53 protein-coding genes and 1 tRNA gene (1 of these 54 only partly in view) are annotated in these 57,671 nt (G+C 53.7%); 18 read left to right on the top strand and 36 right to left on the bottom strand.

The genetic code is table 11. From position 1 onward, the window contains the following. A protein-coding gene (locus H0S68_RS00515; protein ID WP_020824719.1) for a MarR family winged helix-turn-helix transcriptional regulator crosses the window boundary here: on the bottom strand, positions 1-55 show its start. Its footprint begins 410 nt before the window's first position; the window shows 55 of its 465 coding nt (coding positions 1-55); it begins with the start codon at positions 53-55; its stop codon lies beyond the left edge, outside the window. A 112-nt stretch (positions 56-167) separates the two neighbouring features. Between H0S68_RS00515 and H0S68_RS00510 the strand changes: the two genes are divergently transcribed. After that, positions 168-767, top strand: coding sequence for an HD domain-containing protein (locus H0S68_RS00510; protein ID WP_041415142.1), 600 nt, complete (start codon positions 168-170; stop codon positions 765-767). 3 nt (positions 768-770) lie between these two features. On the opposite strand, the gene H0S68_RS00505 is transcribed toward H0S68_RS00510, so the two are convergent. From H0S68_RS00505 to H0S68_RS00490, 4 genes are all read right to left on the bottom strand, one after another. Further along, positions 771-2,165 (bottom strand): carbohydrate porin, encoded by a 1,395-nt coding sequence (locus H0S68_RS00505; protein WP_410529089.1) that lies wholly within the window; start codon positions 2,163-2,165, stop codon positions 771-773. Between the two features lie 128 nt (positions 2,166-2,293). Beyond that, on the bottom strand, positions 2,294-3,697 hold the full coding sequence (locus H0S68_RS00500) for a glycoside hydrolase family 1 protein (RefSeq protein WP_115057938.1): 1,404 nt from the start codon (positions 3,695-3,697) through the stop codon (positions 2,294-2,296). Between the two features lie 14 nt (positions 3,698-3,711). Next, a complete protein-coding gene (bglF, locus tag H0S68_RS00495) occupies positions 3,712-5,574 on the bottom strand; it encodes a PTS beta-glucoside transporter subunit IIABC (protein WP_410529088.1) in 1,863 nt (620 codons plus the stop codon). Positions 5,575-5,836: 262 nt separating this feature from the next. Beyond that, positions 5,837-6,595 carry an SDR family NAD(P)-dependent oxidoreductase gene (locus H0S68_RS00490; protein ID WP_128864813.1) on the bottom strand — a complete coding sequence of 253 codons (759 nt, stop codon included), beginning with the start codon at positions 6,593-6,595 and terminating at the stop codon, positions 5,837-5,839. A 114-nt stretch (positions 6,596-6,709) separates the two neighbouring features. Between H0S68_RS00490 and H0S68_RS00485 the strand changes: the two genes are divergently transcribed. Both H0S68_RS00485 and H0S68_RS00480 read left to right on the top strand, forming a co-directional pair. Beyond that, positions 6,710-7,573 carry a LysR family transcriptional regulator gene (locus H0S68_RS00485; RefSeq protein WP_187962110.1) on the top strand — a complete coding sequence of 288 codons (864 nt, stop codon included), beginning with the start codon at positions 6,710-6,712 and terminating at the stop codon, positions 7,571-7,573. Positions 7,574-7,664: 91 nt separating this feature from the next. Next, the gene (locus H0S68_RS00480; protein WP_187962109.1) at positions 7,665-8,414 is read left to right on the top strand and encodes an NAD-dependent epimerase/dehydratase family protein; all 750 of its coding nucleotides are present in this window, start codon (positions 7,665-7,667) and stop codon (positions 8,412-8,414) included. Here the strand turns inward: H0S68_RS00480 and H0S68_RS00475 are convergent. Then, a complete protein-coding gene (locus H0S68_RS00475) occupies positions 8,411-9,859 on the bottom strand; it encodes an alpha/beta hydrolase (RefSeq protein ID WP_201895862.1) in 1,449 nt (482 codons plus the stop codon). The two genes, H0S68_RS00480 and H0S68_RS00475, sit on opposite strands and share 4 nt — an antisense overlap. Before the next feature lie 321 nt (positions 9,860-10,180). Here H0S68_RS00475 and H0S68_RS00470 point away from each other — a divergent pair, with 321 nt between their 5' ends. The 5 genes from H0S68_RS00470 to H0S68_RS00450 all read left to right on the top strand — a co-directional run bounded on the left by H0S68_RS00470 (position 10,181) and on the right by H0S68_RS00450 (position 15,508). After that, the gene (locus H0S68_RS00470) at positions 10,181-11,194 is read left to right on the top strand and encodes a TRAP transporter substrate-binding protein (RefSeq protein ID WP_128864811.1); all 1,014 of its coding nucleotides are present in this window, start codon (positions 10,181-10,183) and stop codon (positions 11,192-11,194) included. Positions 11,195-11,217: 23 nt separating this feature from the next. Next, positions 11,218-13,089: a TRAP transporter large permease subunit gene (locus H0S68_RS00465; protein WP_201895863.1), complete on the top strand. Its 1,872-nt coding sequence runs from the start codon at positions 11,218-11,220 to the stop codon at positions 13,087-13,089. A 24-nt stretch (positions 13,090-13,113) separates the two neighbouring features. Continuing rightward, positions 13,114-13,875 carry an SDR family NAD(P)-dependent oxidoreductase gene (locus H0S68_RS00460; protein ID WP_020824707.1) on the top strand — a complete coding sequence of 254 codons (762 nt, stop codon included), beginning with the start codon at positions 13,114-13,116 and terminating at the stop codon, positions 13,873-13,875. Between the two features lie 68 nt (positions 13,876-13,943). Beyond that, entirely contained in the window at positions 13,944-14,981 is a 1,038-nt protein-coding gene (locus H0S68_RS00455; protein WP_187962106.1) for a LacI family DNA-binding transcriptional regulator, read from the top strand. 104 nt (positions 14,982-15,085) lie between these two features. Next, a complete protein-coding gene (locus H0S68_RS00450) occupies positions 15,086-15,508 on the top strand; it encodes an HIT family protein (protein ID WP_410529087.1) in 423 nt (140 codons plus the stop codon). A 36-nt stretch (positions 15,509-15,544) separates the two neighbouring features. Here H0S68_RS00450 and H0S68_RS00445 read toward each other — a convergent pair whose 3' ends face one another. After that, positions 15,545-15,781: a DUF4282 domain-containing protein gene (locus tag H0S68_RS00445; RefSeq protein WP_020824704.1), complete on the bottom strand. Its 237-nt coding sequence runs from the start codon at positions 15,779-15,781 to the stop codon at positions 15,545-15,547. 144 nt (positions 15,782-15,925) lie between these two features. On the opposite strand from H0S68_RS00445, the gene H0S68_RS00440 reads away from it, so the two are divergent. Next, positions 15,926-16,513: a histidine phosphatase family protein gene (locus H0S68_RS00440; protein WP_020824703.1), complete on the top strand. Its 588-nt coding sequence runs from the start codon at positions 15,926-15,928 to the stop codon at positions 16,511-16,513. 62 nt (positions 16,514-16,575) lie between these two features. Here the strand turns inward: H0S68_RS00440 and H0S68_RS00435 are convergent, their stop codons facing one another. The 10 genes from H0S68_RS00435 to H0S68_RS00390 all read right to left on the bottom strand — a co-directional run bounded on the left by H0S68_RS00435 (position 16,576) and on the right by H0S68_RS00390 (position 24,986). Further along, a complete protein-coding gene (locus H0S68_RS00435; protein ID WP_410529086.1) occupies positions 16,576-17,313 on the bottom strand; it encodes a helix-turn-helix transcriptional regulator in 738 nt (245 codons plus the stop codon). Between the two features lie 881 nt (positions 17,314-18,194). Further along, positions 18,195-18,950 (bottom strand): nucleotidyltransferase domain-containing protein, encoded by a 756-nt coding sequence (locus tag H0S68_RS00430; protein ID WP_115057931.1) that lies wholly within the window; start codon positions 18,948-18,950, stop codon positions 18,195-18,197. Positions 18,951-19,174: 224 nt separating this feature from the next. Beyond that, positions 19,175-20,029, bottom strand: a complete 855-nt coding sequence (locus H0S68_RS00425; protein ID WP_043140857.1) for a DUF4942 domain-containing protein — start codon at positions 20,027-20,029, stop codon at positions 19,175-19,177. A 223-nt stretch (positions 20,030-20,252) separates the two neighbouring features. Next, the gene (locus H0S68_RS00420; protein ID WP_142109101.1) at positions 20,253-20,621 is read right to left on the bottom strand and encodes a TA system toxin CbtA family protein; all 369 of its coding nucleotides are present in this window, start codon (positions 20,619-20,621) and stop codon (positions 20,253-20,255) included. A gap of 62 nt (positions 20,622-20,683) precedes the next feature. Beyond that, the gene (locus H0S68_RS00415; protein WP_142109099.1) at positions 20,684-21,019 is read right to left on the bottom strand and encodes a type IV toxin-antitoxin system YeeU family antitoxin; all 336 of its coding nucleotides are present in this window, start codon (positions 21,017-21,019) and stop codon (positions 20,684-20,686) included. 11 nt (positions 21,020-21,030) lie between these two features. Further along, complete coding sequence (gene radC, locus H0S68_RS00410) at positions 21,031-21,510, bottom strand: RadC family protein (protein ID WP_047729511.1); 480 nt, start codon at positions 21,508-21,510, stop codon at positions 21,031-21,033. Between the two features lie 181 nt (positions 21,511-21,691). Next, positions 21,692-22,312, bottom strand: a complete 621-nt coding sequence (locus H0S68_RS00405) for a hypothetical protein (protein WP_410529085.1) — start codon at positions 22,310-22,312, stop codon at positions 21,692-21,694. A gap of 27 nt (positions 22,313-22,339) precedes the next feature. After that, complete coding sequence (locus H0S68_RS00400; protein ID WP_410529084.1) at positions 22,340-22,894, bottom strand: hypothetical protein; 555 nt, start codon at positions 22,892-22,894, stop codon at positions 22,340-22,342. Positions 22,895-23,141: 247 nt separating this feature from the next. Next, a complete protein-coding gene (locus tag H0S68_RS00395) occupies positions 23,142-24,032 on the bottom strand; it encodes a GTPase family protein (RefSeq protein ID WP_410529083.1) in 891 nt (296 codons plus the stop codon). 96 nt (positions 24,033-24,128) lie between these two features. Further along, positions 24,129-24,986 carry a hypothetical protein gene (locus tag H0S68_RS00390; protein WP_410529082.1) on the bottom strand — a complete coding sequence of 286 codons (858 nt, stop codon included), beginning with the start codon at positions 24,984-24,986 and terminating at the stop codon, positions 24,129-24,131. 461 nt (positions 24,987-25,447) lie between these two features. Here H0S68_RS00390 and H0S68_RS00385 point away from each other — a divergent pair, with 461 nt between their 5' ends. Both H0S68_RS00385 and H0S68_RS00380 read left to right on the top strand, forming a co-directional pair. Next, positions 25,448-25,669: a helix-turn-helix transcriptional regulator gene (locus H0S68_RS00385; protein WP_142109089.1), complete on the top strand. Its 222-nt coding sequence runs from the start codon at positions 25,448-25,450 to the stop codon at positions 25,667-25,669. A gap of 667 nt (positions 25,670-26,336) precedes the next feature. Further along, positions 26,337-26,957: an inovirus Gp2 family protein gene (locus H0S68_RS00380; RefSeq protein WP_410529081.1), complete on the top strand. Its 621-nt coding sequence runs from the start codon at positions 26,337-26,339 to the stop codon at positions 26,955-26,957. 181 nt (positions 26,958-27,138) lie between these two features. Here the strand turns inward: H0S68_RS00380 and H0S68_RS00375 are convergent, their stop codons facing one another. The 12 genes from H0S68_RS00375 to H0S68_RS00320 all read right to left on the bottom strand — a co-directional run bounded on the left by H0S68_RS00375 (position 27,139) and on the right by H0S68_RS00320 (position 41,456). Next, a complete protein-coding gene (locus H0S68_RS00375) occupies positions 27,139-28,053 on the bottom strand; it encodes a restriction endonuclease (protein WP_142109085.1) in 915 nt (304 codons plus the stop codon). Positions 28,054-28,220: 167 nt separating this feature from the next. Then, entirely contained in the window at positions 28,221-28,943 is a 723-nt protein-coding gene (locus H0S68_RS00370; protein WP_410529479.1) for a M48 family metallopeptidase, read from the bottom strand. Positions 28,944-28,961: 18 nt separating this feature from the next. Further along, positions 28,962-32,240, bottom strand: a complete 3,279-nt coding sequence (locus H0S68_RS00365) for a type I restriction endonuclease subunit R (RefSeq protein ID WP_410529080.1) — start codon at positions 32,238-32,240, stop codon at positions 28,962-28,964. Then, positions 32,237-33,283, bottom strand: a complete 1,047-nt coding sequence (locus H0S68_RS00360; protein ID WP_142109081.1) for a virulence RhuM family protein — start codon at positions 33,281-33,283, stop codon at positions 32,237-32,239. Before H0S68_RS00360 ends, H0S68_RS00365 begins: the two co-directional genes overlap by 4 nt. Beyond that, positions 33,280-34,455, bottom strand: coding sequence for a restriction endonuclease subunit S (locus H0S68_RS00355; protein WP_410529079.1), 1,176 nt, complete (start codon positions 34,453-34,455; stop codon positions 33,280-33,282). The genes H0S68_RS00360 and H0S68_RS00355 overlap by 4 nt, the downstream gene beginning before the upstream one ends. Beyond that, complete coding sequence (locus tag H0S68_RS00350) at positions 34,445-35,968, bottom strand: type I restriction-modification system subunit M (RefSeq protein ID WP_410529078.1); 1,524 nt, start codon at positions 35,966-35,968, stop codon at positions 34,445-34,447. Before H0S68_RS00350 ends, H0S68_RS00355 begins: the two co-directional genes overlap by 11 nt. A gap of 6 nt (positions 35,969-35,974) precedes the next feature. Continuing rightward, positions 35,975-36,553, bottom strand: coding sequence for a restriction endonuclease subunit S (locus H0S68_RS00345; protein WP_410529077.1), 579 nt, complete (start codon positions 36,551-36,553; stop codon positions 35,975-35,977). Positions 36,554-36,592: 39 nt separating this feature from the next. Beyond that, a complete protein-coding gene (locus H0S68_RS00340; protein WP_410529076.1) occupies positions 36,593-36,874 on the bottom strand; it encodes a hypothetical protein in 282 nt (93 codons plus the stop codon). A 306-nt stretch (positions 36,875-37,180) separates the two neighbouring features. After that, positions 37,181-38,392, bottom strand: a complete 1,212-nt coding sequence (locus H0S68_RS00335) for a tyrosine-type recombinase/integrase (RefSeq protein ID WP_410529075.1) — start codon at positions 38,390-38,392, stop codon at positions 37,181-37,183. Positions 38,393-38,636: 244 nt separating this feature from the next. After that, positions 38,637-38,731: transfer RNA gene (locus tag H0S68_RS00330), tRNA-Sec, on the bottom strand. A 102-nt stretch (positions 38,732-38,833) separates the two neighbouring features. After that, positions 38,834-40,180: an esterase-like activity of phytase family protein gene (locus H0S68_RS00325; RefSeq protein WP_234529110.1), complete on the bottom strand. Its 1,347-nt coding sequence runs from the start codon at positions 40,178-40,180 to the stop codon at positions 38,834-38,836. 76 nt (positions 40,181-40,256) lie between these two features. Then, positions 40,257-41,456: a cyanate transporter gene (locus H0S68_RS00320; protein ID WP_020824699.1), complete on the bottom strand. Its 1,200-nt coding sequence runs from the start codon at positions 41,454-41,456 to the stop codon at positions 40,257-40,259. A gap of 126 nt (positions 41,457-41,582) precedes the next feature. Here H0S68_RS00320 and H0S68_RS00315 point away from each other — a divergent pair, with 126 nt between their 5' ends. Continuing rightward, on the top strand, positions 41,583-42,437 hold the full coding sequence (locus H0S68_RS00315; protein ID WP_020824698.1) for a LysR family transcriptional regulator: 855 nt from the start codon (positions 41,583-41,585) through the stop codon (positions 42,435-42,437). A gap of 5 nt (positions 42,438-42,442) precedes the next feature. On the opposite strand, the gene H0S68_RS00310 is transcribed toward H0S68_RS00315, so the two are convergent. From H0S68_RS00310 to xylF, 6 genes are all read right to left on the bottom strand, one after another. Continuing rightward, the gene (locus H0S68_RS00310) at positions 42,443-42,883 is read right to left on the bottom strand and encodes a hypothetical protein (RefSeq protein ID WP_020824697.1); all 441 of its coding nucleotides are present in this window, start codon (positions 42,881-42,883) and stop codon (positions 42,443-42,445) included. Beyond that, the gene (locus H0S68_RS00305; RefSeq protein WP_410529074.1) at positions 42,834-43,454 is read right to left on the bottom strand and encodes a nucleotidyltransferase domain-containing protein; all 621 of its coding nucleotides are present in this window, start codon (positions 43,452-43,454) and stop codon (positions 42,834-42,836) included. Before H0S68_RS00305 ends, H0S68_RS00310 begins: the two co-directional genes overlap by 50 nt. A gap of 67 nt (positions 43,455-43,521) precedes the next feature. Then, positions 43,522-44,700, bottom strand: a complete 1,179-nt coding sequence (gene xylR, locus H0S68_RS00300) for a D-xylose utilization transcriptional activator XylR (RefSeq protein WP_142816159.1) — start codon at positions 44,698-44,700, stop codon at positions 43,522-43,524. A 319-nt stretch (positions 44,701-45,019) separates the two neighbouring features. Further along, positions 45,020-46,204 carry a xylose ABC transporter permease XylH gene (gene xylH / locus H0S68_RS00295; RefSeq protein WP_130016576.1) on the bottom strand — a complete coding sequence of 395 codons (1,185 nt, stop codon included), beginning with the start codon at positions 46,202-46,204 and terminating at the stop codon, positions 45,020-45,022. Further along, the gene (locus tag H0S68_RS00290; protein WP_410529073.1) at positions 46,182-47,723 is read right to left on the bottom strand and encodes a xylose ABC transporter ATP-binding protein; all 1,542 of its coding nucleotides are present in this window, start codon (positions 47,721-47,723) and stop codon (positions 46,182-46,184) included. Before H0S68_RS00290 ends, xylH begins: the two co-directional genes overlap by 23 nt. 29 nt (positions 47,724-47,752) lie before the next feature. Beyond that, the gene (gene xylF, locus H0S68_RS00285; protein ID WP_020824692.1) at positions 47,753-48,748 is read right to left on the bottom strand and encodes a D-xylose ABC transporter substrate-binding protein; all 996 of its coding nucleotides are present in this window, start codon (positions 48,746-48,748) and stop codon (positions 47,753-47,755) included. A gap of 366 nt (positions 48,749-49,114) precedes the next feature. On the opposite strand from xylF, the gene xylA reads away from it, so the two are divergent. The 5 genes from xylA (at position 49,115) to H0S68_RS00260 (ending at position 55,046) form a co-directional block, all read left to right on the top strand. Continuing rightward, on the top strand, positions 49,115-50,434 hold the full coding sequence (gene xylA, locus H0S68_RS00280; protein WP_020824691.1) for a xylose isomerase: 1,320 nt from the start codon (positions 49,115-49,117) through the stop codon (positions 50,432-50,434). Positions 50,435-50,476: 42 nt separating this feature from the next. Further along, the gene (gene xylB, locus H0S68_RS00275) at positions 50,477-51,928 is read left to right on the top strand and encodes a xylulokinase (RefSeq protein ID WP_410529072.1); all 1,452 of its coding nucleotides are present in this window, start codon (positions 50,477-50,479) and stop codon (positions 51,926-51,928) included. A gap of 146 nt (positions 51,929-52,074) precedes the next feature. Then, on the top strand, positions 52,075-53,469 hold the full coding sequence (locus H0S68_RS00270) for an amidohydrolase family protein (protein WP_201895871.1): 1,395 nt from the start codon (positions 52,075-52,077) through the stop codon (positions 53,467-53,469). 99 nt (positions 53,470-53,568) lie between these two features. Beyond that, positions 53,569-54,120: a cysteine hydrolase family protein gene (locus H0S68_RS00265; protein ID WP_128864803.1), complete on the top strand. Its 552-nt coding sequence runs from the start codon at positions 53,569-53,571 to the stop codon at positions 54,118-54,120. 2 nt (positions 54,121-54,122) lie between these two features. Further along, the gene (locus H0S68_RS00260) at positions 54,123-55,046 is read left to right on the top strand and encodes a GlxA family transcriptional regulator (protein ID WP_128864802.1); all 924 of its coding nucleotides are present in this window, start codon (positions 54,123-54,125) and stop codon (positions 55,044-55,046) included. Here the strand turns inward: H0S68_RS00260 and H0S68_RS00255 are convergent. Next, positions 55,041-56,033: an acyltransferase gene (locus H0S68_RS00255; RefSeq protein WP_174573583.1), complete on the bottom strand. Its 993-nt coding sequence runs from the start codon at positions 56,031-56,033 to the stop codon at positions 55,041-55,043. The two genes, H0S68_RS00260 and H0S68_RS00255, sit on opposite strands and share 6 nt — an antisense overlap. Before the next feature lie 219 nt (positions 56,034-56,252). Here H0S68_RS00255 and H0S68_RS00250 point away from each other — a divergent pair, with 219 nt between their 5' ends. Further along, positions 56,253-57,500 (top strand): MFS transporter, encoded by a 1,248-nt coding sequence (locus tag H0S68_RS00250; RefSeq protein WP_128864800.1) that lies wholly within the window; start codon positions 56,253-56,255, stop codon positions 57,498-57,500. The last annotated feature ends 171 nt before the right edge of the window (positions 57,501-57,671 follow it).

The raw sequence follows: 57,671 nt of genomic DNA, 5'->3' as shown, positions 1-57,671 counted from the left end.
GATCGAGCAGCAGCAGGTTTTTCGCTACGGGGTGTTCGGGGTTTTTACTTTTCATGTTTTGAATATAGATAGCGCACGATGTAATCGCAAGCTATTTTTTAATCGGTATGCTACCTTTTTTAATGCAGGGGATGCCACAGCAGGGTGCTGTGCCGGAGGAAAAGGATATGACAACCACACTGGTAGAACGCGCACGCCGCTACGCCACCAAGGCGCATGCGGCTATCGATCAGCGCCGCAAATACACCAATGACCCCTACATCGTTCATCCGCAGGCGGTAATGGAAATCGTCAGCAGCGTGCCGCACAGCGAGGAAATGCTGGCTGCCGCCTGGCTGCACGACACGGTGGAAGACACGCCCACCACCCTCGGCGATATCGAGAGCCATTTTGGGCCAAAGGTGGCAGAACTGGTGGCAATGCTGACCAACGTCAGCGGCACCGGCGGCGGTAACCGCTTCGAACGTAAAAACCGCGATCGACGGCACAGCGCCAACGCTTCACCCCAGGCCAAAACCATCAAACTGGCCGATCTGATCGACAACACCCGTTCACTGCTGGAATTCGACAGCCATTTTGCGCGCACTTATTTGATAGAAAAACAGCGTCTGCTGGAAGTGCTGACCGAAGGCGACCCGACGCTGTGGCGCCAGGCCAACCATATCGTCGAGCAGGGTCTGGAAAAGCTGCTGTTGCCGCCGCATAACGTCCCGGCAAGCTGGTTCGAACATGCACGCCAGCGTTACCGGGAAAGCGATGCGGCGTAACCCTCAGAAGGTCACTACGGTTTTCAACGCCGTCACCCAGGCATCCTGCGTTTCACTTACGCCCCCCGGATGATGCCAGTATTGTAGGCCCGGCTGCAGTTGCAGCCAGGGGGTGACGTTGAAGCGATAGTAGAGTTCTGCCGTCACGGAATGTCCTGGCACCGGGCGGAAATTGGGATCGTTATACGCGGTGGCGTTGTTGAGTTGATTCAGGTAACGCTGATTATCCCGGTAATGGTCGCTCAACTTGACCATTGAAACGCCCAGGCCCAGCCAATCGTCCGGCCGCGCGTCAAACAATCCGCGGTAGCGAATACCGGTAGAGGTGGAGTAATGCATATAGTTGGAACGCGGATCTGCCAATCCCAGGCTGTAGAACAGGCTCAGACCCCGATTGGCATCATCCGGATGACGCGTTAGCTGTTGGTTAAAACCACTGTACAGGAACCAGGTGCGGTCATGGCTGCGATAGCCGTTTGGATCGCTCGCTCCCGGGCCGCCGGAGACCCCCTCATACAAATCTTGTTGCCGGGCATTGGTGAACAACACTCCCAGGTTATAAACCCCCGGCAACTGATTGACCGCATGGGTTTTCAGTTCCAGCTCCATCGGCAGCAACAGGCCTTTACTGCCTTTGGTCGACCAGCTCCAGGCATGGCTGCGGCTTGGGGCGCTTGGGTTCTGCTCCATCAGGCCGGTTTTGAAGGTCAACCCGTCGGTCAGTTTGTATTGCAGCGTGGTACCCCAGTAGTGGACGTTCCAGTTATACCAGGTCAATGAGTTGGCGGACTTGCCGCCGCACAGCGTCAGCGTCTGGAAGTCACAGGGAATGATCTGATCGAAATCCTGCACCTTGTTCATCATGCCGATACGCCATTGCAGCCGACGCTCCAGAAAACTGCGGCTAAAGGTCAGCCAGCCCAGCCGGGTGATCGACTGGCCGCCGTAACTTTCCTGGGACAAATCGGTCGGATTAACGCGCGGATCCTGCAGGCGGTCGCGCGTCAAGTTGTTATCATGGTTGCGGTTAACGATATTGCCTTCAAGCGCCGCATCCGGAATTCCGGTCAGCGCCTGCAGGTCCTGGCTGAAGGTCAGCGAGAACTGATCGATATAGGACGCCTGCCTGTCGTGGTTATATCCACCGCCGGCGTTATAGGAAAGCTGGCTGAGATAACCCAGATTATAGTGAAAGCCATGATCTTCCAGGATCGGTCTGATCCCCAGCATGTCGCCCAACAACCCAGGTTGTGGCTGTTCGAACCCGAGCGCGACGCCTTGCCACTGGGCCGTTGGCGCCTCCACGTCTTTGGCGGTTTGCAAAGTTTCCGCCTGTGCGCCAACGCTGACCCACAGTAATCCTGCGCAGGTTATTGAGTGAGGTAATGGGTATTTCATTATTATATTTCTCCGCATATTACGCTGACTGCGGGCAACAGCATTCCCTGGGCGAGAATTCCCCAAACATTGGCAGCAGTAGATAAAGGTCATGACCCGGTGATTGCCACCGGGTTAATGGGTAAAACCTAGGCTTTTTCTTTCAGTGAGTTACCGTTGCTTTGAATCACGTCGCGATACCAGTAAAAACTCTTTTTGCGATGGCGCTCCAGGCTACCGTTACCGGCATCGTCGCGGTCGACATAAATAAAGCCGTAGCGTTTGGACATTTCGGCTTTAGAAGCGCTGACCAGATCGATTGGCCCCCAACTGGTGTAGCCCATCACTTCCACGCCGTCGTCGATCGCTTCCGCCACCTGCACCAGATGATCGTTGAGATAATCGATGCGGTAGTCGTCGTTGATACTGCCGTCGGCTTCGATACGGTCCTTGGCCCCCAACCCGTTCTCCACGATAAACAACGGCTTCTGATAGCGATCGTACAAGACGTTCAGCAAATAACGCAGGCCAACGGGGTCGATCTGCCAGCCCCACTCCGAACTGGCCAAATGCGGGTTAGGCACCATATTGAGAATGTTGGCGCGGGCGGCGTTGTTCTGCTGTTCGTCGGTGGTGACGCAGCCGCTCATGTAATAGCTGAAGGAGATAAAATCGATGGTCTCGCGCAGCGCCAGCCGGTCTTCGGCGGTGATCTCAATCTGAATGCCGTTTTCGCGGAAGTAGCGCTGCATATAGGCCGGATAGTCACCGCGGGCCTGCACGTCACCAAAGAACAGCCAGTCGCGATTCTGGCGCTGAGTCTCCAGCACATCCTCCGGTCGGCAGCTCAGCGGGTAAACAATACCGCCCAGCAGCATATTGCCGATTTTGCCGTCCGGCACGATTTCGTGGCAGGCTTTGACCGCCCTGGCGCTGGCCACCAGTTGATGATGAATGGCCTGGTAAATCTCGCTCTTGCTGCTGTCCTCTGCCAGGCCAACGCCGGTAAAGGGCGCATGCAGCGACATATTGATCTCGTTAAAGGTCAGCCAGTGCTTCACCTTGTGCTTATAGCGCTCGAACACCGTGCGTGCGTAGCGTTCAAAAAAGCCGATGGTCTTGCGGCTGCCCCAGCCGCCGTAGCGTTTCACCAGCCCATACGGCATCTCGTAGTGCGACAGCGTGATCAGCGGTTGAATGCCGTACTTCGCCATTTCGTCGAACAACCGGTCATAGAACGCCAACCCCGCCTCGTTCGGGGTGTCCTCATCGCCCTGCGGGAAAATCCGCGTCCAGGCGATGGAGGTTCGCAGGCACTTGAAGCCCATTTCAGCGAACAACGCGATGTCCTGCGGGTAACGATGATAAAAATCGATCGCCACGTCCTTGATGCCGCTGTCGCCGTCAACCCGTGGGACAATCGCGCCGAAAATGCCCTGCGGCTGCAAATCAGAGGTCGATAGGCCTTTGCCGTCGGTCTGATAAGCTCCTTCCACCTGATTGGCCGCTACCGCACCGCCCCACAGAAAATGGTCTGGAAATTTGCTGCTCATGGTTTTCTCCTCGGTTAACGTAATAAAGTCAGCAGCGGCGCCTGCTCCCGCACCCTGCTCTCGCCACTGGCCAACACCTCGACGTAGTCATCGCTGTTGCTGATGATGATCGGCGTAGTGGTGTCAAAACCGGCGGCGCGGATCGCTGCCTGGTCAAACTCAATCAGCAGATCGCCTGGCTTAACCCGATCCCCCTCTCGCACATGGGCGCTGAAATGCAGCCCGTCGAGCTTGACGGTATCTATACCGACGTGAATCAAGATCTCCGCACCGTCGTCCGATTCAATGCCGATGGCGTGCCGGGTTTTAAACAATGAGGCCACGTGCCCGGCGACCGGTGACACCACCCGGCCCTGCAATGGGACAATCGCTACCCCCTTGCCCAATAAACCGCTGGCGAAAGTCGCGTCGTTCACCTGCTCCAGCGGCAATACGTCACCGGCAATCGGGCTGACGACGGACTCTTTGCGGTTAAGCGGGGCTGCAGGCGCCTGCTCGGCGACCGCTTCAACGGGGACCACGCCGAACAGATAGCTGGCCACCGCCGCAAAGCAGAACGACAGCAAGGTACCGGCAATCGCGCCCCACACCGTGGCGTCAAAGCCACCGGCGGGAATAATCTGCGCAAAGGTGAAAACGTTCACCAGACCAAAGGAATAGGTGGCAGTGTGGAAATAACCGATCACCGCTCCGCCCAGCGCCCCCCCGATACAGCCGAAAATAAACGGCCGCTTGTTCGGCAGGGTCACGCCATAAACGGCGGGCTCGGTGATACCAAAAATCCCTGCGCCGATAGCAGAACCTGCCAGCGCCCGAAGTTTGGCGTCACGGGTACGCAACATCACGCCCAGCGTAGCCCCCACCTGCCCCATCACGGCCGGCAGCAGCAGCGGCACCATGGTGCCGCGGCCAAACACGCTCAGGTTGTTGATCATCAAGGGAACCAGTCCCCAGTGCAGGCCAAAGATCACGCACACTTGCCACATCGCGCCCATAAACGCCCCGGCAATAATCGGGTTAAAGGCGTAAATACTCTGATAGCCATTGGCCAGCAGATGGCTGAGCCAGGTGGCCGCCGGGCCGATCAGCAGGAAAGTCAGCGGGACGGTGATCACCAGGCACAACAGCGGCGTAATAAAGTTGCGGACCGCGCTGTGGATCACCCGGTTAAACAGCGGCTCCAGGCGGCACGAAATCCAGGCGGCAAATATGATCGGAATGACCGACGAGCTGTAGTTGATAAAGGTCAGTGGGATACCGAAGAAATACTCCCGCACCGCATCGGGCTGCTGGGCGGCTTCAAACGCCGCCATCATCAGGGGGTGGGTCAAAGCACCGCCGATCGCCATGCTGATGAAGGGGTTACCGCCAAATTTTTTCCCAGCGGTGTAACCGAGCATGATGGGCAAAAAGTAAAACAGCGCATCACTGGCAGCAAACAGCATTTTAAAGGTGCCGCTGCTCTCCAGCAGCCAGCCGCAGGCCAGGCTCAATGCCAGGAAGCCTTTCAGGATCCCCGAAGCGGCCATCACCCCCAACAGCGGAGTAAAAATGCCGGAGACCACGTCGATAAAGCGGCTGAAAAGATTGTCTTTTTTGTCACCATCTTCCGCCACCGCCTCACGCTCGCTCAGGCCGCCCACCTGATTGACCGCGTTGTAGACGTCGGCCACATGGTTGCCTACCACCACCTGAAACTGCCCGCCGCTTTCCACCACCATGATCACACCCGGATTTTTTTTCAGGGCGGCGGCGTCGGCACGGCGGCTGTCGCGCAGCTTGAAGCGCAGGCGAGTGGCGCAGTGCACCAGGCTTTTTACGTTGTCGCGGCCACCGACGCCGGCCAAAATCTCACTGGCTAATGCTTCATATTTCATCGCGATATCCTTCAATCCTGCGTTCTGCCAAATCCCACTCAGCGGTGGCCAATCGCCGCCACAGAATTCAGCGCAAAAAAAAACCTAAACCTCATGGCCTCTGCACCCACGAAGGGAACAGAAGCACGAGGTTTAGGTTTTGCCTGCCTGAGCAGTGACAACCCTAAATCGGCTGAGTTATGACGTTACCACCCGACTTTTTGTCGAGGCAAGAGCTTGCGGCGGCAAATTACCGAACTGTGATCCGCCGTACAAAACGGCGTCAGTGAGCGAAATAGTGCATGCCGCCGTCTACCGGGATCACCGCACCGGTGATATATCGCGCGAGCGGGGAACAAAGAAACGCGGCCAGATAAGCCATGTCTTCCGGCTCGCCAAAATAGCCGATCGGGATATTCTGTTCGATAAATGCCAGGCGCGCGGCGTCGGTCGGGTGCAGTTTTTCACGCACCTGTTCGCTATTAATCCGCCCGGGCTGCAGCGTATTGACGGTAATGCCCTGCGCCGCCACCTCTCCCGCCAGCCCCTTGGCCCACAGATGCAATGCGCCTTTAGCGGCAGTGGCGGCGTTTAAACTACGCGGCTCCATCGAGCCACTGATGTTGATGATCCGGCCCCATCCCTGCGCCTGCATGCCGGGCAGCAGTGCGTGGGTGACCCGACGCGCCGGCGTGAAATTCAGGGCAAAAGCCTCTTCCCAACCCGCGTCGCCTTCGTTCAGTGCGGTTGGACGAGCCCCGCCGACGGCATTAATCACAATGTCTATCGTGCCGAAGCGTTGCTGCACCTGAGCAAGCAGGCTGTCGAGTGCTCCTGCATCGGTGATATCCGCCGCAATCACGTAAGGCCGTACGCCACCGCTTTTCGCGATCTCATCTGCCAGGGCCAGCAGGCGATCTTCACGACGGGCGGTAGCCACCACGGTAACGCCCTGCGCTGCAAATACCCTGACCATACCCGCACCGATTCCTTCACTGGCGCCGGTCACCAACGCGACGCGATCCTGCAGTTGCAAATTCATAAGATTACCTTATTGAATAATTCAATTTGGTTTCAAACATAACGGCATTGAATCACACCCCGCTCTGTGTGAATATTCCATAAATTTGCAACGATACTGTGCAGGAATTCACTGATGTTCGATTGGCAGGATTTAAAACACTTTGTGGTGCTGGCGCGTACCGGTTCATTGTCGGCAGCGGCGCGAGAAATGGGCTGTGATCACGCCACCGTGGGCCGCCGAGTCGCGGCACTGGAGAAAGCGCTCGGTCTGCGGCTGATCCTCCGCCTGCCGCGCAGCACACCGCTGACACAGGATGGCAAAATGATTGCCGGGCTGGCTGCCGAGATTGAAAACCAAAGCCACGCCATTGTCCGTCATGCGCGCAGCGCCGGCGAAACACCGCAAACCCAGGTACGCATCAGTGCACCGCCGTCGATAGCCGCACGGGTTATCGCACCGGAGATTGCGAGATTTCATCAGGCTTTTCCGCATATTACGTTGATACTCTCCGGCGAATCGGCCATCGCCGAACTGGACCGTGGCGATGCCGAAGTGGCGGTGCGGATGGTACGTCCGCAACAACCGGATCTGCTGGTTCAGCGCATCGGCATGATGCGCTACGCGCTGTACGCCACGCCGCAGCACGCAGCCCTGCCGGAAGCCGCACGGGCCTTTATCGCCTATGACCACCACTACCAACACCAGCCCCACCAGCAGTGGCTGCAGCAGCTGTTGCAGGGCCGCCCGGTGGTTTTTGAGGCCAGCGATCTGTTCTCGCTGCAAGAAGCCGCGCGTTCGGGGCTAGGTGCCGTGGTATTGCCGACGTTTATCGCCGATAGCGACCCAGATCTGGTGGTTTTACCCACCCCCATCGCCGCGCCAACTCGCGAGCTGTGGCTGGTCACTTATCCCGATCTGGCGCGGTCCGTTGCCGTACGCGCAGTGATGACTTTTCTGGCGGATACCATCGAAAAAAAATGCCCACTGGTGACATAAAACATCAGAAAGGCTAATTGATGCTGGACAAAAGTCACGCAGGGGATTATTACTGATCACCGCGTAATTCACTTTAGGGACAGCTGAGATCATGACTTTGCGTACTGAGTTTGGACGAATTCTGATTACCGGCGCGGGCGGTCGGGTCGCTACGGCATTCCGTCAGTCCGTTGGCAATCGCTATCAGCTGCGGCTGGCGGAAAGAGACGTCAGCCTGTTGCACAATCTGCAGCCAAACGACGAGATCATCAGTTTTGATATCGCCGATATCGAAGCCTGCCGGTCGGCCTGCGCCAATATCGATACCGTACTGCACCTGGCGGCCGATCCTTCCCCCGATGCCGATTTTTGCAATTCACTGATGGACAACAATATCCTCGGCACCTTCAATATCTTCCGTGCGGCGAAGGACGCCGGTTGCAAACGCGTGGTGTTCGCCAGCAGCGCGCAGGCGGTGGAGGGCTATCCGTTGGATTACCAAATTCGACCGCAGGACGCGCCCAAGCCGAAAAATCTGTACGGGGTCAGCAAAGCGTTTGGCGAGGGTATCGCCGCCTACTTTGCCCATCAGGAGGGGCTGTCTTCACTGTCGGTACGCATCGCCAACTTCACCACGTTAGAACGCGGTGAACAACTCAGCGCCCGTGATATGAGCGCCTTCCTCAGCCATCGGGACGCCGCCGATCTGCTCGAACGCTGCCTGCGCATTGAAGGCGTGCACCATGCGGTGGTGCACGGCGTTTCCAACAACCGCTATAAGCGCCTGTCGCTGGAGGAAACCACCCGCCTGCTCGGCTACTACCCGCAGGACGATGCCTTCAGCATCCTCGGTTTCGACTAAAGCTTGCTATCGATGCGCTGCAGCAGGTAAGGGAAAAACGGGTTAGAGGCAATGCGCATCAGCGAATCCAGATCGACCACCAGCACCGAACGTTCGCCACGCGCTGCCAGCGTACCCAGGCTGATACCGAACTCGCCGCGCTGAGCCGGGAAGCGGCCATAAAGCGAATCGCTCACCGGGAATGGCAGCGCCACGTGCGACAGCGAATAGATGTCCGCCGGATAGGTCATGCCTAGCGGCTGTACGCTTTGCGTCGTTTCTCCGGCCGCTGTCACACTGGCAATGGCTTCGCTACTCTCGGGCGAGGCGTTGGCAATCACCGTGGTTTGATAACGGCGCGGCGGCGCAGGCAACAGTTGGCTGACCGCCGCCGCCGCATTGGGTCGCAGCAAGGGCCCAAAGTTTATCGTACGATTGACGTCAAACAGCACCAGTTCGCTGCCGTTAGCCGGCAATTCATTATATAACGCGCGGATCACCGCCCGCGTACTGACGGTCGAATCCATTACCGACTGGAAGGTCAGCACCGGCGCCAACTTGTCCAGCTTGCCGTCACGCGCTGCCCGAGCGATTTGCTGTTGCAGATCGTTGCTGAGCAGGTAAGACTGACGCGCGCCGTTCACCGGAAATGAATTGTATTTGAAGGGGTTAAACTCCGGCAGGACGCCGAGCCAGGCCGCTTTGGCAAACGCCGGAAACACCGCCGGCCAGCCGGCAATACCGGCGAAACGGGCAAAACTGGTCACGCCAATCATCGGTGAGATCAACACCAACCGCTGCGGCGCCGCTAACTGCGGATCGTCCAGCGCATCCAACGCATACTTCATCGCCAGCGCACCACCGTTGGAAAAGCCCACGATATGCAGCGGCTTGTCGCCTCCGGCCTTGCTGCGCGCCTCGCGCACGGCTAAACGCGTTGCCGCCAGCCAGTCGCGCCATTCAATATCGGTCAGTGCCCCCGGCACCGTACCGTGCGCCGGCAGGCGAATACCTACCGCCACATATCCCTGCTGCCGGTAGTTTTCGGCGATATGCCGCAGGCTATAAGGCGAATCTGTCAGGCCGTGCAGCAGCACCACCGCGCCACGGGGTTCGCCCTGCGGCAGCAATTCGTAAGAGCGGTTCCAGTCGTGGGCAAAATGTTCCGGGTAGACCGGGCTGCCGTCAAAATAGCGGTTGAGCGGAATGCGTTCGCTGGCGGAGAGTTTGTCCGTGACGTTAACTTTCACCTCGTCAAACACCCGGCTCTCTGCGGCCAGATAACCTTGCCAGTTGGTTTTATCCAGCTCGGCGGCCGACAACTCGTGCGGCACAAAAGTATGCCACGGCTCCAACGCAGGGCCGCGCTGAGTATCGTAAACCCGCACCGCAAACAGCGTGAGCAAGACGGTGACGCCCACTATCGTCAGTCGTTTGGTCCATTTAATTATCGCCCTGGAAGGCATGCTCACTCCTGAATTCACGGTTATCCAGCAGCGATTATAGAAGCTAAACGCCCGCAGGGGCAGCTCACCGACCGCCAACTTCTACCCGCCTATTTTTAGAGCCTGCTCACAGAACGCGCATTTCCCGTCCTTTTTCACGGATAAAAATTGATCTGCCAACCGAATGTTTGTAGGTTTTCTGTAACGATACACTAAAACGTTACAGTTAAAGATTAAGACACAAAGTATCGTCCCGTTCCCCCTGTCCCTACCGCATTGCCCAGCAGGGGAATCATCTTCACCACCAGCATCGCAGGCTGTCTGCGATCGGGAGCCAGGCTCATGAAATCAATGACATGCCGCTTAACGCCGCGCCTGTTTATCACGTTGTTATTTATGCTGTTTACCCTGCCGTTGCGCGCCAACGCCGCCGAAGTCAACCTGCGGGTTTATTCATCGTTACCCGACGATGGCTACTCCGCACACGCTATCTGGTTCAACCGTTTCAAACAGAATTTGGAGCAGCGTCTGCCGGGTAAAATTGCCCTCAACTATTTCCCGAACGGCATGCTCGGAAAAGAAGCCGATGCGGTGCAGCAGGTGCGCATCGGCGCGATCGACATGATGATCTCCGGGACTTCCATCTGGGCCACGCTGGTGCCGGAGATCGGCGTGTTGGATCTGGGTTATCTGTTTAATGACAACCAACAGCTGGGCCGGGCGCTCGACGGCCAGGCAGGCCAACTGCTGAGCGCCATGTTGGCCAAACAGAGCAATATCAAGGTGCTGGGTTACGGTTTCAGCCTGGGGGCGCGCAACATTTACAGTAAAAAACCGCTGCAGTCGCCGCAGGATCTTAATCGGATGAAGGTGCGGGTGCTGCCGGCCCCCAATTTCATCGCCACGCTGAAAAGCATGGGCGCTACGGCAATCCCAATGCCCGGCGGTGAGGTTTACTCCGCACTGCAAATGGGAGTGATCGACGGCGTAGAACACGATGCCGCCACGGTGTACACCAGCAAGTATTACGAGATCGCCAAAAACGCCACGCTGACCCGTCATATCTATAACCCGATAGTAGCCACCATCAGCCAGGCGGCTTTCCAGCGCATTCCGCAAGACCTGCGTGACGAGGTGCTGGCCGCGGCCAACGAAGCCACCCTTTATGAACGCAAAATTGCGGCGGAAAAAGAAATTCAGGCCATGGAAAAACTGAAAGCCGCCGGCGTGATTTTCAGCGAAACCGACCGCGGCTATTTCCGCCAGCAAACCCTGCCGCTGCAGGCGGCATTTACCGCTAAGTATCCACAGGCCAAAGCGGTGCTGGACGCCATTCATGCCGCAGCGCAGCCGTAACGCGCCCCGGCGGAGGATTTGCTATGACCCTTCCTGTAACCCTTGAAATGAGCGTGAAAAAAGTGGCTATTCTGACGCAGTTAAGCCGCGGCCTGACCCGCTTTACCGCCTGGGGCGGCGCACTGGCACTGCTGGTGAACGTAGTGGTGGTATTCGCTTCAGTCGTCTGGCGCTACGCGCTGCACAGCCCGATCGAATGGGCTGAAGAGGTGGCGCGAGCGCTGATGGTGACGCTGGTGTTCTTCGGCGTCGCCACCTCCACCGGGCGCGGCAGACACATTGGTGTCGATCTGTTTCTGCGCTGGCTACCGGAAGCCACCCGGCCGTATGTGGTGCATGCCAGCCGCTGGGTTTTGGTGTTGGTGGCATTGGGGCTGACGGTATCCAGCTTCAGCCTGGTCGGCATTTCGCTGCCGCAGACCACCGAGCACGGCCTGCCGCAGGCAATTTTCGTGGTGCCGGTATTTATCGGTGCCGCGGTGATGTTGGTCAGCGCGCTCGACCAGGCCTGCCAGGCGCCGCTGAAAGTGGTGTTAACCAGCGCCGCCGTTGTCGCGCTGTTGGGTGGCGCGGGCTACCTTAGCTTGCATACTGCCACCGGGCTCAGCTCGCTGCCCGCCGCATTGATGCTGGCCTGCTTTATTCTTGGCATTATCTCCGGCGTGCCGATCGCCTTTACCCTCGGAATGTCGGCGATGGTGTTTTTCCTCAGCGATCCGTCGCTGCCGTTCGTCTTCTTTGCCCAACAGGTCACCGCCGGCGTCGACCATTTCGTGCTGCTGGCGATCCCGTTCTTTCTGTTGGCCGGCGCGGTGATGGAAGTCAACGGCATGTCGTCACGGCTGGTTGAGCTGATCGTGCGCGGCATGGGGCGCTATCGCGGCGGCCTGAACATGACGACGATTTTGTCGATGGCGTTTTTCTCCGGCATTTCCGGTTCCAAGCTGGCGGACGTCGCCACGGTCGGCGGCGTACTGATGCCGGCGGTACGTCGGGCTCGCCAACCTGCCGAAGAGTCTGCCGGGGTATTCGCCGCTTCAGCCATTATGGCGGAGACCATTCCCCCCTGTGTAAACCTGATCGTAATGGGCTTTATCGCCAACATTTCGATTGGCGCGCTGTTTATCGCCGGGCTGATCCCCGCCCTGTGCCTGCTGGTATTGCTGCTGATTGCTGCCGTGATATTCGGCAAACGCATCAACGTCGATGACGCCTACCCGGTACGGATGCCGACGCGCCAACTGCTGATCGGCGCCGCCGTCGGTCTGGTCATGATTTTGATGATCGGCAAGGGGGTGGTGGCCGGCATCGCCACTTCCACGGAGATCTCCGCCTTCGCAGTAGTCTACGCCATCGTGGTCGGACGGTTGGCCTTTGGTGAGCTGACGCTGAAAGCTACCCTGAAGCTGTTTGTCGACACCGCCGCGCTGTCCGGCATGCTGCTGTTTATCGTCGCCTGCGCCACCAGTTTGTCCTTCGCTCTGACCATCGAAATGATCCCGCAACAGTGCGCACAGCTGCTGGTCGCCATCGGCGCAGACTACGGTCCGTGGCTGTTCCTGCTGCTGTCGATTGTCATCCTGATTATTTTCGGCGCAGTGCTGGAGGGCGCTCCGGCGCTGATTATCTTTGCGCCGATCCTGGTACCCATCGCCACCCAGCTCGGCTTCAACCCGTTGCACTACGCCATTGTGATGATTCTGGCGATGGGTTTCGGCCTGTTTTCCCCGCCGATCGGCCTGGGGTTGTACACCACCTGCGCCATCTGCGGCGTCCCGATGCAGGACGTGATTAAACCTATGGCCAAATACCTGCTGATCGTGCTGTTTGGCATCATCGTTATTGCGCTGTTCCCGGCGCTCTCCACCTGGTTGCCGACGCGGCTGGGCTACTGATTTTCTCAAGCAAGGAGTCACACCATGTTCTCTGATTTAACCGACAAACGCGTATTGATCACCGGTTCCACCGCCGGTATCGGGCTGGCGACCGCCGCCCTGTTCGCCCGGCACGGCGCCAAGGTCGGCATTAACGGCCTGCGCAGTGAGCCACCGGCAGAGATCGCCACCTTCCCCGGTGAATGCGCATTCTTCTCGGCCGATCTGTCTCGATCCGCCGGCTGCGAGGCATTGGTAGAAGCCTTTGTCGCCCGCTTTGGCGGCATCGATATTTTGATCAACAACGCCGGTGGATTGGGCGGTCGCAACGGGCTGGAGGCGATAGACGACGAGTTTTTTGATCGAGTGATGGATTTGAACTGCCGCTCGGCGCTGATGGTGACCAAATTCGCTATCCCTCACCTGCGCGCTTCGGCTCGCGAGAATGGGACGACCGCCAGCGTCATCAGCACCGGCTCCATTGCTGCACGCGAAGGCGGCGGGATCGGCGCCGGGCTGTATGCCAGCGCCAAAGCCTGGTTGCACAATATCCACCGCAACTGGGTGAAGGAGTTCACCCAGGACAATATCCGTTTCAATATCGTGTCGCCAGGCAGCATCGATACCGCTTTCCATCACGGCAAGAGCGACGAAGTGCTGGGTAAAATGCGCGCTTCCATTCCGATGGGCCGCTTTGGCCGCAGCGAAGAGGTGGCGCCCACCTACCTGTTCCTGGCCTCGCATAACTGTAGCGGATATATCACCGGGCAAATTATCGACGTCAACGGCGGTCAACTCGCGCCCTAAGGGTCTGTGACTCACTTTCGGCCGCGTGATAAAGTCGGGGTAATGGGTTAATGCAAAACGGGAATGTGATGGCGAATATACGTGATGTGGCACGTCATGCCGGGGTGTCGGTCAGTACGGTATCCAACGTGCTGAACGGCCGAGTCGATCAGATGCGCAAGGATACGCTGGCCCGTATTGAACAGGCGATGGCGGCGCTGCAATACCAGCCAAACCGCGCCGCGCAGCAGCTTAAAACCGGGCAGGTCAAAATGCTGGGCCTGCTGGTACCGTCCATCGTCAACCCCAGCTTCGCTGCGCTGGTGCGCGAAATTGAGCTGGCGGCCAAGCAAAACTATGGTTATCAGGTGTTGCTGGGCGATACCCATCGCCAACAGGAAGAAGAGATCCGTTTTCTCGACGATCTGCTGGCGTTAGGCATTCGCGGCGTGGTGGTGGCCTCCACGTTTTACGATCGCCCCCATTTTCGCGATGCCCTGAAACGCGGCCTGGTGATGATTAACTACGACGAGCGCACCCTGGCCGCCACTGGCGAGGCGGCGCTGCCGATCGACAGCGTGTCGATGGATAATTGCGCCGCCGGCAGCATGGCGGCACAGCATCTGATCGCCCAAGGCTGCCGCCGTATCGCCTTCGCTACCGCTTCCGGCATGACCAGCAGCCGCGCCAACAAAATTGCCGGTTACCGGCAGGCACTGGAAAACGCAGGGCTGCCGGCCTGGGTGATCGAAGGCAAGGCGCAGTTCGCCTACGGCGATGCTGAAATGGCCGAGTTAGGCAAGACGCTGGCCGAACAAATTTGCCAGAGTGCCCCCCGGCCGGACGGCATTGTAGCGCTGAACGACATGTTGGCCATCGGCATGATTTCTGCCTTCCAGCGGCTTGGTGTGCGGGTGCCCGAGGATATTTCAGTTGTCGGCATCGATAACATGTTCCTGTCCGAGCTGTTTAACCCGGCGCTTAGCTCAGTGGCGCCGCCGCTGCGCGAGATGGCGGTGAAAATTGTCGATCGGCTGATTGGTCGGCTGGAAAACCCTGAATTGCCGGTGGAGGAATTTTTATTCGCGCCTAGCCTGGTGCGCCGCCAGTCGGTCATTAACACGTAACCTCCTGCGGGGCTACGGCTCCGCTCTCTTCCATACTGAATCCATGCTGCGCTAATGCGCGGCGGGAGCTTCGCTGCGCCCAAAACCGCGGCGGGAGAATAAAAATGAACAATGAATCCTGCGTTTACTGCCATCCAACCAATGAAATCCTGCTGTGGAAAAACCCGCTGTGCCGGGCCATTTTCATTGCCGACAGCCCTTTCCCCGGCTGGTGTCGGGTGGTCTGGCATGAGCATATCGCCGAACTGAGCGATTTGCGTGACGATCAGCGCAACAGCATCATGACCGTGGTCGCTCAGGTTGAAGCGCAACTACGGCAATTGCTGACGCCGGCGAAGATCAATATCGCCAGCCTGGGCACCGCACTGCCCCATTTGCATTGGCATATCATCCCGCGCTACCTCGACGACTCACATTTCCCGGAGTCGGTCTGGAGCCAGGCGCTACGCTCGCCAACGGCGAGAACCGTGCCGGAGAATTTTATTGAATTAATGAGGGAACGGCTGGTGATAACGCTGGGGGAATAACAAAACGCCGGGCATGGCCCGGCGTTTACTACTTAATTAAGGCTTTTCGGCAATCTTGCGCAGGTACTCATTATTTTTAAACGCAATGATGATCATTTCGAAGCAAACGCGGGTGAACACGCCGCCGATAATGATCGCAAACAGGCCGCGGAAGAACTCACCGTAGAACATCGACCCAATCCCGCCAACAATGATGCCCAGCAGGCACAGCCAGTACACGCCGGTGATGATTTTCGGCGTCAGCATCGCATCAAAAAAGAAAATGTTTTTCATTGTAAATCCTTCCTTAGGTCAGTATTTAATTATCCCAGAGGCACCGCATCAGCGCGGCATGCCTTGTTGTCACGCCAGTTATGATAGCGAGTAACGTGACGAAAAGCGCTCAGAAATCAGCAGGCCATTACATAAGGGTTGAGGATGTTTAACAAAATCGGCAACAAAATCCTGGGCGGTTTAGCGGCGTTGCTGCTGCTCAGCCAAAGCGCACTGGCACAGGAAACGCTGATCTTCGTGCGGCACGGGGAGAAACCCGCCAACGACAGCGGGCAGTTAACCTGTAAAGGGCTCAATCGCGCGCTGGCACTGCCGGACGTGCTACTGGACCGCTATGGCAAACCTGATTTTATCTTTGCCGCCGGGCCCAAAGAGAATAAGACCGGCAGTTCGCTGCGAGCGCTGTCGACCATTATGCCCACCGCGGTACGTGTCGGACTGCCGATCGGCATTCAATTCCACGCCGATGACATCGCCGGGCTGCAGCAGGAGCTGCTCAGCGATAAGTACCAAAACTCGCGCATCTTCATTGCCTGGGAGCACAAGAATCTCGATAAGGCAGTGAAGAACATCGTTGCCGCGCGCGGCGGCGACGCCAGTTTGGTGCCCGAATGGCCAGGCAGCGACTTCGACAGCATTTTTGTGGTCACGCTGGATCAGGGCAAGGTTTCGTTCCGACAAGAACGTGAGGGGTTGACTCAGTTGGCGGAGAGCTGTCCTTTCGCGGGGTAATGCCATGCAGTCTTCTGCTGACCCAGAAAGAGGGCTGAAGGCTTCACCACCGGACTTTCGTTTTATCTGCCCGATGTCGCCACCGGCGTAATAAGTTCCAGCTCAACGCCCCGCCGGATGGCTTGGCGAGCGTTACTGACGCCCAATTTAACCACTGTATTACCCATATGAAATTTCACCGTGCTCACGGAAATACCTGAAATAGCAGCAATTTCCCCATAGGTTTTACCCATACTCGCCCAATACAGCACTTCCTTTTCTCGTGGGGTGAAAATAGGCTTCTGTGTGTTCATATTATTTTTCTGCATGCCGGGAATTGCCGATCCGGCTAGACGATACATCTGCTCATTAATATCGATCAGTAACATCTGCATAGTCCCGAGATCGGATGAGATACGTTTTTCCAATTCCCCTTGTACGCGACTGCCTATAACGACAGATAATAGCGCCAGATTGTTCAGATGGTCATGCAACACAAAGGTCAATCCATTAACAATATTGTACCGTTTAGAGAGAGAAAATATCTTATCTATCATCAGAGTAATATTCTCGTCCCATACAAAGGGTGAAGTGCGTTTAGACGCAATCAATACTACCGGGTCAGTGAGTTGGAAATTATTGGTTCGATAGAGATCCAGCCACTCACCCGGATAGCTTGAAATAATAAGTGAATCTGATGGATTGTTCTTTCTGAGAGCGAGGTAGGCATATTCCGGGCTACCGAATGGTAACAACTTCCTATCGATATGATCCCGAAGGGTTTCCGTTATTGTTCGATTTTCATTGAAGGCAGAAAACATACAGGCTCCGTGGCGGTCAGACTTTCCCTTTGGTGATCGAACCTGAACTTAAGTTTAGGTATAGATGGGACTTAAGTACAACTTACGGATTTGGAACCGCAACATATAATGAGTCTCGTTAGGCACTGGAAAAAAAACCTGACCTTTGCGGTCAGGTAGCCAACACAGCCAACACCAGGGAAAAATTTCCGGTCAGACAGGGTATACGAAAAATCACTGCTGACCGGGATCCTTACTTTAACACTGCTAATTTATCCTTTCAAATTCATCTGCGCTGACGCTGTTGACCAGCCCCTGTTTGACTAGACGATCTAGCGTCAGTGCAAAGAATGGTGTTCGCCAGAGATAACGTCTTTGAGCCGAGTCCACTGCGCTATTTTAATTTATTATATATTGGACTATTTTATAAACACCCCAACCATTTAATAATAATCAATTAAGATTACTCATCAACATATATATAAATAAAATAGTGCAATGGAAATGATATAAATTATTTATATATCGAAACAAACAATGGCTAAATATCTTTAAATTTAAAAAATCAACTCCAGCATTCACTAATATCAAACTAATGTCTTGTATTTCACTTATGGGATTGAATATCTACAGGAACCTGTAAATATCTTTATTAGCGGTGCTAGGGTAGCGCCGCACTGATTAAGGAAAGATCATGATGACCAGATCCCCCCTTGGTACTACTGCTTCAACAGGGCAAAAATGCCCGGAAAGCGGCGTTTGGAAGGTCGTGGGCACACCATCAACCACCGCCCCCATCGCGAAAGGTAATACCATGCCGCCCTACAATAATAAGGCGGCTACCTGGAAGTTAACCCAGTACGCCTAAGCCTTAAGTTATAAGCCGCCACTTCGGGGCGGCTTTATTGCTGACGTTCAAGCCAACAAAGAAAGTCCATCATTCGCTCGGTAGACTCAGCGTCATTAGCATTATTGATAGCATGTGCCAGCAGATAATCTATTTCTGTAGCCTTATCAGGATGCCGCGCTAATAATTGCTCGGCATAATCATCAAGCGCTATCGGCCAAAACAGGCTATCAGGATCACGCAGCATATTAGTTGCTCTGATCAGCTTTCTGGCCGCTTCGCGTTTGAGTCGTTGCAGCTCAGCAACCCGAGACCCGCCCGAGATTTTCACACCATAATCTTCCAGCACGGTGCGCAGATCGGCATTTACCGCCCGCGCAATGCGACGATCTGGCCGGAACAGTGGCAATGCGTTGCTTACGTCATTTCCCCAAAGACAGCGGCAATGGTGTTTCAACCAATAGCCCCAGCTATAGCGATTGGCGGGATTTAGCGCTTCATCGAGGGTGCCAATATCAAAATCCACCTTACTGACTATCGTCTGATGTTGCTGGAAATCCTCACGCCATTGCTCAATAAGCGCCAATTCAGCGTCAGTAGCCCGCCGACTCAGCAACAAGGTGATATCCAAATCGGACTCCCCCGGTGTCGCTTGCCCGCGTGCCACACTGCCATAGAGATAAATACAGTGGATCAAGTCGGGGAAATGGCTCGGCAAGCCTGCGACCAACGCTGTCAGCACAGGCGTGAACGCATCCTGCAATGAGAAGTCGGTTACCGTGGGGATAAAGCCATCGCGGCAGAAGGTCATTGGCTGCTCCGAAGGGGTTTACGCTGGAGATCACAGGAGTCGCATAAGAGACTTATTAATATGATATAAAAGGAGTTATTTGAAATGGATAATTAATTAACCCCCATAAGCACCCCCAAATGCTTTGGCTTGCTTATTTTTGTATGAAAAACAGGCAATAAATGACTCATGGATCTTGCAGATTTTACTCCATTTTTGATCCGGTAAACAGGCTCACTTATTGCTCAAAATGAATAGAGGGCACACTCTTCTCGAGCTAACATCCCTGGATAGTGCTTCGCCACGATATCGTTCATTTTCTCCACCAGATCCAAGCGTTTGAAAATCACATGTGCGGTACCTTTCTGAAAATAGCGGATACCAAACAGCTCATCCTCGTAACTCTGCTGACGTGGGTTATCCCGGATATACTCCATTAACCGCACAGAGATATCCCCACGATTGTCAGGAACGGGCTTACCATCCAACAGATACAACATTCGCTCCAAATCAACTAACTGGTCCCGCCGCCAGCCCCAACTTAAGCTGAAGCCCCAACGGTTATGCGTTACCAGATTGTTAACAATGATTTTTTTGCCGAACATACAGGGAATGTTTGTTTTATATTCCCATGATAGTCCCCTGAAAACATTGATAACACCGCGCTCAAATACATCCTGTTTATTCAGATGTAGCTGTTCAAAAGTGCTGAGGATATTGTCTTCATTGATGGCTGGTAGGTCGCCCTCTTCCAAATTTTTATACCACTGTTCGCGAGCTTCAGCATCCATGAGAGCCAGCATGCCAGATTTCATCATCAGATCACGCCAGATACTGCGATCGATATTTCGGGTGATCAACTTTATAGCTTTGTCTGGCACTTCCATTAACCAGCTGTCATAGCGACTCCCTTGCCTCATCGCCCACTCTCCAGCAGTCCCCCCACCAATTGAAGAAGTGAGTGAAGAAATGTCACTGAGCTGATGGATCAGCTGTTCTATCTGTTTCAGAGCGCTATCGCGGCCAGCAACGATTCGCGCTACGCTGGTCGAGCAAATCACCTCGCTATGTTCAACTATTACTTCGGTTTCAGTTTGCATCATCGTAGTCCTTACATAAAAGCAAACACGCCTACCAAATCGGTTAGACGTATTATGCAACAGATAAAAAGGGGATAAAGTTCAGGAAAGATAGTGTGGAAAGCGTTTCGCAAAACTTAGATGGCTAATTGCTTTATTACCTATCGAATGTGAGCTTGCCCCAAAAAAATCAGCCAATCTGGGTAGGCGAGTAATCAGCATACGCGCAGTAATCCGAACAGGCTCATGCCTGCTTTTTTCCCCGGATAACTGAGGTGATGGTCTGGTAACCCATACGGGTCATCAGGCCGGTAGCTCGACGGGCACGGAGAATATCGATAGCCGTGATAAAGGGGGATTGTTCCTGACAGGAGAACCCCCGGCGATCGGTGCGAACCAGACCAAACTTTTCCACTGTGAAATTCAGCGCATCAGCCAGAGAGATCCCGGCGTCAATGTGTTCATGGATAACGGTGTCATCACTGAACTCGGTATCGTTAAGCGCCAAGCCGTAATGCTGCTCCAGCAGATACGTGAGCATGGATTGCCAGACAACAACGGGTGATGGGCAAGCGTAAGCCGCCCGTTTCGGGGTGACAGGTAAGGTCTGCATGTTAGTTATCTCGTAGTTAGCTATATGAAAGGGAAAAATCGATAGATATAAAAGGCGAAGATTTATGCCGTTGATGAGGGCGTAGGATAAATAGCGAGATACACATAACCGTGCGATCCCAGACTATCGGCTTCACAGGTCAAGCCATTGCAATACAACGTGGCGCAATGCTGATAACGGGGATTGAGCTCACCAGAAAGCAGCATCAGTTCCAAATGGTTGATGAACTGCGGAAAGGCGTTATCTACATCACGCAGCTGCTCGTCGCTGAAGGTACCGCTGATATCGGCACGGTCAGCCAGGAAGTGCAGTCGCCCGCCTTCTTGTACCAGGCGGGCGCCAAACTGCGGAGTGACGTTGCGTTTGAGTCCCCAGGCCGGGGCAATGATTGATGGCATCGTATCGCCCCCTATAACAAGCCGTGTTCAGCAAATGAATACACCGACATGCCGCCGACAATACAGTGATCCAGTACCCTGACCTCAACCAGTGCCAGCGCATCTTTAATCCTGCCGGTGATTTGCCGATCGGCAACACTGGGCTCAGCGTGGCCGGAAGGATGGCAATGCGCGAGAAGTACCGCAGCAGCATTGTGCTTCAGTGCCGCTTTCACGATTTCACGAGGGTGTACTTCAGTGCTGTTGATACTGCCGGTGAACAACGTTTCGTGGGCCAATAGCCTGTGTTGATTGTCCAGCCAGAGCACCATAAACACTTCGCGCTCCAGCCTAGCCATGCGCAATCGAAGCCAATCGCTGACGGTACCAGGTGAAGTGAATGAGGCTCCCGGTTCACGCAAATGGGTCTCCAGCAAGAACAGGGCGCGTTTGATAGTACGTTGTGTACTTAATGGCAGTTCAGTGACTGCCGGGGATAAGGTTAAGTTCATGAGGTTATTCCGTTGTTTTCAGTCGTTCATAGGCATGATGTCACTGCATTCAGGGTTCATTGAGCGGTAGCGCAGGAGACGATTTGAAATAGGTCATCTCAGCGCCTAAAAACCAAAAACCCCGTCGCGATCGGCGACAGGGCTCTAAGTCAGTAGCAAACTGATAGCGGTAATCGATCAGCTAGAGATGATCAACAAGACGCTTGAGTGGTGATAGCTGACTATCACCTGATTTGATGTCGCATGATGTGGTCTTGGCATTAACCAATGCCTTGCCCAGAGCGGGTGTCAACAATTTCGCCGGGTATTGGAAGCTGTACGCCAGAGGGACATGATCGAAGCTGCTGTCGTTGTGGTAGAAGTGAAAAACAAAGGTCCCTTCCTTACGCTTCTGCATGGCAGAAACCGCCTGTGCCAAATTAGCCGTCAGAAGGCTGTCCATCAACGTATCGGGATGATCGATACTGATGTTCATTTGATGGGCCCCGGCCGGGTAATACTGCAGAGTCATTCCCGTTGCCCCCACGGCCTTATCGCCATAGATATCTTTCAGGTAATACATGATGCCCAGACGTGCTTCATCGGCGTTGCAGGTGAGCCTGAATTTCTCAGTAACCTTTCCCTTCTTCCCCGTGATGATAAATTCATCAACGCCATCCATAATACGGTCATGCTCAACCTGTACGCTGTCAGCCACCACATTCCGGTATTCTATCGGCTTGGGATCATAAGCCGCTGCGCATGCGGCCTGGCTCAACAGAGCGCTGACCAGCAGGGTAAACATCATTATCATTTTTTTCATGTTCATCATCTCCTTGATAAAAATCACTTATTCCTGCTCCGTTAGCGTGACGTAAATATTCCCGCCTGAGCGTACTTCTATCGTCAGCGGTTCTTTTAAGCCGGTATTCAGCAAAGCCTGAGCCTGATAAAAACGCCCTGCCACCTCCTCCTTGATATCTGTGATACGGATACAGTGCTCCTCTATGCCCTGACGCTGCAGGATTTTAGTGACCACCGGGCAAGCGCTTTGCGCCAGCCGTTCGGTACCTGATTGCGTTTTAAAATGATTACCGGCCACGGCTGACAATACGGTGCAAATCAGCCATACCTGTAACAAGCGCCAGGGTTTCCCCTGACGCTCGTCACGTTGCCGCAGGTAAACCATCGGTAGCAGGAACCATCCCAGTGAAGGGGCCATTTTCTCCTGTTTCATCAGGCTCAATCGGTCGAGTAGCACCCAGACCAGGGAGCAAAGCATATAAAGACCCAGCGCAACTTTCTGTGGGAGGAAGATAGCGGAGAGACCCCAGATAACAGGAAGGCCAATGGATAAACACCAGGCGTAGGTGTCCTGTTTGAGAAACGGATAAGGTTTCAACATAGAGAAATATTCCTTTATTAATAATCAATTAGAAAACAGTGGGATTGAACGACCTCCCCCGCGAGGGGATCGTATCGGGATGTAAAGAGGAGGGATAATCGTTAGTGAAGATCAATAAACCGAAACCGATCGTTGAAATCTATCGTTAAAAACGATCATTAAACTTTATTTAATAGCCAAAAACTATAGCAAATCTATATTCGATCGGCGAAACAGATCGAACACAACGCAGGTTTCTCGGCATACGTTAAAAGAAGCGATGCCAAAGCAATTTGGCCAGAGAGATCAATCGATAACGGATCCGTGTTAACCAGGCTCTGAGTGTATGAGACTCCAGCAGGGCCTCCACGCTGTTGTCAAAGATTTCACCCACAACACGGGCAAAGCCCTCCTGTGCCGTGGTGGTCACCTTCTCCGTCCGATACACAGGATCAAGCTGACGGGTGACCCCACTGCTGGCTTTGTCGGGTAAAGCGGTGATGAGGGTTTCGACCCACTGAGATATGTTGAAGCCTTCAGAAGCAGAAACCGCCAAAACAGGATGAATGGGAGAAAATACGGTATTCACCTGAGTCACTTTCTCCTGTAGGTTCTGCTGCTGTCGCAGAGAAGGTTGGTGAGTTGCAGTATCCCATTCTCGGCAAGGCTCTATTTTATCAGCCTGGCTGAGGACGAACAGAAACCGGGTGGGATCTCCCCCTTGGGAAACCAACTGCCGGTAACACCGGATATCGTCATTCCAAGCACGATCGTCAGCTTTCAGTACCCAGACAATCAGGTCCAGCTTATTCAGCCTATGTTGGTACAAGCGGGCATACATCTTATCAAGCGTGGGCGTTTCACCGATTCCTGGGAAATCAATAATGTTGAGAACATGCAGACCATCAGAGGTTTTGTACTGCTGAGCACGACGGGTACACCCCTTTACCGCATCCACATTAGCGGGAGGGGACGTAAAAAGCGTATTACATAGGCTGGATTTACCCGCTCCCGACTTTCCCATGATGCCAATCACAGGTTCGTAGTGAACACACTGGAGCAGACGTTCGACCAGCTCATCCGACAGAACGCCGGGGAGACGGGATAGGGATTGTTTCGTGACCTCAGGAATTTTCCCGATAAGGGTACTGTCTGACACATCGACCTCCGTGAATTAGATAACCAGGCGGCAGCGGTACTGACTGCCGTATTCATGAAGGTAATGTCTGTCTGAAAAATCATTGAAATTGCAGGATTAACGCTGCCTGATGTGTTCCAGTCCCTTGAGGAAAAATCTTTCTTTGTTATTGCCCACTCCCACACCGGTGAATAAATAATTCGCGCTGCCAAACCTCTTCATCAGAGGTGGTGAGATTAACCTTTGCTTCAGCGAAACCGGGTTACGTAATACCGGGATAAAAAAGCCACCTGAGTCTTTATGCTGATGTTGTTTTTCAAATATTAGCGCGGCCCCGATATACTTGTCTGAAAAAATTCTTTCCGTTTTCCTTTTAATCATATCCGCCTGCCTGAGGTAGCGGATGTTAAAGAAATCATAACGCCCATCATACTTATCCCATAACGCCTCCGTCACAAGCAGCGGCAAATAGGTTGTCTGAGAGTTACAGAGCAATGACGTTTTTTTCTTATCTTTGATAATCCATCCCCTGAAGCACGTTTTCAAAAAAACAGTGCGATACTCACTGTCAGGTTCCCGAATATATTTATTTAAAGCTTCCAGGTAAAAGTCAGCAGAAATATTTTCATGGGCTTTTTGTTCTAACCAGGAAAGGAAGTTTTTTGCCTTCTCCTGAGGATTAGTCATTGGTTGCATAAAAAAGTTAGCCTGAAGCTCAGCGTCTGCATCATAGTTAACGCTGGCATAGGCGCTCAGTATTTCTTCTCGCGGAGTGAAGTTTTCAAAGATGGTGAACTGTGCTTTTAGCCGGGATGAGGTATCCCCTGTTTCCACCTTCTGCCTATGCATTTCCTCCCGTATCAGCGACTCAAGGTAGGCAGACCTTTTCATCCCCTTTTTTTCTGCCGCGTTCGTTGCCCACTCGTATAAGCGCGTATCAGAAGTATAAGCCGTAATTTTGTGCTTACTCGCCATATATCAGCATCCCTCAAGGAACAAAAAACAATCACAAGTAGGTTACTTCATTAAAAGTACCACTTCATTAAGTAAGTTACCACTAGTGAGCCACTTTTAAATAAAGTGTTTATATTCAATAAAATACAAAAACAAGTTGTATGACGCTTTTTAGCTGTACATAACTTGAAGGCCTGAGATCACAACCGGAACAATCTGGCCTAAGAATGTCTTTCTGTTCTGTAACTCGAGCACCTGGTCATCCACCGAACATATCTTCCTGTGGGAAGTTCGGGTTCTGGACATCTGGCAGGGCGCATCCAGACAAAGGGAGACTCTTTCCTGGAAATGCCTGACAGGCAGGGCCCTCCAGAGTACGCATTATTTTTTTACACAGCCCTCCATCACCTGAGGAAGGCTGCAACACAACACTGAGAACCAGTCATTCCTCCTTTCACTTTTAACGTAAAGGAGATATCCCCATGAACACATCCCCTGCTCTGCTGAACGACCAGCTTGTCGATATGACATTCATTACGACCTACACTCAATGCAGTGATAAATGGTTTTACAAACTCATCAGCGAAGGACGATTCCCCAAACCCATCAAGCTGGGTCGCAGTTCCCGCTGGCTAAGGAGCGAAGTGGAAACCTGGATGCAACAGCGTATAACTGACTCGCGTGGTAACTGCGTAGGTCTGTAAAAAAGAAAGGCTGTGCCATCACCAGTGATGGTCTGGCAGAGGCCAAAATGGATTGAACAGGAGTGGTTTAATGAGCGCACCCGTTTTTTCAGAAAACAAGGGTTTATTTTATGTTTTTAATTGATAACCCTGGAGTAAAAGTTAAACATCATAAATATGTCTAACCTCGCTCTACAAGGCACTATAAACAAACCCCATCCAATCTCAATACAGTATATATATTACATATACAGTAAAATACACACAAAGATATGCATAGACAAATCAATAAACACATAACAACCAATTACGGAGTGGTGGAATTAAAACCATCATATCAATCTTGTTATCAATGATATTAATGGCGTATTAAAATAGACACGCATGAAATATTATAAGTAGACAATTAAAAATATCATCATTAGTGACAGTATAGTTTACATCTCGTAATCGCCATTAAATCATCATGACCACAAATCACTAAAACCACCTCTACTAAGCATCAAGGAAATATCAACCAGCAAGAGCATTCATTGTCAAGTTTCACATTATCGACAGTTGATACAGACCCTACGGCACCATGCCTTTCGACCTAATGACACCTTAACTCTCATTCGTGCATCCCTCACTGCCATTTGCTCTGGCAGGGCCTGCGTACGTCTGAAATATGCCCACAGGAGCAATCTTCATGACCAACAGTAAATTTGGCCCCTTGAACTCTGACTATATGAGTCGTATTACTGAAATCATCAACAAAGCAACAAAAGCCCACGCCAGAACATCCGTTTTCACCTTCGTACTCAGACTGCCTGAGTACCGCGATACAGGTGACAGTATTGCCTGTGCCCCTAATCTGAAGACCGGTTTAATGGAACGCTTCACAGGAGCGCTGAGGGCGCGTATAGCAGCCCATCAGCAACGACGTAAACGGGAAAAGTCCCAGGTATGTCCAACAGACCTGAGATACCTCTGGGTACGTGAGGTGGGGAGCAGCGGTAAATCTCACTATCACGCAGCGATATTCGTTAACAAAGATACTTTTAATGGTTTAGGGAATTATTCGAAGGAAGACCATAACCTAGGGAGCTACATCTGCGAGGCTTGGCTAAGTGCATTAGGTCTACTCGACTTTCCTGAGTACAGAACGCAGGTTTCCTTCAACAACACGCCACACTATCTGGAGAGTCTTCGGGTGGACCGCTTTGGGCAACAGTACCTGGGGTTACGGAGACACTTGAGCTACTTTGCCAAAGAACACACCAAGGCCTACAGCAAGGAAGACCGTTCATTTGGGGGGAGTGTCAGATAAGCCAACAGAGCGTAGGGGATACACCCTCCCCTACAGTGATGAAATTCATTTTCCTCCTGTTCAGGGTTACCCTAGAGGCATACAGCTCGAGTCAAGCATTCAGAAGCACAAAGACCAGCACTCAAAGAAAAATCTTTCCAAACAAATAACCGGAGCTGCCGCTCCGGCTGGGATTCACTCATTACTCAAAGTAATCCATATCTAGTTTGGGCACTTTAACCAAACGGGAAGAAACACCGACTTCGTTCTCAATCATCAAATGAACCAGACGTTCGCCATCAACCAAAACCATGCCCTCAACAGAATGGGAAAAATCTCGCGCCTGAGAAGTAAAACCGGAAGTGGTGATAAACACACCACGTTTGGCCTTTTGTCCCGCCAGCGCACCATAAAACGCCTGGAGTTCCGGACGGCCAACTGTGTTCTGCCAGCGTTTGGCCTGTACGTAAACCTTTTCGAGTCCCAGTTTATCGAGCGAAATGATACCGTCGATGCCACCATCACCGGTGCCACCCACGCGTTGTAGGTCATCCCGATGTCCGCCATATCCCAGACGATGAAGAACATCTAGGACGATAACCTCAAAACGTGCCGGGGAGACTTGCAACAGATTTTCTAACAGCTCATCAGCAACCGCGTCCCGCAGCTCTTTTAACGCCTGATCAAGTCGATCATCCGGGCTGCTTTTTGCCAGCTCTTCCTGGTTCAGTACCGCTGGTCTTGGATCAAGATCGACAGCATCTGGCTGCTGTTTTAGCTTCACGTTCATGAAATTAAACGCCAGATGGTTCACTTCCTCGTCAGTGAGTGGCTGGGTATGGGCGTGAACCCAATTAACCCCTTCTGGCGTTAAGCACCACTTTCCTCTGGATAAGCTTTGCGATAAACCGGCTCGCTTCAGGCGGTCATGTGCCCAACCAGCCCGATTTTTATAAACTAACTGACCGCTGGCAATCACTTCTGCTCGCTGATTATCATCAAGATTAAGTGCATCAGCAGCGGCTTCGTGCGCATCGCGAGCCGGTACGCCATCGGGTTTACCAGCCAAGAAGCGGAGTACAGGTTCAATAAATTTATCGTAAGTAGGAACGGCCATAGAAACATCCCTGATAAAGGTTTTTGGTGAATCGATTGTTTAAACCAGCCATCTATAAATTAGTTGCTTGCTAAGCACTCTGGCATACTTCCATCACGCGATGGGAAGTGAGTATGTACACCATTGTTATCCATTTTACCGACTAGAGGAAAATATCACTCCCCACATCACAAATCAGAAAATATCATCCCCGCCATCCCATCTAATCGCTTCTTGGTCTTCTCCCAGTCCGGCATAACCTGTCCCATGAGCCGGTAGAAGCGTTCACTGTGATTATGCTCGGCCAGATGGCACAACTCATGCAAGATAACGTAATCGATACACTCACGGGGGGCCTTCACCAGATTGGGGTTCAGAGTCACCCTTCCATTGGGGGAACAACTTCCCCACTGAGTCTGCATGGTAAGAATGCGCAATGGTGGTGAGTCACTGACCCATAGCGCTTGCTCCAGCATAGCGCTCAGCCTTCTGGAGAATACTTCCCGTGCACGGGCCTTATACCAGTCAGTCAGCAGCTGCAGGACCTTTTCAGCGCTCTTATGACGTAAAGTGACTTCCAGCTTGCCGCGCAACATTTTTACGCCTTGAGCATCAGAGGGAGCCACTATCACCTTAAGCATGTACTGTTTGCCCAAGTAATAGTGGCTCTCACCGCTGATATACTGCCGTGGCGTGATATATTCCAGCTGCTTACGGAAATCCCTCAGTTGCTGATAGATCCAGCGCCCACGCTTTTCAACAGCATTCAGAATCTGTTGGTCATCAGTATCCTGCGGTGCGGATACCACAACCCGGCAGTCAGGGTGAACTTTTATCAGAATGCGCCCATTCACCAACGGTCGGGGCTTACGCTCGAAGGTAATGCGTTCATCTCCGTAAATGAAGCTCATTACTCTTTCGTCCACGATTTACACTCCGCTCAGCCCTACACGGGTAATCTGTACGATCATTTCCACAATCTTTTTCGCCTGATCCATTCCGCCACCTATTGCCTTACACTCTTTAAACATCATCGGCAGAAGCTTCTTGCGGATGTCAGCCTCGATATTTTGCGGATTGATCGAGTTCTCAGCCACTGAGATATCAACCGCCTGGTCTACTTCAAAAGCAAGCTTCACCCATTTATCGATAACCTGAGGATCGGTAACAGCAAAAACCTCCGGCAGCACTTTTTTGTACACGCCGAAGTAAGCTTGCGCATGGTGATTACCGGCAAACACATCAGGTATTTCGTTCAGCCGCCGATCCTGTACTTGCTCCTCAAACTCACGAAATAGCATGTACTGCTTGAGAGGGTGATCAAACAGTTTTTCCGCCTCTTCAATAGCCAGACGCAGTAACTTCGAGAAGGCTTCCTGGGCATAAGGATCATCACGTAAATCCTGCTCAATCATGCGGGTTACACGGGTTTTGATAATATCCGTTTCGTTACGGGTTTTATCCTCGCCCCACTCTTCGGGCCGCTGTCCCATTTTGCTGACTTCATACACGCCACCAGGCTCGCGGACTTCTACGCCAACAACATGTTTATCCAGCAGCTTTTTAACCTGTTCGGTGTACTGATCATAATCTACCGTCTCTCCGGCATCCTGCTTTACCAGCTGGCGCAAGCTGGTAAATTGCCTCAGCGTCTCTTTATAGTGCTGGCGATCTTCTTCGCTGAAACTCTTATCCTCAAAGAAGGTAGCCGACTGCAACGCCACTTTCAGGCAGCTGGCAAATTGTGTGAGTGCCTCATAAAAATCTTCACGGACTTTAAGATGAACATCAACCATTTCGCCGTACTTTTCTTCCGTGCGCGGCACCAATACCTGACGCAACTGCTCAATATCGTTTTTGTTTTTTACACCCGCGAAAATCGCCCACAGATTTTTATACAGCTGGGGAAGGCGCTTGTACTCCGTACTCATCTGGCCGTACAGCCCCACCAAATCATCAATATCAAATCCGCCCTGCGTGCGGGATGCCAGCTTCTGGTAATCCTCAATGGTGGTATCCAGCTCCTTGAGGATGCCCCGATAATCAATTAGCAGACCAAATTTCTTCTTAGGATGAAGGCGGTTAACGCGGGCTATTGCCTGAATCAGGTTATGCCCTTTAAGAGGCTTATCGATGTAAAGCACGGCATTTTTGGGTTCATCAAAACCGGTAAGTAACTTATCGACCACAATCAGTAGCTTCAGCGAATCATCTTTATCAAAACGATCGATGACATTGCGCGTATAAACCTGTTCATCCTGAGAGCCGACGTTATCTTTCCACCATTTGGTCACATCAGGGATACCAGATTCATCCACCTCGGTATTCCCTTCACGCGTGTCAGGCGAACTAATGACCACTGCAGACTCAAACAGCCCGGCTTCATCAAGATACTTTTTGTATTTTATCGCTGCTGCTTTACTGTCACAGGCGAGTTGCCCTTTCAAACCATCATCAATGTTTTTAACAAAATGGTTAGCGATATCTAGCGCAATTAGGTGAATGCGATCATCAGCGTTATAGACCTGCCCTTTATTAGCAAACTTGCGCTTTAAATCGGCTTTTTGTTTATCCGTTAACCCCTCGGTGATACGGTCAAACCAGCTATCTATCGCTCGTTCATTCACGTTCAGTTCGGGTGGGCGCTCCTCGTAAAGAAGCGGGGTTACGGTCTTGTCCTCCACCGCACGCTGCATGGTGTAAGCATGAACGATGGGGCCAAATTTATTCGTGGTCTTATCATCTTTCAGCAACGGCGTACCGGTAAAAGCAACAAAGGCCGCGTTGGGTAGAGCCAGCTTCATACGTTGATGGCTCTCGCCACCGTGACTGCGGTGGCCTTCATCAATTAGCACAATGATATCGGGGCTGGTATTCACGCACTCGGGCAGGCGGGTGGCCGTGTTAAATTTCTGAATCAACGAGAAGAGAATGCGCTCAGTACCCCTGCCAATCTGTTCGGCTAAACGTTTGCCAGAGGTGGCAATGGCATCCGCTTTATCCCTTTTACCGGCCAGTTCCCCGGTTGAGATAAAGGTGCGACTGAGCTGGTTTTCCAAATCGACGCGATCGGTCACCACGACGATGCGACACTGCTTGAGCGTTTCACTCAGAATCAGCGCTTTGCTTAGGAAAACCATAGTCAGTGATTTACCCGAACCTGTGGTATGCCAGATGACCCCACCGTTGCGGCTGCCATCAGGGTTCTTCGTTTCAATACGCTGTAGCAGTCGTTTGATACTGAATACCTGCTGATATCGGGCAATGACCTTACCGGCTTTCTTATCAAACAGCGTGAAGAAACGAGCCATATCCAGCAGGCGCTCGGGTAACAGCAGACTGATAAGCAGCTGGTCCTGGCCCGTTAACGCCAGCTCGCCCCCTGCAATCAGGTTCTGATACCATTCCAGACAGGCAACCGGTCGATGGCTGAAGATTGATTCCATCTGCTGCGCGGTAAGTTTGCGGTTTTTGATGGCAAGCATCTCCAGATCGGAGATATCTTCTTCCCGCCATGTAGCCCAAAATTTGGTCGGTGTTCCGCAAGTTCCGTAACGTCCATCATGGCCGTTTATCGACAATAAGATCTGGCTGTAGGCAAACAGTCGCGGAATTTCATCATGACGCTGGTTTCGCAGGCTTTGAGAGATCCCTTCGTCAATAGTCGGCCCTTTTTTAGCATTGCCATCCGGACGCTTAGCCTCGATAACGACCAACGGAATACCATTCACAAAGCAGATAATATCGGGCCTGCGTGCCTCAATGCCGTTAGCGCGTGTCACGCTGAACTCTTCGGTGAAAACAAAGCTGTTGTTCTGCGGGTTGTTCCAGTCGATCAACGATATAGTCGGGTTCGCCCGTTTGCCATCAATAAACTCCGTCACTGAGATGCCGTACAACAGGTGGTTGTACAAGTGCTCATTGGCGGTAATCAACCCCTGGTTTAATGCCGGGCTGTTAACTTCGGCAATCAGGCTATCAATCGCTTTGTCAGAAATGGCATGCTCTTTACCGGCAAAGATAAACGTCCTCTTGGCTAACTGTTCACGCAAAATCTGGTTCAAGACCACCTGATCTGCCTTGCCTGCTCGCGCAGACAAGGCTTGCTGAGGTGAAATATAGGTCCAGCCTAAATTACTCAAGAGAGCCAGCGCCGGGAGCTTGGCGCTATACTCTTCCTGGAATTTTGGCGCGATTTGCATGCTCATGATGTTCCCTTATCTTTATCGGCTTTCCAGTTCAGTAGCTCGGTAATATCCTTTTCACCCTCGGCCTCTTTTAACAAACGCCGCTGCTCTGCAAATCGTGCATATTCGCCCTGAGCTTTTTCATCTGCCATTTTCTTACTGACAGTGCCCGCGCCCTGGAGCACATGACGGTCGTTGAACTGCAAGAACTGATCCAGCTTCTCCTGCCAGTCCTGCAAAAAGACCTGCTGGCGGCGCAGTGCCTGATCTTCGGCATAGTCCAGCCACATATTCACCACACGGTTCAACTCACTGACCTCTTTCTGGGTCAGGTAGTTTTTAGCGACTGTGACATCGCCTTTTCGCACGTCATTGCCTTTATAGCTGGTGAGCCCCATATGAGGTTGGCTGGCATCTGCCCGCTGGTGGATTAGCTCAGCGGCTGTACGCCCGGTGCAGGCAAAGTGCAGCTTATTCTGGATGGTTTGAAAGAAAAGAGTCGTCTCTTTAAGAGACGGCTGGTAGTCAGCGGCCAGCGCGAAAATCTCCCGTACCCGCAGATAGACTCTCCGCTCGCTGGCACGAATATCGCGGATGCGTTCCAGCATCTCGTCAAAGTAGTCGGGAACCACAGAAGAGCCGACGGGCGGATTCTTCAACCGCTCATCATCCATCACAAACCCTTTAATCAGATATTCCTGCAAGGTTTGCGTGGCCCACTGGCGGAACTGAGTCCCCCGAACTGAACGAACACGATAGCCAACGGCCAGTATAGCTTCGAGGCTGTAGTGCTCTATCTCTCTGGAAACCTGACGCTTTCCTTCCTGGCGAACTATCCGGAATTTCCGGATAGTTGAATTTTGACCAAGTTCGCCTTCTGAAAAGATGTTGATCAGGTGCTCGTTGATGGTGCGCACATCTTTATCGTATAGCTCAGCCATAGATGCCTGAGTGAGCCAGAGCGTATCTGACTGAAATCGGCATTCAACACGTGCGCGACCATCTTCGCTTTGGAACAGCAGGAATTCACCTGCTGGAGGTTGAGGTAAGTGTTTATCAGTCATGCGGCGCCCACCTTAACCCGGCGTTTACCGGTGAGCAGTTGCTGCATCAGGGCTTTTTTTTCTTGTTTTAGATAGTGGAGTTTTTGTTGTAGTAGTTCAATTTCTTGGTCTGCATTGGAAAGAATTGAAGCGATCTTTTTTTGTTCTTCCAAGCTCGGTAATTTAATTTTTAGTTGCTTAATATCATCGCTATTTATTGATTCAAATGTACTACCTTGAGACAGTGCGCCCCATCGTGGTTCAAACCAGAGAAACCACTGATAAAGAAAGTTTTGGCTGAATCCCAACCTTGCCCTCATAGCAGAAATCCCCCTTCCTATGCATGCCTTATGACTGGATAATGCTACAGTTCCAACTGGTGCCCTGACGCTCAACAAAATATCCCCAACATCACATTCCTTAGTGATTTCGGTTGTAAAAATACGTGGGGCGGATCTTCTATTTTTTATATCAGCATTACCTTGGATCAGCGGAAGTCCATATCCATTCTCATTGTATGCCCCAGATTTTGGCGAAGAGCCCATTTGAACCATAGCTATATCTGACAACTCATGGTGCTTCCATTTTTCAGTAAACTCTGAAAAGCGATCCCTGCCAGTGAGTATTTTTTTCATCAGGGCTTTTTTTTGCCGCTGACGGTTGGCTAGCAGTTTCTCAGAGGTTGCAATAGCCTTATCCCAGGTAGAAAGGATCTGGGCGATTTTTTTTTGCTCAAAAAGTGGAGGTACTGGAACCTGAATTGATTTTACTATTCCAGCACTTAGATTTTCTTGACTACCACTATTAGACATTTCTCGGATATGCTCATACTGGCTTATCAGGAATTGATAGTAATAATCAATTTCATATCCTTCCTTCAGAAGAATTGCTGCACATGCCTGATTAGTTGTTGCCTCTATCCCTAGCTTTGCAACTTGTCCTCGGGTTTTACCTTGCCCATACATTGCCATAAGAATGGTATTTTTGGGGAATAGCTTTGCTGATGAGTTATTTAATCCGTCTACTGTTATCTTCTCTGCAGTATCAAAAATCGTTTTAAATTGGACTTCAGCTGTAGTAACCCAAGGAATATTACCATTCCAATAGGACGCATTTTTACGACTTGGCGTTCCCCCTGAAGAGACTGTAGCGATTTTTTCAATTGTACTTAATTGCCACCCTTCAGGCACCATAACCCAACTCCTCAAGATACTTCACCATCTCCATTTCCAGCTCAGCCATCTGTACTTGCAGTTGCTGACGTTCGGCGCGGACCGCCATCAGATCGATTTCTTCTTCTTCTTCAAAAACATCAACATAACGTGAGATATTCAAGTTGTAGTCGTTATCGCGGATCTCCTGCAGGCTGGCAAGATAAGCATATTTTTCGACGTTATCACCTTCACGGTAGGTTTTAACGATTTTGGTAATATTTTCCGGACTTAGCTGGTTTTGATTTTTACCTGATTCAAAATCACGACTGGCATCGATAAACAACACGTTATCGTCCACTTTACTCTTTTTAAAAATCAGGATTGCCGCAGGTATGCCTGTACCGAAAAACAGCTTTTCTGGCAAACCAATCACCGCATCGAGAAGATTTTCGTCTATCAACTTCTGCCGAATTTTTCCTTCGCTGGAACCACGGAACAACACGCCATGGGGAACCACCACCCCCATACGTCCGGTCTTTGGCTTCATGGTTTCGATCATATGCAGGATAAACGCATAGTCGCCCTTGGTTTTAGGCGGCAGACCACGACGAAAACGACTGAACTGGTCGTCAGAAACATCATCAATTCCCCACTTCTCCAGTGAGAAAGGTGGGTTGGCGGTTACCACGTCAAACAGCATCAGGTTGGCATTTTTATCGAGTAGCCTAGGGTTGCGGATGGTGTCCCCCCACTCGATTTTGTGGTTATCTTCCCCGTGCAGGAACATGTTCATTTTAGCCAGCGACCAGGTTGAACCAATCGCTTCCTGTCCATAAAGCTCGTAATTCTTACTATGGTGTTTCTCAGCAACCCACTTACCACACTTCATCAATAGTGAGGCAGAGCCACAGGTTGGGTCACAGATAGATTCCCCTGGCTGTGGGTCAAGTAACGCTGCGAGAAGATCTGACACTTCGGGTGGCGTGTAGTACTCTCCAGCTTTCTGGCCGCTGTTAGCCGCAAACTTACCAATCAAATATTCATAAGCGTTACCAATTACATCTAACCCACCCACTCGACTGGGCTTAAGGTTCAGCTCTGGATGAGTAAAATCTTCGAGTAGCTGCTTTAAAATCAGATTCTTTTGTTTCTCATCGCCAAGCTTATTAGTATTAAACGATATTTCCTGGAACACACTCTTGCTGCCATCTTTCAGTTTATTGCCGTTAGCTTCTTCAATCGAGCTCAAAGCAATATCGATGCGCTCTCCAATCCTTGGTTCATTGCGACTAGTATAAAGAGCATAAAAACTGGCATCTCGCGGAAGAACAAAACGTTCGTTCTTCATCATCTCTTCAATCAGCTCTGGTTCATCGCCATACTGGGCTTTGTAGCCATCATAGTGATCCTGCCAGACATCCGAAATGTACTTCAGAAACAGCATAGTAAGAATGAAATCTTTGTAAGTATCCGGGCTGATGGTGCCACGGAAAGTGTCACATACGCCCCATAGAACGCGGTTGATGCGGTCCTGATCGATCATATTGCTCATAACAAGTTAATCCTTAAGTAGTTTTTGCAAAATACCAACTTCAAGCTGGCTACGGTTGTTTTGTAGCTTCTTTATTAGATCGTCTTCGTGATGCCATATGCGTTGAAGCTGGCCGATCTGATGCTGCGTTTCTATCGTGGGTACAGGTATGGATACTTGCATTAATGCTGCTTTAGTAATCAACTGGATGTTCGAACCACTACGCTGAAACTGCAGCTGAATCATTGGTTGGTTTAGGACCCACCCCAAATACTCTGGAACAAAATCACTCTCTTTCTTTTTAAGCGTGACAACCAGAAATTGGTTGGTTGCAACGACAGGAATATCCCCACGGTAAACGGCAGCGGTATTGCGATTCCCTCGAGCTGCAACCACAATTTGGCCGTGTTCCAGCAGAGGTGGTAAAGCATTTTGTTCCCAGGCAATCGCAGGTAAAATGTCAGGATCCCACTGCCAACCCAACTCGATATCTTTAATCTGTAAGATGCGGACATCCCCTCCGGGTACTGGCGTTATTGCCTCCCGTAAGGTGTAGCCTGAACGGATATCTGCAATCTCACCTAATTTCTTTAGGGATGTCGGCATATAGTCCTCTGGTTATCGCACCTTCCTTGGCGCACTTTTTTAAAAAGCAGTCGTAACTGATTGGCTCCCGAGCCAATCAGAAATTTCTTTGGATAATCCATATCCAGCCCATTCCCACTGCAAACGAGTGACTAACAGACCATCGTCACTATCCATAACCGCTTTGAGATGATCACGTACCTGCACAGCCGACTGGTTTGTAACGATAATCCAGGTAGATTCGAGAGGATGACACCAGGTTCCGTAGGACTTGATGCGCTCAACTAGTGAGGAATAGTCTTTCTGCTTACGCAGATCGTAGTTGATTTGATATACTGACATAGATGTTATCTCCTGATTTTCGACGTTGGGATTTATATCATCGCGACAGGTTGCAGCCTGTCGCACCACCACACCATTATCTATAGAACAAGTACTGCAATAAAAGCGTGGTCGATTTGTTTATCATGGAGCAAAAAAAATAAGCCGTCAACAATTAAAATAAATGCAGTACAAACTCTATAGATAACACCTCAGAGGTTTTGTACCGAGTCATTGACGATAAAAACTGACTATAATTTGCGCGATCAATCTTTTTAAGGCTGCTTAGGTATCGAAATGAATGCATTATTGTATGTTTCTAACACTCTATTTTTGCAAAAATTCACAGGTTCTGACTGATCCATTAATCGTCAATCCATCAATGTAATCCCCATACCACTGCATCATCTCCCGTCTTCCCTCCAGGTAATGCGCGTGGTTGTACGTACCACGAATCGCGTTCTTATCCACATGAGCAAGCTGCGTCTCTATCCATGTCGAGTTGAACCCCTGCTCATGCAAGATCGTGCTCATCGTGTGGCGAAAACCGTGCCCTGTCAGCCTCCCCTTATAGCCCAGCAGCTCAATCACCTGATTAACGCTTTCCTTTGAGATCGGCTTTGTCCGGTCATTTCTTCCAATAAATACCAACGGATACATTCCGGTAATCGGCTTCAGCGACTGAAACAGCTCCACAACCTGCTCCGACAGCGGAACGATATGGGGCCGTTTCATCTTCATCACCTCAGGAGGGATCTCCCAGAGGCGTTTCTCAAAGTCGATATCTTCCCAACGCGCAAAGCGTAGTTCCTGGGTACGAACCCCCGTCTGCATGATGATTTGCGTCGCCGTTTTAGTGATCACACTGCCGGTGTACCCGGCCAGATCCTTGATGAAATATGGAAGTTCTTCTGCGGTAAGGAAGGGAAAGTGGGTTTTCTTTGGCGTTGCCAAGGCAGTCGCCAGATCGGGAGCCGGGTTGTATTCCGCACGCCCGGTCACAATGGCATAGCGAAACACTTCGCCACAGCGCTGGCGCACTTTACGCATCTTCTCCAGCGCACCGCGTTTCTCCAAACGCCGGAGCGTTTCAAGCAGCTCCATTGGCTTAATCTCAGCTATCGGGCGTCGGCCAAGATAAGGGAATATGTCCTTCTCGAAGGTATCAATGATTTCATCGCGATAACGTAAAGACCAACGATCGGCCTTTTGCCTATGCCACTCGCGGGCAATAGCCTCAAACGTGTTTTCAGTAGAGAGTTTTTGCGCGAGTTTATCCGCCTTCTTCACCTCACCCGGATCGCCCCCGGCGGCCAAGACTTTGCGCGCCTCGTCTCTCTTTTGACGTGCATCGGCTAAAGAGACATCCGGATAAACGCCGATCGACAGCATCTTTTCCTTGCCGACAAAACGGTACTTCAGTCGCCAGTATTTTGAGCCATTCGGTTTGACCAGCAGATACATACCGCCACCGTCAGTAAGCTTGTAAGCCTTTTCCGTCGGCTTGGCCGATTTCACCTTGATATCCGTTAGTGGCATAGCATCTCCATTGAAAATATAAGCAGCGGCTTCATGTATTGGCACAGCCAAATCAGAGGGAAAGGGGGATACAGCATGTTCTGGGGGTGCCAAAAAAGAGCATACAATTTTACACCCCCTAAAGCACCCCCAAAATTTTATTGATACAGGTAGAGCTCAGTTGAGTTATGGAGACAATAATGAGCATTTAATCCAGTAATTACGGGGGTTTTGTTGAGTTCAGGAGAGCGTGAGAGATACTGATTGGCGGAAGATCACAGGAGTCGAACCTGCCCAGGACCGCTGGCGGCCCCAACCGGATTTGAAGTCCGGCCGCCCCACCGGGGACGAGGATCTTCCTTCGGGAGTCAGAAGCAAGAGCCTGATTATAGCGCAGTTTATCCTTAGCGCTAAGAGGGAAATAGCGGCGGCCCCCGGCAACAATGCCGGAGGCCGGCAGAATTACGGCTTCAACAGATCTTTGACGTCCAGCAGGATAAATTCATTGTCATCCGCCACATTCGGCTGGCGGCTGGAGGAGAACGGGAAGTTATTGTCGTTACCGACAATAATATGACTGCCGTCCACCACGTCGACGTTTTCAATGGTGAAGAACGGGAAGGTCAGCACACCGTTGTTCAGCGGTTTGCGCGCCAACTTGTTCGGGTCCTGAATGTTCAACAGGTCGATATAAGCCAGTTTATCGACCGGTTTGCCGACGTTGGCATCAGAAAAAGCGATTTTATATACCCGCTTGAACTTCGCCACCTGGCTGAAGCAGTTGTCGGTTGGCGCACCCGCAGCGCAAGCTTTGTCCGGCGTACCTTCGCCATTATCACGCTCAATCACCAGACCATGGGTAGCGTCGATCATATTGAAATCGCCGATGGCGTTCTGGTTGTCTTCCAGCACGTACTGCCAGCTGCGGCCAGTCCAGGCCTGCTGTTTCACGTCAAATTCCAGCACCCGCAGGTAACGTTTTCCATCGCGGTTTTCAAACTTTTCGCCATCCCACAGCGCGCCCTCAAGCAACGGGTACAGCTTGCTGCCGTCCGGTGATGCCGCCATGCCCTCAAAACCCTTGGAACGCGCCACCTGGAAGTTCTGTTTGCCATCCGGTGCACCCGGTAGGGTCAGCGTCGGGTTATCCGGCGATTTGACTACCTTGCCGTCCACCTTGGTGTCGAACACCGCCAACACCTTACCGTCCAGATCGGCCTTGATCAGGTAAGGGCCAAATTCATCGCCGATCCACAGGGCATTGTCGGCGAACTGGAAGCTTTCCGGGTCGAAGTCACTGCCGGTCAGGTAACGCTGGTCGGTGCTCTCATTGACGATATGGAACGGCACTTTCTGGTCAGGATCGTGCAGGAATACCGTTTTCAGCGGCGTCACCGTGCCGTTGTCAAAGTCGATTTTGTAGTGATTGAGGTACAGCATCGCATCCGGTGAGTTGGCTTTGCTGCCGAAGCCGTTGTCGGTCAACACCCAGTAGGTGCCGTCAGGCATGTGCTTGATACCGGAATGGCCCTGAAGGGGTTGGCCCGCGATCGGCAGGCCGATACCGGTCATGCGATCGGCGGATTTTCCCGCCACGCTGCCCAGTTCCGTCACGCGTTTGCCGCTGGTGTACTTACCGCTTTGTTGCAAATCGGTGGGAGCATCCTGTGGCGCCGCAATACTGGATTTTACCGCCAGTATCGCATGCCCGGCCAGCGTCGCAGACACCGGTTGGGCGTCAGCCCACAGGTTACCGCTCAGCGCCATACAGCCAGCCAACAGCGCCAGACGAGTTTTGGTGATGTGCATGTCATGGTTCCCTTTTTGTTGTTATCGCCCAGAAGTAAAAGCAACGTCACTATAGGGAGCCGCAATGACAGAAATATTATTCGGCGAACGCTCGCCGGTAGCTGTGCGGATGGAAGCACCAGGTGATGGCGATAAGCACCACCACCAGCAGTGCGTGAATTTGCCAATCGAGCACAAAGCCACCGCTGTAATCACGCAACAGGCCGGAAATGTACGGCGTCGTACCCGCCAGCAGGAAGCCGATACCCTGCATAAACGCCACCAGTCGCCCCGCCGCCGCCGGGTGCGGAATATGGTCGAGTGCCAGCACCAGACACAGCGGGAACGCACCGCCCAGCCCCAGGCCGGAAAGCAGTACCCACAGCCAAGGCAGCGTTTGCGGCAGGTAGATAAGGCCGATGAAACCTGCCAACTGCATGATCAGCGCCAGCAACAATAGCGGACGGCGGTCCGTAGCGCGCGCCAAGGCGGGCAACAGCAGCGCCCCCACGACCTGGCCGAAGGTCATCAGCGCCAATAGCGATCCACTGGCCTGCGGCTGCCAGCCGAGCTGCATGTAATAAGGGGGGAGCCAGGCGATCAGGCTGGTGTAGCCGCCATTAATCAAACCGAAATAGGCACCGAGCAACCAGGCGCGACGGCTGCACCATAAGCTCGGTCCGCGAGCAGTACCGGATGGCGTCAGGCGTGCCAAACCTCGGCTGACGGGCCACCAGGCGATCAACGCCACCAGCGCCGGTGCTGCCCACCAGGCCAGCGCGCTATGCCAGTCATGGCCAACACTCATCAGCCAGGGGGTAATCGCCGCCCCCAGTCCACCGCCGCCCATCAGCGCCGCCGACCACAGCCCGGCCACCAACGCCATCTGCTTGAGAAAATGATGCTTGATAATACCGGGCATCACCGCCTGGATAACGCCAATTCCCAGCCCGCCCAGCACCGCACTCAACATCAACTGCGTGCTGCCCGGTGCCAGCTCGCGCCAGGCAGCACCCAGGCCAATGGCCAGCAAACTCAGGACAACGCTGGTGCGTTCACTGAACAAACGGTTGATGGCACCGCCAGCCAACGCCATCAGCCCCATCATCAACACCGGCAAGGTGGTCAGCAGGGCCGCGCCGCCAAAACTCAGCCCGGTAGCCTGGCGCAGCGTCGGCAGCAGCGGGCCAATAGACGTCAGCAACGGCCGCATATTCAAGCCAATCAGCACCAGTACCCACAGCAGGGGATTGAACCAGCGGCGTAAGAAAGGGGGAGCAATAAAATGATTTAACACGGTCTATTCCTGAACTTCCGGGGTGAAGAGTGCGACGTCACAACCTGTACGCCGCAGCGTTGCATTACTCTAGGCAACGCCGCTAGTATTGGGAAATTAAATAATAAAATAGCCAGCAGTGGGAAAATGAATCGCTACCCGATGTTCAATCCGCAGTTATTGCTCAGCTTTGTCGCCGTGTGCGACAGCGGTAGCTTCACCCGCGCCGCGGACCGGGTATTTTTATCGCAGTCTACCGTCAGCCAGCAGGTGCGCCGGTTGGAAGAGATGCTCGGTAAACCGCTGTTTGAGCGCTCCTCTCATCAGGTGTTGCTGACCGAGGAAGGCGTCAAACTGTTGAGCTATGCGCGGCGGATCATCGCGCTGAATGAAGAGGCACACGACGCCCTGACCGGTATCTGGCGCGACGGCGTACTGCGGTTGGGGATGCCGGAGGATTTCGCGGCGCCGACTACTGAACTGCTGGCGGAATTCAGCCGGGCGCACCCGCACCTGCGGCTGGACGTCACCAGCGGCCTGAGCGCCGATCTGCACAGCGCCTATGCCCGTGAAGAACTGGACCTGATCCTGGTGAAACAGCGTCGTAGTCAACCTCCGCGCGCCGCCAGGCCGGAGCCGCTACTGTGGCTGGATAGCCTGGCCTTTCCGGCCATCGAACAATCCCCGGTACCGCTGGCGGTGTTCCCGCTAAATGGCCTATACCGCGATGACCTGTGCCAGGCGCTGGATAACCTTGGCAAGCGCTGGCGCATCGGCTACAGCAGTGCCAGTCTGGCGGCTCTCACCGCCGCATCCGCCGCCGGGTTGGGCGTCACGCTGTTGCCAGCGAGCTGTCGCTTGCCCAGCCACCGGGTGCTCGGCATCGCCGAAGGGTTACCGCCGATCGACAGCATCGAACTGGCGCTGTATTACCGCGACGGTGCCCCCGCCGCCACCCCGGCACTGGCTGAACGGCTGAAGGCGTTTTGCGGATTGGTGTGAACAGGCTATTCCAAAAGATGCGGATGTTTGAGTGACAACCAATCATTAATCGCCAACCACAGTGCCTCGGCTTGTTCCAGGCAGGTGTACACTGCTGCATCCGTCACTAAATCACCTGAGTAATCAGCGATATTGCGTTGTTTTCGCAAAGCATCCAGACAGATCATTGCTTCACGCGAGATACCCAGGGTAAGCGGCAACGATTGAATCATTAGCTGATGATGACCAGGTTTATTTGTCGAAGTCCGAAAACCTTCCGCCTGCAGAGCAGCATTGGCAATTTGCATAACCGCTTTATAGGCCGCATCAAAACGTGTTTCATTGCTAAGCAAAGTGATGCTGGCATCATGCTGGTTACGCGCAGCGGCGGAGAGTAATTTTCTGATGGCGCCCGCGTCAGGTTGTATCGCCTCCAGGCCAAGACCTATCAGGTTGTCTAACGTCATCCTTGCCTCCCAAAATCCTTAGCTGGGGCTTACTCATAATATCCTGAATAAAGGCTGAGTTTTCCGCCAAAGCCATTTGCCACTCTGCCGGCGAGTACAGCTTGGGGTTAATTTCTCGACCCAGTTCCTGCTGTAACGGGTAAAACGCGTTGATCACCTCAGAAAAAGACAAGTGACCGACGATCAGGACGTCTATGTCACTGTCTGCCGTCGCTTTACCACTGGCGATCGAACCAAAAATAAACGCCAGCTCAAGCTCAGCATTAAGCTCGGATAATAACTGCCGCAAACGTGCGGCCACCCCAGAGGTTTTGCGGAAAATCGCTACCAACTCTGCAAAAATCAGGCAGTCGGGGTTAGCGCGATAATAAATCTGCTTCCCTTGGGGCAGTCTTAGCAGAATGCCGCCCAGCGCCAACTTGCTCAACTCTTTATGTAGAGTACCGGCCTGAGTTGCGGTCCGACGCGCAATTTCGCGCACATGAAATGCCTGCTCCGGCTGCATTAGCAGCAGATTTAGCACTTTTCGTCGATATTCACTGAATAAAAGATCGAGCAAAGAGTCGTACATGGTGCTTCTCTATGTAGCCTTATTAGCTACAAATGTAGCCAACAAAGCTACATTAAACAAGCAAGCACTAATACCCGACCTCACCGTAACGCTCGCGGTAATCCTTCGGCGTCATGTCGTAACCCTTCTTGAATACCGAGTAAAAATACTGCAGTGAGGGGTAGCCGCACATCTGCGAAATCTCGTTGATGGTCAATGAAGTTGCCTTTAACAGGTTACAGGCCCGATCCAGCTTTTCCTGATGGATTACATGGTGGATGGTTTCGCCGGTTTCATCTCTGAAGCGTTTTTCAAGATTGGAACGCGACAGCCCTACCGCATCGAGCACCTGTTCGACCTTGATACCCTTACAGGCGTGATGGCGAATATAATGCATGGCCTGGATCACCGCCGGATCACGCAGCGAACGAAAGTCGGTGGAACGGCGCTCGATCACCTTCACCGGCGGCACCAGAATACGTTGCAGCGGCAGCTCACGACGATCGAGCAACTGATGCAGCAGCTTGGCGGCACGGTAGCCCATCTGGCGGGTGCCCTGCGCCACGGAAGACAGCGCCACCCGCGACAGGTAGCGCGTCAGCTCTTCATTGTCGATGCCGATGACGCACAGCTTTTCGGGCACCGCAATGTCCAGATGTTCGCAAACCTGCAGCAGATGGCGTGCCCGGGCATCAGTCACGGCGATGATGCCGGTCTGCTGCGGCAGCGTCTGTACCCAGTCCGCCAGCCGGTTCTGGGCGTATTGCCAATTCTCCGGCGCAGTGGCCATGCCCTGATAGACCACGCCCTGATACTGCTCCAGCGCCACCCGCTGACGGAAAGCATGTTCACGCTCTTGCGCCCAACGTTTACCACCTTCGCTCGGCAAGCCGTAGAAGGCAAAGCGATTAATGCCCTTGTCCTTGAGGTGGCTGAACGCCGCCTCAACCAACGCCTGATTATCCGTGGCGATGTAATGCACCGGCGGGTAATCCTCATTACGATGATAAGAGCCGCCCACACCGACGATCGGCACCCTGACGTTATGCAGCAAATGTTCGATTTCACGGTCGTCGAAATCGGCAATCACCCCATCGCCCAACCAGTCCTTGATGTTGTCGATACGGCAACGAAAATCCTCTTCGATAAAGATGTCCCAATCGCACTGTGAAGCCTGTAAATACTCACCAACGCCCTCAACCACCTGGCGGTCATACACTTTATTGGCGTTGAACAGCAACGTAATGCGAAAGCGCTTTTCGAACATGCGGTATCCCCGGTAACCCCCAGTGAAGGTAGGGGGCGAATAAATTCGCCCCGATTAAGGCGGGCGCAGCATGCAGCGCCCCTACCCTGTCTGGGGATGGCGAGTGAGTCGCCTGGCTGCAACTTGAAAGCTACAGGGTATTCTCTGCGAGAGCAGCAAGCATCACCTCATAACTGTGACCGCGGGCGCTATATCCAAAGTAATTGGAGTCGTATCAAGGCGGCAAAGGGACTCATTCCGATGAGCTTACTAAAGTAAGTGATTCGGGTGAGTGAGTGTAGCCAACACAGATGCAGCTTCAAGTATGAAGGATATATTCTTATGCCCGGCGCTTGGTGGCGGAATCCATCCACACCGCCAGCAGCAAAATGGCCCCCTTGACGATGTACTGCCAGAAAGTCGGTACGTCCAACATGCTCATGCCGTTATCCAGCGAGGCCATGATAAACGCCCCCATCACCGCCCCGGCCACGCTGCCTATGCCTCCGGCCAGGCTGGTGCCGCCAATCACGCAGGCAGCAATGGCGTCCAGCTCGGCAATATTGCCCGCCGAAGGCGAACCGGCACCCAGCCGCGAACTGAGGATCAGACCGGCAATCGCCACCATCAGACCGTTGATGGCAAACACCGCCAGTTTGGTGCGCTCGACGTTGACGCCCGACAGGCGCGCAGCGTCAATATTGCCGCCGATGGCGTAAATCCGACGGCCAAAGGCGGTGCGGGTGGCCATAAATATCCCCGCCAGCATCAGCGCGGTCAGGATCAGCACCGGCGTAGGCACCCCGCGATAGTCGTTGAGCAAATAGATTGCGCCGAGTACCAGCAGCGCCAAAATGCTCTGCCGGGTTACGTCACCGGTCGGCGTGGCTACCGGCAACCCCAGCTGTACGCGTCGACTGCGCCGCCGCCATTGCCAGGCCACAAACAGCATCAGCCCCACCGCACCGATACCGAAACCCAGCCCACCCGGTAAATAGCTCTGACCGATTTGCGACATGGCGCCGCTGGTCGGTGCCACCGTGGTGCCATTGGTGATGCCGATCAGGATGCCGCGAAAGGCCAACATCCCCGCCAGAGTGACGATAAACGAAGGGACTTTGCGATAGGCAACCCACCAGCCGTTCCAGGCCCCCAACAGCAGACCGGCCACCAGCGTCACCACGATGGTCAGCGGCAACGGCCAACCGAACCAGACGTCAAAAATCGCCGCCGCGCCGCCCAGCAGCCCCATCATCGAACCGACCGACAGATCGATTTCCGCTGAAACGATCACGAACACCATTCCGACTGCCAAAATGCCGGTGATCGCCGTCTGGCGCAGCAGGTTGGAGATATTACGCGCGCTGAGATAGGCCCCTTCGGTGGTAAAGGTAAAGAACAGCATAATGACGACTATCGCCGCCAACATTACAAACACCTGCAAATTGATGGATTTCAGCTTCATCGTCGTTTTTTTCTCCACCCTTGCCGCTACCAACGCTTCAGACTGCGTGTTTTTCGACATCTGTTTCACTCCTCAAAGCGGCTTCCATCACCTGTTCCTGGGTCAAACCGCGGTTGATCAACGAAGCCTTGATGCGCCCCTGGTGCATCACCAACACCCGATCGCTTAATCCCAGCACTTCCGGCAACTCGGAAGAAACCACGATCACCGCAATCCCCTGCTGTACCAGTTGATTGATTAATTTATAGATTTCTTGTTTTGCACCAATGTCGATGCCGCGCGTCGGCTCATCCAGAATCAGGATTTTCGGCTTCAACAGCATACACTTGGCCAGAATCGCCTTCTGTTGATTGCCCCCGCTCAAGCGGGCGATAGCCAGTTCTGGCGAGGAGGTTTTCACCCTCAGCTGCGCCAGCGACTGGCGGATGGTTGCCTGTTCATGGGCGTCGTCGATGACCGTCAGCATGCCGCTGAAATCACTCAGCGCCGCCAGCGTCATATTGGCCCCGACGCCCATCACGGGGACGATGCCATCACGCTTGCGGTCTTCCGGCACCATGGCAATACCGTAGCGCATCGCCTGACGGCAGTTGTTGATAGTGGCCGGCTGACCATTGAGGGTAATGCTGCCCTGCCAACGACCAGGGTAGACGCCGAACAGACACTGCATGGTTTCGGTACGCCCTGAGCCGACCAGCCCGGCAACGCCGAGTATTTCGCCGCGCCGCAGGCTGAAAGAGACATCGTCCACTCGGCGAACCTGACGGTTAACCGGATGCCAGGCGGTCAGGTTATCCACCTGCAGGATCACCTCGCCTATCTCATGCTGTTGTTGCGGATACAGCTCGGTCAGCTCTCGCCCCACCATCATGGCGATAATGTCGTCCTCACTCATTTCCGCCGCCGGACCGGTGCCGATGTGCTTGCCATCGCGGATCACGCAGATCAGATCCGAGATCGCCTTCACCTCGTTCAACTTGTGCGAAATGTAGATACAGGCAATACCGTGATCGCGCAGATCCCCGATGATCGCCAGTAGCGTGGCGGTTTCACTTTCCGTCAGCGAAGCCGTAGGTTCATCCAATACCAGTAGCCGAACCTGTTTGTTCAGCGCCTTGGCGATCTCCACCAGTTGCTGCTGCCCCAACCCGAGTTCGCCAATCGGCGTATTGGGATCCACCTCCAGTTTGACCTGCGCCAGCATACGTCGGCAGCGCAGGTACATGGCGTCATAATCCATCACCCCGTAGCGGCGCCATTCATTGCCGAGAAACATGTTTTCCAGCACCGTCATCTGCTTTACCAGCGCCAGCTCCTGGTGAATGATGGCAATACCTTTCTGCTCGGTGTCGCGAATATTTTTCGCCGTCAATAAATCGTCAGAGAAATAAATATCTCCCTGATAACTGCCGTGTGGATATATTCCGCACAGCACTTTCATCAGGGTGGATTTTCCCGAACCGTTCTCACCACACAGCGAAAATACCTGGCCAGCTTCCAGTTTCAGGCTGACATTATCCACCGCCTTAACCGCACCGAACTGCATGGTGATATTTTTCATTTCTAATAGGTTGGGCATTATTCCCTCCACATTACCGGCTTTCGGAATTATTGAATGTCGGCTTTTTTGTGGAAACCGTCGGCAATAATAGTGCTGTCGATATTCGCTTTATCCACCGGGATCGGCGTTAATAACCAGGAGGGCACTTCTTTGCTGCCGTTATTTAAGCTGGCGTTGGTTTTCGGCTGTTCGCCCTTGCCCAGCTGCACGGCAATGCCCGCTGCCTCATCGGCCAGTTTGCTGATTGGCTTATAGACCGTCATGGTCTGGGTACCGGCGACGATACGCTTCACCGCCGCCAGATCGGCGTCCTGGCCGGAAATGGCCACTTTGCCAGCCAGGCCCTGTGCGGCAAGCGCCTGAATTGCGCCACCGGCGGTGGCATCGTTAGAAGCCACCACCGCGTCAATCTTGTTATTGTTGGCGGTCAGCGCATTTTCCATGATTTTCAATGCGTTTTCCGGCAGCCATCCATCAACCCACTGATCGCCCACAACCTTGATTTTCCCGCCGTCGATCAGCGGTTGCAGCACCTTCATCTGGCCCTGGCGGAACAGCTTGGCGTTGTTATCCACCGGCGAGCCGCCCATCAGGAAATAATTGCCCTGCGGTACCCGCTGCACCAGGCTTTGCGCCTGCAATTCGCCGACCTTTTCATTATCAAAGGAGATGTAGAAATCGATGTCCGCGTTATTGATCATGCGGTCGTAAGCCAGGACCTTAATGCCTTCCCGTTTGGCTTCGCTGATGACGTTGCTCAGCACCTGGCCGTTATAAGGAATAATCACCAGCACGTCGACGCCGCGGTTGATCATATTTTCGATCTGCGCCATTTGGGTTTCTTCATTGCCGTTAGCGGATTGGACAAACACGTCTGCCCCCAGCGACTTGGCTTTGCTGACGAAGATATCGCGGTCTTTTTGCCAGCGCTCCAGGCGCAGGTCATCGATCGCCATGCCGATTTTGACTTCTTTGCTGAACGCCGGTTGGCTGGCCAGCGCCAGCAGCGCGCAGACAGAAAGGAACACAGGTTTAAATTTCATCTTATATACCTTTGTTATTTAAAGCATAAGGAAGGTAATTGAAATAGGCCGATTACACAGCTTCGAGCAGATTGTTGTCGCTTATTTATACTTCGGCAATTACTGATTTTTACCGGCCAATTACGATTTTTGGTTTAATGTTATTTTTATGATGGCGGTCATGCTTTCACGCTGTAAAACAGCACATCGACAAATAAAAATGAAAGAAGCCTTAAATAAAGCACGGTTAAACCCTTATTATGGGATCTGCCGCACATTTAATAATTCTGTGAATTTAAGTGTGAAATAACGTAATTGAGCCGTCTGCCGCAAACTCCGAAGATAAAGCCATCCCGTAACTCGGGCATTGCTACCCAGGAGTCGATAATGCAACCTTATTTTGATCAGCTTGAGCAAGTGCGCTACGAAGGCCCAGCCAGCAATAACCCCCTGGCCTTTCATCACTACAATCCGGATGAACTGGTGCTTGGCAAGCGCATGGCGGAACATCTGCGTTTCGCCGCCTGTTACTGGCATACCTTCTGTTGGAACGGCGCGGACATGTTCGGCGTCGGTGCCTTCGATCGTCCCTGGCAGCAGCCGGGCGACGCGCTGGCGCTGGCCAAACGCAAAGCCGACGTGGCGTTCGAGTTCTTCCACAAGCTGAACGTACCTTACTACTGCTTCCATGACGTAGACGTCTCACCGGAAGGTGCCTCGCTGAAAGAGTATCTGCACAACTTTGCGGTAATGACCGACGTGCTGGAAGAAAAGCAGCACAGCAGCGGCGTGAAACTGCTGTGGGGCACCGCCAACTGTTTTACCCATCCGCGTTATGGCGCCGGGGCCGCCACCAACCCGGATCCGGAAATCTTCAGTTGGGCAGCCACCCAGGTATTCACCGCCATGAACGCCACCCAGCGCCTGGGCGGTGAAAACTACGTGCTGTGGGGCGGGCGTGAAGGCTATGAGACCTTGCTCAATACCGATTTGCGCCAGGAACGTGAGCAAATTGGCCGCTTTATGCAGATGGTGGTGGAGCATAAACACAAAACCGGTTTCCAGGGCACCCTGCTGATTGAGCCCAAACCGCAGGAACCGACCAAACATCAGTACGACTACGACGTCGCCACCGTCTATGGTTTCCTTAAGCAGTTCGGCCTGGAAAAAGAGATCAAGGTGAATATCGAAGCCAACCACGCCACGCTGGCAGGCCATTCGTTCCACCATGAAATCGCCACCGCCATTGCGCTGGGCATTTTCGGCTCTGTCGATGCCAACCGGGGTGACCCACAGCTGGGCTGGGATACCGACCAATTCCCGATCAGCGTAGAAGAGAACGCGCTGGTGATGTTCGAAATTCTCAACGCCGGGGGATTCACCACCGGTGGGTTGAACTTCGATGCCAAAGTCCGCCGTCAAAGCACCGACAAGTACGATCTGTTCTATGGTCATATTGGCGCCATGGATACTATGGCACTGGCACTGAAGGTCGCGGCAAAAATGGTGACTGACGGCCAGTTGCATCAGCAGGTAGCGAAACGCTATGCCGGCTGGAATGGTGAATTGGGCCAGCAAATTTTGCAGGGCAAACTGTCGCTCGAAGCCTTGGCGCAGTACGCTGAAGGCCATGCACTGGCGCCGCAGCACGTCAGCGGCCGTCAGGAACAGCTCGAAAACCTGATGAACCGCTATCTGTTCGGCTAACCGATCGCGCGGCACACGCCGCGCCTTTAAGGATCCTCAACCATGTATATCGGCATCGATCTCGGCACTTCCGGCGTAAAAGTTATTTTGCTCAGCGAGCAGGGCCAATTGCTCGCCAGCCACGGTGAATCGCTGCCCATTTCCCGTCCTCATTCCCTATGGTCAGAGCAGGCCCCGCAGGACTGGTGGCACGCCACCGACCGCGCGATGCTGGCGCTGGGCAAACAACACAGCCTGCAGCAGGTAAAAGCCATTGGGCTCAGCGGTCAGATGCACGGTGCCACGCTGTTGGATGCACGTCAGCAGGTGCTGCGCCCGGCGATTTTATGGAACGACGGCAGAAGCGCCGCACAGTGTCTGGCGCTGGAACAGGCGGTGCCGCAGTCGCGGCAAATCACTGGCAACCTGATGATGCCGGGCTTTACCGCCCCCAAACTGCTGTGGGTACGGCAGCATGAGCCCGAGCTGTTCAAACGTATAGATAAAGTCCTGCTGCCCAAGGATTACCTGCGCTGGTGCCTCACCGGCGAATTCGCCAGCGACATGTCGGACGCCGCAGGAACCGGCTGGCTGAACGTGGCGCGGCGCGACTGGAGCGAGGAGATGCTGGCGGCATGCAGCCTGACTCGCCGCCAGATGCCACAGCTGCTCGAAGGCAATCAGATCACCGGCCAGACCCATATTGAACTGGCCAAACGTTGGGGCATGTCGCCAGTGCCGGTGGTGGCCGGCGGCGGTGATAATGCCGCCGGGGCGATCGGCGTAGGCCTGTATCAGCCGGGGCAGGCGATGTTGTCACTCGGCACCTCCGGCGTTTATTTTGCCGTCAGCGACGGTTTTCTCAGTAACCCGACCAGCGCGGTACACAGTTTCTGCCATGCGTTGCCCGACACCTGGCACCTGATGTCGGTCACGCTCAGTGCCGCATCCTGCCTGGACTGGGTATGCAAACTGACCAACGTCGAGGACGTCGCTACCCTACTGCGCAATGTCGAACAGGCACCGCCGGCGGCAGCGCCGCTGTGGTTCCTGCCCTATCTTTCAGGCGAGCGTACGCCGCACAACAATCCTAACGCCAAAGGCGCATTCTGGGGCCTGACTCACCAACATGGGCCAACCGACCTGGCGCGCGCCGTGCTGGAAGGGGTTGGTTTCGCCCTGGCTGATGGCATGGACGTACTGCACGCCAGCGGTCTGCAGCCGTCCAGTATCACCCTGATTGGCGGCGGCGCGCGCAGCCCCTTCTGGCGACAAATGCTGGCGGATATCAGCGGTCAGCGGCTGGAATACCGCACCGGCGGCGATGTTGGCCCGGCGCTGGGAGCGGCTCGCTTGGCTCAGATTGCCCTGAACCCGCAGCGCCCACTGGCTGAATTGTTGCCTGAATTGCCGCTGGAACAGGTACATACACCGGATGCCGAGCGCCACCAGCAGTACACCGCGCTGCGCAGCACCTTCCGCGAGCTCTATTCCCGTCTGTTACCGTTGATGTAAAACCGAAAGGGGGCCAAACAGCGCCCCCTTATTATTGCCAAATCGAATAGTCGCCAGTGGCAAATGTCACTGCCAACCCACGCGCTCCTCTCCTAAATTGGTGGCTGTCTTTTGACGCACCTCACCTCTGGATTAAGGAATTGAACGTGGAAAAAAACCAACAACAAAGCCGCAGAGCTTTCCTCAGCCAAACCGGCAAGCTCACCACCGCCTGCGCAGTCATTGGTCTGACGGGGGGCGTGGCGCAAGCCGCCGCGCCAGCGAGCAACGCATGTATACCAGAGAGCACACCTATGACCCTGACCGACAGCCACTACTGGCTGAGCGACGTTCGACTGGAAGACGGTTTTGAGTACGATGGCGAGACGGTGATCGGCACCCGCACCGCGCTGTATCAGCTTGAAATCAAAGACGGAAAAATTGCCGCAGTTCACCCGAAAGAAGCAACGCCTCCCGCCGGGGTAGCGCGCTATCAGGCGCAGGGCCAACTGCTGCTACCGGCATTTCGCGACATGCATATCCATCTGGATAAAACCTTCTACAGCGGCCCATGGCAGGCACCGCGCCCACGTCAGGGCAAAACCATCATGGACATGATCGCGCTCGAACAGACCTTGATCCCCAAGCTGTTGCCCACCTCGCAGCAGCGTGCGGAAAACCTGATCGCCTTGCTGCAATCGAAAGGCAGCACCGTGGCACGCAGCCACTGCAATATCGATCCGGTCAGCGGGCTGAAAAGCCTGGAACACCTGCAACGTGCGCTGGAAAACCACCGGGCGGACTTCAGCTGTGAAATCGTCGCCTTCCCGCAGCATGGCCTGCTGCATTCCAAAGTCGACGGCTTGATGCGCGAGGCCATGCAGATGGGGGTGCAATACGTCGGCGGACTGGATCCGACCAACGTTGACGGCGCCATGGAGAAGTCGCTGGATGCGATGTTCCAGATTGCACTCGACACCGGCAAAGGCGTCGATATCCACCTGCATGAAACCAGCCCCGCCGGCGTAGCGGCAATCAACTACATGATCGCCACCGTAGAAAAGAACCCGGCGCTGCGCGGTAAAGTCACCATCAGCCATGCGTTTGCCCTAACCGTGCTGAACCCGAGTGAACTGGAGGAAACCGCTAGCCGGCTGGCGGCGCAGCAAATCACCATCGCCTCTACGGTGCCGATTGGCGGGCTGATGATGCCGCTGCCGCAGCTCAGTGAAAAAGGGGTATTTGTGATGACCGGAACCGACAGCGTGATAGATCATTGGTCACCGTTCGGCAGCGGAGACATTCTGGAAAAAGCCAACCTTTACGCCCAACTTTACCGCGGCTCCGACGAATTCCACCTCTCCCGTGCTATGGCAATCTCGACCGGCGGCGTGCTGCCGCTGAACGACAAAGGCCAACGCGTCTGGCCGCAGGCCGGGGACAACGCAGAGTTTGTACTGGTCAACGCAAGTTGCTCCGCCGAGGCGGTGGCACGCCTGCCGGCGCGCACGGCCACTTTCCATCAGGGGCGGCTGGTCGCTGGCCAGGTCGGCAAAGCCTGATGCTGGTCCGTTGATGTCACCATGATGGCCGTTTTTGGCCTTCTGCCAGACAAAGTAACGGCGCAGTATGGCGTCATACCCATTGGCGGAGGGCCGAAAATGTCACAGAGCGCGTTATTGATCATCGATGTTCAACAATCATTCCAGCATCGCCCATTCTGGCAGGAAGAAGATCTGCCCGCTTTCCAGCAGGCACTGACACGGCTGATCGAAGGCTGTCGCCGGCAGGGCATAGCCCTGGTTGATGTTTTCCACGTATCACCGGAGGGGCCGTTTTCGCTGGCATCCGGCTGGGTAAAACCGCTGCCGTTCCTCAACCATCAGGCAGACGTCACCGTTCATAAACAGGTGCACAATGCACTGACCGAATCCGGTCTGGACGCCTGGCTGCGCCAACGGGATATCGATCACTTGATTATCTCCGGCATCCGCACCGAACAGTGCTGCGAAACCACCACCCGGGTGGCGTCCGATCTCGGTTATCGGGTGACTTTCGTCACCGAGGCCACGATGACTTTCCCGATGCAGCATCCCAGTGGAGAAGTCTTTACCACCGAACAACTCAAGCGGCATACTGAGACGGTGCTGGTCGACCGCTTCGCCCAGCTCGCCAGCGTGGATGAAGTGCTGGCGCAACTCTCACAGGAGTAATCATGCCGCAGGCCGTCTATTTTTTGATGTTGCCCAACGCGCTGTCGCTGGACGTCAGCGGCCCGGCCGAAACCCTGCGTTTGGCCGGGGCATTCAGCCTGCGCTACATCAGCCCACTGCCGCAGATCACCTGCTCGATTGGCATGACGTTGAGCCAGCTGCAGCCGCTGCCCACCCGACTGGAAGACGGCGCTATTGTGGTGGTGCCCGGCGCACGCGATTCACGCAGCGATTTTGACCATCAGGCGGCCGAACAGGCCCGCCACTGGCTGGCGGCGCTGCAACCCGATTTGCAGCAGCAGCGCATCACGCTGGTCTGTATCTGCTCCGGCGCCCTGCTGGCGGCGCAGGCCGGGCTACTCGACGGCTATCAGTGCACCACCCACCATGATGTGATCGAACGCATGCGTCAGCAGGCCCCGGCCGCGCAGGTGAAAGAGAACCGTATCTTTGTTGAAGACCGCAACCTGTACACCAGCGCCGGCATTACCGCCGGTATCGATCTGGCGCTGCATTTGATTAACCGCCAATGCGGTGCAATACGGGCAATGGAGATTGCCCGCGAAATGGTGGTGTATTTTCGCCGTTCCGGCGATGATCCGCAGCTCTCCCCCTGGCTGCGTTACCGCAACCATCTGCACCCGGCGGTGCACCGTGCGCAAGACGTGATGGCCGCCGAACCCGAGGCCGAATGGTCGGTGCCGCAGGTGGCGGAAAAGGCCCATGTCAGCAGCCGCCATCTGGCCAGGCTGTTCCGTAGCCATGTCGGCATCAGCGTGCGTGAATACCATGAACAGCTGCGGCTGGCGGTGGCGCAGCAGCGGCTGCAACAGGGCTATGGGCTGGAAAAGGCGGCGCTGGCGGCGGGGTTTTCCTCCGGTCGTCAACTGCGGCGTGCCCAGCAGCGCGGCTCGACCGCGTTATGACACCAGCCGCCGAGAGTCTATTTTCTGCAATCCCATCGACAACAGCAGGCTGAGCGCCAACGCCACGCCGAATACCCAGAAGATATCCAGTAACGGATGGGCGGTCAGCGTCAGGTGACGGCTGCGCATAAAATTGACGATAATGGCGTGAAAACCGTAGATTGCCAGCGAATGTCGGGAAAAAACGCCCAACCAGCCAATAGGCTCGGGCAGACAATTTTTAAACCATACCACCAGGGATACCGCCGCGATAAACACCAGCGGCCCACAGTAGATGTAATAAGTATCGGCAAAGTTACCGTTGATGAACATCTGGCTTTTGGTGCCCTGAACGATCAACGCCACGCTAGCCACAAACCCCAATATCGCCAGCCAACTGGTACCTCGCCCCTGGGTGTCCATCATGCCAATCGCCCGGCCGGCCAACGCGTACAGCAGGTAGTAAAAGGTGTCTCCGTAGATATACAGATTGACCGGCAGCAGGTGAGCGTTACCCAGGGTCAGCGAGCTGGTATTGGGATTGGCAACCACCGCCAGGATCACCAACACGCCGGCCAGATAGCGGCGTGATACCGGCTTGACGTTGATCAGCGGCGACAGCAGATAAATCACCGCGATCGCATAGAAGAACCACAGATGGTAGAACACCGGCTTTAACAATATGCCGCGCAGCGACGGCCAGAAACCGATTTTGGTAAACGCCGCGATATAAATCAGCGCGACCGCGCTGTAAAACGCAATACAGCAACCAATGCGGATGAAATGCTTTTTGCCGGCGCTTTTCTCGCCGAAAAACAGGTAGCCGGAAATCATGAAAAACAGGGGTACCGAAACGCGCGACAGGGAGTTCAGCACATTAGCGATGTCCCAGTTATGTTCGCCCACCGCCACCCCGCTGGTGACGTAGTAGGTGGTGGCGTGGATCATCACCACCATCATGCACGCTACGGCGCGCAAGTTATCTATCCAGCCAATTTTATTGCTCAAAAGATCGCCCGCAATATTGTCATCTTGATTTGTTAAAATAAGGTTATAGAGCGAAAGTGTGGGTGGCAACCCTGACGGCGAATATCAGAATGTGCTGAAACAACACCTTATCGTTGCTAAGGTGAACAATTGGCGGCAAAATAGCCGCCACAACTCGCTCAGATTGCGCTTCCCGCCCTGGCAGTTCCTTATTTCTTCTTTACTTTCAGTACGATAAATATGAAAACTACTTTACCACCTGCGGCTCGCTTGGGTCGACAGGCGCTTTTATTCCCGCTTTGTCTGGTGCTGTTCGAATTTGCCACCTATATCGGCAACGATATGATCCAACCTGGCATGTTGGCGGTAGTGGCCGATTTCAACGCCGGTGAAGAGTGGGTGCCAACCTCAATGACCGCCTATCTGGCCGGCGGTATTTTCCTGCAATGGCTGCTGGGGCCGTTGTCGGATCGGCGCGGGCGTCGCCCGGTCATGCTGGCCGGCGTGGCGTTTTTTATCGTCGCCTGTCTGGCTATTTTGCTGGTGACCAGCATCGAACAGTTTATCTTTATGCGTTTCCTGCAGGGGATTGGCCTGTGCTTTATCGGCGCAGTGGGTTACGCCACCATCCAGGAGTCGTTTGAAGAGTCGGTGTGCATCAAAATCACCGCGCTGATGGCCAACGTGGCGCTGATTGCCCCGCTGCTGGGGCCGTTGGCCGGTGCCGCGCTGATCCACGTCGCGCCGTGGCAGAGCATGTTCGTACTGTTCGCCGCACTGGCTGCGTTTGCCTTTTACGGCCTGTGGAAAGCCATGCCGGAGACGGCTTCGCTGCAGGGTGAGAAATTCTCGGCCGCCAACCTGTGGCGCGACTATCGTCAGGTATTGTCCAACCGCCGCTTTATCTGCGGCGCGCTGGCCATCGGTTTCGCCAGCCTGCCGCTGCTGGCCTGGATTGCCCAATCGCCGGTGATCCTGATCAGCGGCGAGTCGCTGTCGACGCTGGATTACGGTCTGCTGCAAATTCCGGTGTTCGGTGCGCTGATCCTCGGCAACCTGACGCTGGCACGTCTCACCGGCAAGAACAGCGTCCCGCGCCTGATCAAGCTGGGTGCCGGGCCGATGATGCTGGGTTTGCTGATCGCGGCGCTGGCGACGATATTCTCCAGCCATGCCTATCTGTGGATGACTGCGGGTCTCAGCCTGTACGCTTTCGGCATCGGGCTGGCCAACGCCGGGCTGTACCGTTTGACGCTGTTCTCAAGCAACGTCAGCAAAGGCACGGTCTCCGCCACCATGGGCATGTTGAGCATGATGGTGTTCACCGTCGGTATCGAGCTGGCAAAAGTGGCTTACGTGTGGGGCGGCAGCGGGCTGTTCAATCTGTTCAACCTGCTCAGTGGCCTGTGCTGGCTGGCACTGGTGGCGCTGTTCCTCAGCAAACGCCGCAGCGGCGATGCAACGCCGACGCCTAACGCTGCGTTATAACAAGCGCCGAGCTAACGACACGGGAAGAGACGATATCTCTTTCCGTGTTTCAAGATTTACACTGGATTTAACTCTATCAGTCAGATGAATCAGTTCTCAAACTTATAGCCCATGCCAGTACCGCCTCATGGCTGATAAAATTCATCTGTTCAACGTCACTAAGTGCCTCTA

Source organism: Serratia sp. AXJ-M (assembly GCF_046531865.1).
Lineage (GTDB): Bacteria > Pseudomonadota > Gammaproteobacteria > Enterobacterales > Enterobacteriaceae > Serratia > Serratia liquefaciens.
This window is presented reverse-complemented; position numbering and strand designations above follow the sequence as displayed.

Bases quoted from the DNA above. Each gene is read 5' to 3' on its own strand.
- H0S68_RS00510 (WP_041415142.1), top strand. From the start codon at position 168: ATGACAACCACACTGGTAGAACGCGCACGCCGCTACGCCACCAAGGCG.
- H0S68_RS00505 (WP_410529089.1), bottom strand. From the start codon at position 2,165: ATGAAATACCCATTACCTCACTCAATAACCTGCGCAGGATTACTGTGG.
- H0S68_RS00500 (WP_115057938.1), bottom strand. From the start codon at position 3,697: ATGAGCAGCAAATTTCCAGACCATTTTCTGTGGGGCGGTGCGGTAGCG.
- bglF (WP_410529088.1), bottom strand. From the start codon at position 5,574: ATGAAATATGAAGCATTAGCCAGTGAGATTTTGGCCGGCGTCGGTGGC.
- H0S68_RS00490 (WP_128864813.1), bottom strand. From the start codon at position 6,595: ATGAATTTGCAACTGCAGGATCGCGTCGCGTTGGTGACCGGCGCCAGT.
- H0S68_RS00485 (WP_187962110.1), top strand. From the start codon at position 6,710: ATGTTCGATTGGCAGGATTTAAAACACTTTGTGGTGCTGGCGCGTACC.
- H0S68_RS00480 (WP_187962109.1), top strand. From the start codon at position 7,665: ATGACTTTGCGTACTGAGTTTGGACGAATTCTGATTACCGGCGCGGGC.
- H0S68_RS00475 (WP_201895862.1), bottom strand. From the start codon at position 9,859: ATGCCTTCCAGGGCGATAATTAAATGGACCAAACGACTGACGATAGTG.
- H0S68_RS00470 (WP_128864811.1), top strand. From the start codon at position 10,181: ATGAAATCAATGACATGCCGCTTAACGCCGCGCCTGTTTATCACGTTG.
- H0S68_RS00465 (WP_201895863.1), top strand. From the start codon at position 11,218: ATGACCCTTCCTGTAACCCTTGAAATGAGCGTGAAAAAAGTGGCTATT.
- H0S68_RS00460 (WP_020824707.1), top strand. From the start codon at position 13,114: ATGTTCTCTGATTTAACCGACAAACGCGTATTGATCACCGGTTCCACC.
- H0S68_RS00455 (WP_187962106.1), top strand. From the start codon at position 13,944: ATGGCGAATATACGTGATGTGGCACGTCATGCCGGGGTGTCGGTCAGT.
- H0S68_RS00450 (WP_410529087.1), top strand. From the start codon at position 15,086: ATGAACAATGAATCCTGCGTTTACTGCCATCCAACCAATGAAATCCTG.
- H0S68_RS00445 (WP_020824704.1), bottom strand. From the start codon at position 15,781: ATGAAAAACATTTTCTTTTTTGATGCGATGCTGACGCCGAAAATCATC.
- H0S68_RS00440 (WP_020824703.1), top strand. From the start codon at position 15,926: ATGTTTAACAAAATCGGCAACAAAATCCTGGGCGGTTTAGCGGCGTTG.
- H0S68_RS00435 (WP_410529086.1), bottom strand. From the start codon at position 17,313: ATGTTTTCTGCCTTCAATGAAAATCGAACAATAACGGAAACCCTTCGG.
- H0S68_RS00430 (WP_115057931.1), bottom strand. From the start codon at position 18,950: ATGACCTTCTGCCGCGATGGCTTTATCCCCACGGTAACCGACTTCTCA.
- H0S68_RS00425 (WP_043140857.1), bottom strand. From the start codon at position 20,029: ATGCAAACTGAAACCGAAGTAATAGTTGAACATAGCGAGGTGATTTGC.
- H0S68_RS00420 (WP_142109101.1), bottom strand. From the start codon at position 20,621: ATGCAGACCTTACCTGTCACCCCGAAACGGGCGGCTTACGCTTGCCCA.
- H0S68_RS00415 (WP_142109099.1), bottom strand. From the start codon at position 21,019: ATGCCATCAATCATTGCCCCGGCCTGGGGACTCAAACGCAACGTCACT.
- radC (WP_047729511.1), bottom strand. From the start codon at position 21,510: ATGAACTTAACCTTATCCCCGGCAGTCACTGAACTGCCATTAAGTACA.
- H0S68_RS00405 (WP_410529085.1), bottom strand. From the start codon at position 22,312: ATGAAAAAAATGATAATGATGTTTACCCTGCTGGTCAGCGCTCTGTTG.
- H0S68_RS00400 (WP_410529084.1), bottom strand. From the start codon at position 22,894: ATGTTGAAACCTTATCCGTTTCTCAAACAGGACACCTACGCCTGGTGT.
- H0S68_RS00390 (WP_410529082.1), bottom strand. From the start codon at position 24,986: ATGGCGAGTAAGCACAAAATTACGGCTTATACTTCTGATACGCGCTTA.
- H0S68_RS00385 (WP_142109089.1), top strand. From the start codon at position 25,448: ATGAACACATCCCCTGCTCTGCTGAACGACCAGCTTGTCGATATGACA.
- H0S68_RS00380 (WP_410529081.1), top strand. From the start codon at position 26,337: ATGACCAACAGTAAATTTGGCCCCTTGAACTCTGACTATATGAGTCGT.
- H0S68_RS00375 (WP_142109085.1), bottom strand. From the start codon at position 28,053: ATGGCCGTTCCTACTTACGATAAATTTATTGAACCTGTACTCCGCTTC.
- H0S68_RS00370 (WP_410529479.1), bottom strand. From the start codon at position 28,943: ATGAGCTTCATTTACGGAGATGAACGCATTACCTTCGAGCGTAAGCCC.
- H0S68_RS00365 (WP_410529080.1), bottom strand. From the start codon at position 32,240: ATGAGCATGCAAATCGCGCCAAAATTCCAGGAAGAGTATAGCGCCAAG.
- H0S68_RS00360 (WP_142109081.1), bottom strand. From the start codon at position 33,283: ATGACTGATAAACACTTACCTCAACCTCCAGCAGGTGAATTCCTGCTG.
- H0S68_RS00355 (WP_410529079.1), bottom strand. From the start codon at position 34,455: ATGGTGCCTGAAGGGTGGCAATTAAGTACAATTGAAAAAATCGCTACA.
- H0S68_RS00350 (WP_410529078.1), bottom strand. From the start codon at position 35,968: ATGAGCAATATGATCGATCAGGACCGCATCAACCGCGTTCTATGGGGC.
- H0S68_RS00345 (WP_410529077.1), bottom strand. From the start codon at position 36,553: ATGCCGACATCCCTAAAGAAATTAGGTGAGATTGCAGATATCCGTTCA.
- H0S68_RS00340 (WP_410529076.1), bottom strand. From the start codon at position 36,874: ATGTCAGTATATCAAATCAACTACGATCTGCGTAAGCAGAAAGACTAT.
- H0S68_RS00335 (WP_410529075.1), bottom strand. From the start codon at position 38,392: ATGCCACTAACGGATATCAAGGTGAAATCGGCCAAGCCGACGGAAAAG.
- H0S68_RS00325 (WP_234529110.1), bottom strand. From the start codon at position 40,180: ATGCACATCACCAAAACTCGTCTGGCGCTGTTGGCTGGCTGTATGGCG.
- H0S68_RS00315 (WP_020824698.1), top strand. From the start codon at position 41,583: ATGAATCGCTACCCGATGTTCAATCCGCAGTTATTGCTCAGCTTTGTC.
- H0S68_RS00310 (WP_020824697.1), bottom strand. From the start codon at position 42,883: ATGACGTTAGACAACCTGATAGGTCTTGGCCTGGAGGCGATACAACCT.
- H0S68_RS00305 (WP_410529074.1), bottom strand. From the start codon at position 43,454: ATGTACGACTCTTTGCTCGATCTTTTATTCAGTGAATATCGACGAAAA.
- xylR (WP_142816159.1), bottom strand. From the start codon at position 44,700: ATGTTCGAAAAGCGCTTTCGCATTACGTTGCTGTTCAACGCCAATAAA.
- xylH (WP_130016576.1), bottom strand. From the start codon at position 46,204: ATGTCGAAAAACACGCAGTCTGAAGCGTTGGTAGCGGCAAGGGTGGAG.
- H0S68_RS00290 (WP_410529073.1), bottom strand. From the start codon at position 47,723: ATGCCCAACCTATTAGAAATGAAAAATATCACCATGCAGTTCGGTGCG.
- xylF (WP_020824692.1), bottom strand. From the start codon at position 48,748: ATGAAATTTAAACCTGTGTTCCTTTCTGTCTGCGCGCTGCTGGCGCTG.
- xylA (WP_020824691.1), top strand. From the start codon at position 49,115: ATGCAACCTTATTTTGATCAGCTTGAGCAAGTGCGCTACGAAGGCCCA.
- xylB (WP_410529072.1), top strand. From the start codon at position 50,477: ATGTATATCGGCATCGATCTCGGCACTTCCGGCGTAAAAGTTATTTTG.
- H0S68_RS00265 (WP_128864803.1), top strand. From the start codon at position 53,569: ATGTCACAGAGCGCGTTATTGATCATCGATGTTCAACAATCATTCCAG.
- H0S68_RS00260 (WP_128864802.1), top strand. From the start codon at position 54,123: ATGCCGCAGGCCGTCTATTTTTTGATGTTGCCCAACGCGCTGTCGCTG.
- H0S68_RS00250 (WP_128864800.1), top strand. From the start codon at position 56,253: ATGAAAACTACTTTACCACCTGCGGCTCGCTTGGGTCGACAGGCGCTT.